This is a genomic window from Nonomuraea sp. 3-1Str, assembly GCF_031570565.1.
In the GTDB taxonomy this organism is placed as follows: domain Bacteria; phylum Actinomycetota; class Actinomycetes; order Streptosporangiales; family Streptosporangiaceae; genus Nonomuraea.
In genome coordinates this window covers 166823-223258 of sequence record NZ_JALHBK010000008.1, presented here as the reverse complement: position 1 = coordinate 223258, position 56436 = coordinate 166823, and the positions used below count along the sequence as shown (strand labels likewise).

Sequence of the window (56436 nt, the reverse complement as noted above, 5' to 3'; positions counted from 1 at the left end):
GAGCGGTCCCGTACGGCGCGCGGCCTGAAGACCGTCGTGGCCTACCGTCACGGCCTGGAGTTCGACCCGTCCCCGCCCTCGGCGGCCGAGGTCACCGAGGCGGCCGGCCGCTGGCTGGCGGAGGCGGAGGCGAGCGGCGCGGGCGAGGCGAGGTGGAGGGTCACGGATCCCGTGCTGCTGCGGCACCTCATCTGGACGGGCCTGGAACGCGGCCTGCCGCTCCAGTTCCACACCGGCTTCGGCGATCCCGACGTGGACCTGCGCCGGGCGGACCCGCTGCTGCTGCGCGGGCTCATCGAGCGGGCCGAGCCGACCGGGGTCCCGCTGATGCTCCTCCACTGCTACCCGTACCACCGCAACGCCGGCCACCTCGCCCACGCCTACCCGAACGTCCACCTCGACGTGGGGCTGGGCGTCACCTACACCGGCGCCCGCGCCGCCGCGCTGGTGGCGGAGAGCCTGGAGGTGGCGCCGTTCGCCAAGCTGCTGTTCTCCTCCGACGCCTGGGGGCCGGCCGAGCTGCACCACCTGGGCGCGACGCTGTGGCGGCGCGCGACGGCGCGGGTGCTGGGCGGGTTCGTGGCGGAGGGGGAGTGGTCGGCCGGCCAGGCGGCGCGGGTGGCGTCCCTGGTGGGCGCCGAGAACGCCGCCCGCGTGTACGGCCTCTCCGGCGCCGCCGCCGCGTCGCGAGCGCGCTCCGCCCGGCGTGAGGGCGGCAGGTTCATGGGTTGAGCAGGCGTATCGGCTCACCGGCGAGGAAGGCGTGGATGTCCTCGACCGCCTCCCGGTAGTACGTCCGGTAGTTGCCTGTGGTGACGTAGCCGAGGTGCGGCGTGGCGAGCACGCCGGGCAGGGTGCGCAGCGGGTGGTCGCCCGGCAGCGGCTCGGTGTCGAAGACGTCCAGCCCGGCGCCGGCGATGGAGCCGGCGCGGAGGGCCTCGACGAGGGCTTCCTGGTCGACGATGGCCGCGCGCGAGGTGTTGACCAGGTAGGCCGTCGGGCGCATCAGGCCCAGCTCGTGGCGGCCCACCAGGCCGCGGGTGCGTTCGCCGAGCACCAGGTGGACCGAGACGATGTCGGAGCCGGCCATCAGCGCGTCCTTGGAGGCCGCGAGCCGCACACCGAGAGGGTCGGTCCGTTCCGCGGTGAGGTTCTGGCTCCACGCGACCACGTTCATGCCGAACGCCTGCCCCACCCGGGCGACCTGGCGGCCGATCTTGCCCAGGCCGAGCAGCCCGAGGGTGCTCCCGTGCAGGTCCAGCCCGACACTCCGCTGCCAGGGGCCGTTCTCGCGCAGCGACGTCGCCTCCGGGACCAGCCGGCGCGCCAGGCCGAGGATCAGGGCCCAGGTGAGCTCGGCGGGCGGGGTGGGGCTGCTGGCCGTGCCGCACACCGTGACGCCGTGGGCGGCGGCGGCCTCCAGGTCGACGGCCGCGTTGCGCATGCCCGAGGTGATCAGCAGACGCAGCGCGGGCAGCCGGGCGAACAGCGAGGCGGGAAAGGGCGTCCGCTCCCGCATGATCATCACGATCTCGCAGTCCTCGGCGGCCCGGACCAGGTCGTCGTGGTCGGCGATGTGCTCGCGCAGGCTCCGCGCCTCCACGGCCGACCAGTCGGCCATGGTGAGGGCGACACCCTGGTAGTCATCGAGAATCAGGCAACGCATCATGTCCGTGGACGTTACCGGGACGCTCGGGGGCGGCCCTGACGGGGCCGGTGCGCGGTGGGGGCGTGAGCAGCGCGGCGGGCGAAGGGGTCAGAGTGCTTCGGCGATCAGCTCGGCGAGGTGGGTGGCCCGACGGCCGGTGCCCTGGGCGATCTGGGTGCGGCAGCTGAAGCCGTCCGCCAGCACCACCGTGTCCGGCGCGGCGGCCCGTACGGCCGGCAGCAGCACCTGCTCGCCCGCCGCCACCGACACCTCGTAGTGGCCCCGCTCGAAGCCGAAGTTGCCGGCCAGCCCGCAGCACCCGGACCTCAGCACGGTGTTGTCCACGCCCATGCGCCGCAGCAGCTCCGCGTCGGCGTCGAAGCCGCTGGTCGCGTGCTGGTGGCAGTGGGTCTGGCTGATCGAACGGCCGCCGGCCCCGGGCGGCTCCCACCCGGCGCGGACCAGCAGCTCGGCCAGGCCCACGGTGGCCCCGGCGAGCAGGCGGGCCCGCCCGTCCCCGTGGAGCAGCTCCGGCACGTCCGTCCTCAGCGTCGCGGTGCAGCTGGGCTCCAGCCCGACCACCGGCACACCCTCCTCCAGCGCCGGCCCGAGCGCGTCCAGGGCCCGGCGGCCGAGGCGGCGGGCCGTGCCGAGCTGGCCGGTCGTGAACCAGGTCAGCCCGCAGCACTGCGTGCCCGGCGGCACGCGGACCTCGTACCCGGCGGCCTCCAGCACCCGCACGCCGGCGCGCAGCACCGACGGGCTGAAGTGGTTGTCGAAGGAGTCCACCCAGAGCATGACCGGCCCACGCGTCGCCTCGCCGGCGGGGGACGGCCGCCGCCGGAACCATGTCAGGAACGTCTCGCCGGCGAAGCGGGGCAGCTCCCGCTCGCGCGCGACCCCGCCGAGCCGCTTGATCAGCGGGGACAGAGGCGAGGACAGCACGGCGTTGACCAGGCGCGGCATCCGTGAGGCGGGCCGGGCCAGCAGTGGCAGCCAGCCCATCGAGTAGTGCGAGGCGGGCCGCAGGCGGTGGCGGTAGTGGTGGTGCAGGAACTCGGACTTGTAGGTGGCCACGTCCACGCCGACGGGGCAGTCCACGCTGCACCCCTTGCACGACAGGCACAGGTCGAGCGCGTCGAGCACCTCCGGCGAGCGCCACCCCGTGGTGATCACCTGGCCCTGCGTCATCTCGTACAGCAGGCGGGCACGGCCGCGCGTGGAGTCCTTCTCGTCCCGGGTGACGCGGTAGCTGGGGCACATCACCTCGCCCCGGTGATCGGCGGTGCGGCACTTGCCTACGCCGACGCAGCGGCGGGCCGCCCTGGCCAGGTCGCCGCCGTCGGAGCCGAGCGGCAGCACGGTGGCCAGCGGGATCGAGGGCCGGCGCGGGTCCACCCGCAGGTCGCCGTCCACCGGCCGGGCCCGGACGATCATGCCGGGGTTGAGGCCGCCGCCCGGGTCCCACAGGTCCTTGAACCGCTCGAACAGCGCCATGACCTCCGGCCCGTACATGAGCGGCAGCAGCTCGGAGCGGGCCTGGCCGTCACCGTGCTCGCCCGACAGCGAGCCGCCGTGCTCGGCCACCAGGCGCGCCGCGTCCGTGAGGAAGGACCGGAACCGGGCCACGCCGGCCTCGGTGCCGAAGTCGAAGTCGATGCGCACGTGCAGGCAGCCCTCGCCGAAGTGGCCGTACACCGCGCCGCGCAGCCCGTACCGGTCCATGAGGGCGGTGAAGCCGCGCAGGTACGAGCCGAGCCGCGCGGGCGGCACCGCGGCGTCCTCCCAGCCGGGCCACGCCTCCGACCCGTCGGGCAGCCGGGTCGCCAGGCCGGCCCCGTCCTCCCGGATCCGCCACAGCCGCCGCGCCCGCCCGGGGTCGGTGACGGTCAGCGCGCCAGTGGACCCGGCCGACCGCCCGGCCGCCTCGCACAGCGCCCGCGCCCGCTCCGGCAGCCCGGCCGGGTCGCCGCCCAGCTCCGCGAACAGCCACGCCTGGCCCGCGGGCAGCGCCTCGATCTCCGCCCGGGTCGCCGGCCGGGTCACGATGCCGGTCAGCGCCCGGTCCAGCCCCTCCAGCGCCAGCGGCCGGTGCTCCAGCAGCGCGGGGACCGCGTCCGCCGCCTCACCCGCGCCGGCGAACCCGAGGACGACCAGAACCCGCGCCGGCGGCGGCGCGACCAGGCGCACGGTCGCCGACAGGATCACCGCGCACGTGCCCTCGCTGCCGGCCAGCGCCCTGGCCAGGTGGAACCCGTGCTCGGGCAGCAGGTGCTCCAGCGCGTAGCCCGACACCTGCCGGGGGAAGCGGCCGAGCCCGGTCCGCAGCGTGGCCAGGTTGCGGCGGGCCAGCTCCGCCAGCGCGCCGACCAGCCGGCCGCGCTCGCCGCCCTCCGCCACGGCCGCCCGGACCTCCTGCTCCGTCATCGCGCCGACCGTCATCACGGTCCCGGAGTAGGTCAGAACCTCCAGCGCCACCAGGTTGTCGGCGGTCCGCCCCCAGGCCAGCGAGTGCGAGCCGCAGGCGTTGTTGCCGATCATGCCGCCGAGCGTGCAGCGGCTGTGCGTGGACGGGTCCGCGCCGAACACCAGTCCATGCGCGGCGGCGGCCTTCTGGAGGTCGTCCAGGACGGTTCCCGGCTCGACGGTCGCCGTGCGCGCCCCGGGGTCCACCGCGAGGACGCGGTTGAGGTACCGGGAGAAGTCGAGGACCACGCCCGAGCCGACGGCCTGCCCGGAGGTGCTGGTGCCGGCGCCGCGCGACGTGATCGGCACGCCCAGGCGGCGGCACACCGCCACCGCCTCGACGACGTGCCGCCGCTCGCGGGGGAACACCACGGCCATCGGGACCCGCCGGTAGTTGGAGGCGTCGGCGGCGTACTGGGCGCGCCGCCCCGCGTCGGCCGCCACTTCGCCGCACCCCGCCGCGCGCAGCGCCGCCACGAGCCGCGCGAGCTCACCGGCGGCCGCGGTGTCGCCCTCCGCGGTCGTACGGGTGCCGGCGGGCGTGCCGACCGTGTGCTCCCTGTTCGTCCGCATTCCTCCGTCTCACCTTGCGGGGCTGCCGGGCCGAAACCAAGCCCCGCGCACCGGCAGATCCCCGCTCAAGCCCAAGCAACGCTTGCGCTGCGTTCCCCGCAGGCCGTCAATCCGGAGGGGCGCCACATCCGTGACGCCGAACTCATCGCTGACGAAACAGGCTGGAACCTCTAGGCTCAGGCGGCGATGGATCTCGCACACTTCACTCCTGGCTCGGGCCGCCTGGCGCCCCGGGCGGCTCTGCGTTCCGACGCCCCCTCCCTCGACCTCAACGGCACGTGGCGCTTCCGCCTGTCGCCGACGGCCGCCGTGCCGGAGGACTTCGCCGACCCCGGCCACGACGACTCCGCGTGGGACGAGCTGCCCGTGCCGTCGCACTGGCCGCTGCACGGCCACGGCGCCCCTGCCTACACCAACGTCTCCTACCCGTTCCCGATCGACCCGCCCCACGTTCCGACCGAGAACCCCACCGGTGACTACCGGCGCGCCTTCGACCTGCCCGAGGGGTGGAGCGGCGGGCGGCTCCGGTTCGAGGGCGTCGAGTCGTACGCCCGGGTCTGGCTCAACGGCCACGAGCTGGGCTTCACCACCGGCAGCCGGCTGGCCGCCGAGTTCGACGCCGGCCCGTACCTGCGGCCGGGCCGCAACGTGCTGGCCGTCCGCGTCCACCAGTGGTCGGCCGCCAGCTACCTGGAGGACCAGGACATGTGGTGGCTTCCCGGCATCTTCCGGGACGTCACGCTCACCCGGTCCACCGCCGACGTGTTCGTCCGAGCCTCGTACGAGGACGGCCGGGGAACGCTGAGCTTCGACGGCCCCGGCCTGCTCAGCGTGCCCGAGCTGGGCGTCGACGGACTGGAGCCCGGCACCCCGGTCACCCTGGACGTGGAGCCGTGGACCGCCGAGACGCCGCGCCTCTACGACGCCGCCGTGGCCTGCCCCGGGGAGACCGTGCGGCTGCGCGTGGGATTCCGGACGATCTCCATCGAGGACGGCGTCCTGCTCGCCAACGGCCGGCCGCTGCTGCTCAAGGGCGTGAACCGGCACGAGTTCCACCCCGAGCACGGGCGCGCCGTGCCGTACGAGACCATGCGGCAGGACGTCCTGCTGATGAAGCGGCACAATGTCAACGCCGTGCGCACCAGCCACTACCCGCCGCACCCCGACTTCCTCGACCTGTGCGACGAGCTGGGCCTGTGGGTCGTGGACGAGTGCGACCTGGAGACCCACGGCTTCGGCCAGGTCGGCTGGCGCGCCAACCCCACCGACGACCCGCGCTGGGCCGAGGCGTACCTCGACCGCATGCGCCGCACGGTCGAGCGCGACAAGAACCACCCGAGCGTCATCATGTGGTCGCTCGGCAACGAGGCGGGCGTCGGCCGCAACCTCGCCGTCATGGCCGACTGGACGCGCGAGCGCGACCCGTCCCGGCCGATCCACTACGAGGGCGACTGGTCGTGCGCGAACGCCGACGTGTACTCCCGGATGTACGCGGGCCACGCCGAGGTCGAGGCCATCGGGCGCGGCACCGAGGACCCGCTGCCCGACCCCGAGCTCGACGCGCGGCGGCGGCGCATGCCGTTCATGCAGTGCGAGTACGCCCACGCCATGGGGCTCGGGCCCGGCGGCCTGGCCGAGTACCAGGAGCTGTTCGAGCGGTACCCGCGGCTGGCCGGCGGGTTCGTCTGGGAGTGGATCGACCACGGGCTCGCCCACCCGGAGCTGGAGTACGCCTACGGCGGCGACTACGGCGAGCCGGTCCACGACGGCAACTTCGTCATCGACGGGCTGGTCTTCCCCGACCGCACGCCGTCGCCCGGCCTGCTGGACCTCAAGAAGGTCTTCGAGCCGGTCCGCTTCGCGTTCGGCGACGGGATCGTGCGGGTGAGCGGTGGGTACGGCTTCCGCGACCTGTCGCACCTGGACTTCCACGCCACGGTGGAGGCGGACGGTGAGCCGCTGACGCGGTTCACGCTCGACGTCCCCGCCGGGGGCGGCGAGGTCAAGCTGCCCGACCTGCCGGAGGGGGAGGGGGAGCGGTGGCTGACCGTGCGCGCCGTGCTGGCCGCCGACGAGCCGTGGGCCGAGGCCGGGCACGAGGTCGCGTGGGGGCAGACCCGCCTGGCCCCTGCCGGGAACGCCGCCGAGGACCCGGCACCTCGGGGGGGCGCGAGCGTCTCCCCGGTGGCCGCCGGGGAGATCGCCGTCGGAGGAGGGCGGTTCGACGCCGGCAGCGGGCGGCTCGTCCGGCTGTTCGGGCTGGACGTCGACGGGCCCCGCCTGGAGCTGTGGCGGGCGCCCACCGACAACGACCGGTACGGCGGCCTCGCCGCCGCGTGGCGGGAGGCCGGCCTGCACCGGCTCACCCACCGCGTGGACGAGGTGGCTGTGCCGGAGCCGGACGGGCTCGTCGTACGCACCCGGGTGGCGCCCGCCGCCACCGACGCCGGCATGCGCGTCACCTACCGGTGGGCCGCCGCCGGCGACGGCCTCACGCTCACCGTCGAGGTCGAACCCGAAGGCGAGTGGACCGGCCCGATCCCGAGGCTCGGCGTCGTCATGGCGCTCCCCGGCGACCTCGGGGACGTCACCTGGTTCGGACGTGGTCCGGGCGAGGCGTACCCCGACACCGGGATGGCGGCCAGGGTCGGCCGCTGGTCCGCCACCGTCGAGGAGCTGCAGACCCCCTACGTCCGCCCCCAGGAGAACGGTCACCGGGCGGAGGTCCGCTGGGCCACGCTGACCGGCTCCGGCGGTCGCGGCGTGCGAGTGGCGGGAGATCCCGTGTTCGGGCTCACGGCCCGGCGGTGGAGCACGGCCGACCTCGAACGCGCCCGCCACCGGCCCGACCTCGTGCCGGGCGACCGGGTCCACGTCAACCTGGACCTCGCCCAGCACGGCATCGGCACGGCGAGCTGCGGCCCCGGCACGCTGCCCGCCTACGAGCTGCGCCCGGAGCCGGCCGCCTTCCGGCTGCGCTTCGACCCGGCCTGAGCCGCGCACGACGCCGGCCCCGGCGGGCTCCCGCCCGCCCGGGGTCCGGGCGGCCCGGAGCGCCGGATCAGGGGCGCTTGGTGCGGAACTTGTCGAGGAACCGCCGCGCCTTGTCCTGGTTGCGCGGATCGTTCGCCATCCGCTTGGCCTTCTCCATCGTCTGCTGTCCCTGAGGGCTGCGCAGGTACGCGCGCAGCTTGTCCATGAGCGTCGCCATGCGCCTCCCCTACCCACGACGAACGCCCGGAAGCGGCCGCGTCTCCGCTTCCGGGCGTTCCCGTGCCGGGCCGGTGCCTCGCGGCGGAGCCCGCGCAGCAGGATGGCGGTGTGGTCCCCGGCCTCGCCCCGCTCCATCGAGTTCGAGGCAGGGGGGCCGTCGCCTTCAGGCGACGGGTGGATGCCGAGTGGGAGGGTCCGCCAGGGCTTGAGCGTGCCATGACCCACATGGTCAGGCTGAGAGGAAGAACTTCCTGATGTTATGAGGGCGTGAGTCCTATGCTGATCGTGTGACTCGGCAGGTGTGCACAACCCCCGGTATGGCGTATGACGTGGGCTTTCACGTGGTGTGGTGTCCCAACTGTCACCGGCGGGTCCTGGGTGGCCGGGCCAAGGACCGGCTGGAAGAGTCGACCCGCGCCAGGCCGGCCGGACATGGCTGGAAGATCACCGGGCTGGGGGTGACGCCCGATTGCGTGCGGCTGCTGGTCAAGGCGCATCCGAAGGTCTCCACGCCTTATGGTGCCAACCAGTTCGAGGGCCACACCTCGCACGTGCTGCACGAGGAGTTCCCACACCTGCGCTCCCGACTGCTGACCTTGCGGTCGCGGTCGTGCTTCGTGGCCAGTGTCGGCGCGGTTTCAGCGGCGACCGTGCGGCGCTACATCGAAACCCAGGGTGAACGCGTCCCCAAAAAAGAGGGCGGCGATGCGTAGGTCGTTTAGGTTTCTGCTGCGTCCGACCGCCCGCCAGCGGATCATGCTGACCGCCATGCTGGATGATCATCGCGCGTTGTACAACGCGGCGTTGGAGGAGCGTCGTGAGGCGTGGCGCCGTTGCAAGGTCGGCATTCGTTACGGTGATCAGTCTGCGCAATTGAAGGAGATTCGTGCTGCCGATCCGGATGGCCAGGGCCGCTGGTCGTTCACCAGCCAGCAGCAGACGTTGCGCCGGTTGAACAAGGCGTTCGAGGCGTTCTTCCGGCGGGTGCGCAACGGCCAAACGCCGGGTTACCCGCGTTTCAAGGGGAGGGGCTGGTTCGACACCGTCGCTTTGGTGGAAGGGGACGGCGCGCGCTGGGACTCCCAGCCGCATCACCCGAGCGCGACGTTCGTGCGGCTGCAAGGCGTGGGGCATGTGCGGACCCATCGGCACCGCCCGATCTGCGGACGGGTCAAGCAGATCGACATCAAGCGTGAAGGCGTCCGCTGGTATGTGATCGTTTCCTGTGATGATGTACCCCCGGTTCCGCTGCCCGCGACGGGCCGCGAGGTCGGCGTGGACTTGGGGGTGACACACTTCGCCACGACAAGCACACCGCTGACGGGGGTGAGCGACCAGGCAGGGCACATCCCCCATCCGCGCTACCGGCGCAGCGCAGAGGAGCGCCTGGCTGCCGCGCAGCGGGCTTACGCGCGGACCAAACAGGGGTCTGGGCGACGGCGTGCAGCTGCGAAGAAGATCGGCGCTGTGCACCGCAAGATCGCCCGGCAGCGGACCGATCACGCGCACAAGATCGCGCTGGGGTTGGTTCGCGCCGCGGATGTGATCGTGGTCGAAGATCTGAAGATCGCGAACATGGTTCGCAGCCCGGCGCCCCGCCCGAACGGGGACGGGACGTTCGCGGCGAACGGGGCAGTGGCGAAGGCCGCTCTGAACTCCGGCATTCTGGACGCGGGCTGGGGCGTGTTCCTGAGCATCCTGGCGGACAAGGCTGAAAGCGCCGGTCGCGTAGTGATCTCAGTGGACCCCCGCAACACCTCCCGCACTTGCCCCGCACCCGGATGCGGGTACGTGTCCGTCGAGAACCGCAGAACCCAAGCCGACTTCGTCTGCGTCAGGTGCGGCCATACCGCCAACGCGGACATCGTCGCGGCGAGCAACATCATGAGGGCCGGGCTGGTCCTCCGCAACGCCTACACGGCATAGCGAGAAGCCCCTTCATTCACGAGGGGGAGGAGTCACGATGCCTTCCTTGGAGTGCCTGAGTCCCGGTGGTGACCCGTGGGGCCGTCGACCTCCCCCCGCCGGGTCACTCGGACGCACGGGAAGAGGTCAGCGCTCCAGGCCGTCGCGGACACGCCGCGAAGCGCCCGCGGTGGCGGGCGTCGCGAAGGTGGCGTGCCGGAACATGATGACCATGGTGCCGATCCTCAGCGCCGCCCGGCAACGGATTATTCCGGGGCCTCCGGGCGGCCGCCTACAGCGGGATCCACTCCGTGGACGTGGTGACCTCGTCGAGGATCGACGGGATCGGGTCCACGCCGAGCCCGGGGCCGGTGGGCACGTCGAGGTGGCCGTCGCTCAGCTCGAACGGCTCGGTGACGTCCGTCGCGTAGTACCGGCGCGAGGCCGACGTGTCGCCCGGCAGCGTGAAACCGGGCAACGCCGCCAGCGCCACGTTCGCGGCCCGGCCGATGCCGGTCTCCAGCATGCCGCCGCACCACACGGCGACGCCGTGCGCCCGGCACAGGTCGTGGACGCGCCGGGCCTCCAGGTAGCCGCCCAGCCGGCCCGGCTTGATGTTCACGATCGAGCAGGCGCCCAGCTCGATCGCGGCGGCGGCGTGCTCGGCCGACTCGATCGACTCGTCCAGGCAGATCGGCGTGCGCAGCCGCCGTGCCAGGCGGGCGTGCTGCACGAGGTCGTCGTTGGCCAGCGGCTGCTCGATCAGCAGCAGGTCGAACGCGTCGAGCTGGGCCAGGCGGGGGGCGTCCACCAGCGTGTACGCGGCGTTCGCGTCGACCTGGAGCAGCAGGTCGTCGCCGAAGCGCTCGCGCACCGCCCGGACCGGCTCCACGTCCCAGCCGGGCTCGATCTTCAGCTTGATCCGCACGTACCCCTCGCCGAGGTAGCCCTCGACGGCGTCCAGCAGGCGCGGGACGGAGTCCATGATGCCGACCGACACGCCGCAGGGCACCCGGTCGCGGGCCGCGCCGAGGAAGCGACCGAACGACTCGCCGGAGGCGCGCAGCTGCGCGTCCAGCACGGCCGTCTCCAGGGCGGCCTTGGCCATGCGGTGCCCCTTGACCGGCTCCAGGGCGCGGCCCACGGCGTGGACGTCCAGCGACGGCGGCAGGGCGGGCAGCAGGAAGCGGCGGATCACCTCGGCCGCGCCGTCCACGTACTCGGAGGAGTAGAGCGGCTCCGACATCGCCACGCACTCGCCCCATCCCTCGGCGTCCGGCGTGACGACCCTGACCAGCAGCACGTCACGGGCCGTCTCGGTGCCGAACGACGTGCGGAACGGCGCCACCAGCGGCATCGCGATCCGCCGCAGCTCAACTCCTGTGATCTTCACACTGACTCCCTGCGCGATGGGTCGGAGCGCCCGCCGGGCGGGGCGCTCTGTCCTACGGTAGGCGCTGCGCTTCGGGAGGCGTGGGCAGGCTAGCGGGCATGGGCGGGTTCGCCCGCGCAGGGGGCGATGCGGACCCGGCACGGCGCCTCCTGGCTGAGCCGGACCGACTCCAGCAGGACCGTCACCACGGGCGTCGGATAGCGGCCCGAGTGGAAGCGGGCGGCCAGGCAGGCCAGCACCGCGTCCGCCTTCACCTCGCCGTCCAGTGCCGCGCCGCCGTCGCGGCGGATCTCCATCACGCACGGCGCCCGCTGCGCGGCCAGGGCGAGGCCCGCGACCGTGGCGCCGGCCAGCGCCCCCACGTCCTCGGCCGTCCAGCCGTAGTGCCACATGCCGGCCGCCACCACGACCGCGGCCGGGTCGCCGGGCTCGGTGACCACCACGTCCACGCCCTCGCACAGCGCCCGCGCGATGGCCTCCGGCCCGCGGGCCACCCGGCTGCCGGTCCGCAGCCCCGGCAGGCGCGGGACGACGCCGCCCGCCTCGAAAATCAGCTTGACGCCGGTGCGAAGCCGGCCCGGCCGGCCGTCGCGCCACCCGCAGATGACCATGTCCGCCGAGCCGTGCACGCCCGAGACGCCGATCCGCAGCATGACCTGATCATTACCCTGTGCGACAGGCGATTACACTCCGTGAGACGGTCGTGGATCTCCCTTGACCTGCGGATTTGATGTCCGATATGGCGTTGGGCACCCGCTTCGTTGCGGAGAGTGTGTGAAATGTCCTGTCTGGGGTAGCGCGATTGCGTTGGATCCTCGAAGGAGGAAACCCGTGGACATCAACATCGGCCAAGGCCTGACGGACGTCTTCCGGCAGATCGCCACGTTCGTACCGAGGCTGGTCGCCTTCATCGTCATACTCGTCATCGGCTGGCTGATCGCCAAGCTGCTGGCGAAGGTCGCCGACAAGATCCTGGAGCGGGTGGGCTTCGACCGCGCGGTGGAGCGCAGCGGCATGGGGCGAGTGATGGAGCGCAGCCGCTACGACGCCAGCACCCTGGTCGGGAAGATCATCTACTACGCGATCATCCTGGTCACCCTGCAGATCGCCTTCAGCGTGTTCGGGCCCAATCCGATCTCCGCGCTGCTGACCGGTGTGGTGGCCTGGCTGCCCAAGGCCATCGTGGCGATCATCATCGTGGTGGTCGCCGGCGCCATCGCCGCCGCCGTCCGAGATCTCCTGAACGGCATGCTGGGCGGACTCTCGTACGGGCGGTGGATAGCGACGGCCGCCTCCGTGTTCATCTGGGCGCTGGGCATCATCGCCGCCCTGAACCAGATCGGCGTTGCCACCACGGTCACCACGCCGGTGCTGATCACCGTGCTCGCGACCGTGGGCGCCATCATCGCGATCGGGATCGGCGGCGGCATGGTGCGGCCGATGCAGCAGCGGTGGGATCGCTGGCTCGACCGCATGGAGAGCCAGGCGCCGCAGGCCCGGGCGCAGGCCGAGGCGTACCAGCGGGGGCGTCAGGACGCCCAGCAGATGGCTCCCGGGCGGGAGCCCGCCAGGACGCCGGAGACCGCCGGCGCGCCGGCGCGCTCGGAGCAGGCGGGCGAGATGGGCTCGCGTCCTTCCGCCCAGCCCATGCCGCCCGGTCAGCCCATGGAGCCGGGCCGGCCGGCGGAGCCGGGCCAGACCGGCCAGACCGGCCAGACCGGGATGGGGCCGGGGCAGACCGGGCGGAGCGGCATGGAGCCCGGCGCCGCGGACCGTCCCGGCACGATGGGCCGGTCCGCCGAGCCGGGGCGGCCGAGTGAGGACCGTCCGTGGACGGAGGGGGGTCCGAGGGGCGGCATGGGGCCCGACCCCGGCCGCGACGCCTGATCGCCGGCTCTGGAGGCCCGGACGCGTGCACCCGTGACGCGCCCGGGCCCCCGCCTGCCGGCCCCGGGTCGCGGCGGGAGTGCCGCAGGGGGGAGAGGCGGGCCGGACCGCGCCGGGGGAGGCGCGAACGCGCCGGGTAAGGCGGGCGAAGGTCGCCGGGAAGGTCAGGCGGGGGACTCGTCGGCCAGCAGGTCCAGCTCGCGGGCGAGCCAGCAGATGGCGGTCAGCCGCAGGGCGACCGCGTCCAGTTCCTCGCGGACGGTCCAGCCGCGGTGCCGCAGCTCGTCGGCGAAGCCCAGGAGGTAGTCGCCGAGCGTCTCCCGGTCGAGCGCGATCGTGTCCCGGATCGCCGCCGCGTGCTGGTCCACCGCGGCCACGAGGCCGGGCTCGCCCGTCATCCGTTGCAGCTGGGCGTGCCCCAGGGTGTCCATCAGCCACCGCAGAGGGGAAGTCGCCCATCCCTTCTCAAACAACACGCAAACAACCTTAAGGAGGATTTATCCGGCATGGTTGCATAAAAAGGTACAGGGTGGGTTAGCGGGCCGCCTCAGCGGTCCAGCACCCACAGGGTCACCGGGACCATGCCCGGATGCAGCGGCGACGCCCCGCCAGGCCCGCACACCACCACGTCCGCCACCCGTGCCCCGAACAGCTCCGGCACGTAGATCGCCGGCTCCACGCACAGCGTCATCCCGGCCTCCAGCGGCGTGTCGTCGCCCGCCCGCAGCCACGGCCCCTCCCGGTGGCCCCGGCCGACCCCCCTCCCGGCCTGCGGGGCGGCGAACCGGCCGTAGCCGCTGCCGTCGATCACCTCGCGCACCGCGGCCGCCACTTCCGAGGCCGGGACGCCGGGCCGTACCGACCGCTGGGCGGCGGCGTGCGCGGCGAGCACCACCGAGTGCATCGCCTCGAAGTCCTCCGGCGGCTCGGCGACGGCGAAGACCCGCGCCACCTCGGCGCAGTGCCCCTCCCACCGCCCGCACAGCGACACCAGCAGCGCGTCGCCCGGATTGATCACCCGCTCGCCGGGCCGGTGCGCCGGCCGGGCGGTGTGCTCGCCCGCCGCGACGCGCACCGAGAGGATCTCCTCGCACCCGGACTCCAGCAGCAGCGCCGCCAGCCGACGCGCCATCGCCCGCTCCGTCGCGCCGAACCAGGCCAGCTCCCGCACCCCCGCCAGCACCGCATCGGCCGCCAGGGCCGCCCGCGCCACCGCGCCGACCTCGTCCGGCTCCTTGCGCAGCCGCAGCGGCGCCAGCACGGCCGTCGCCGGCACCAGCTCCGCCTCCAGCGACAGCCCGAACAGCTCACGGACCCGCATCTCCGGGTCCACCCCCACCCGCCGCGCCCCGTCGGGGACGATCAGGCCCGGGTCGTCCGTCTCCTCGCACGCCGCGGGCGTGACCACGAGGAAGCCCTGGCCCGTACCCCCCAGGAACCGGAAGTCCGGCGACGGGCGCAGCACCAGCGCGTCCACGCCCGCCTCCGCCATGGCGGCGCGCACGGCCCCCAGCCGCCCGCCGCCGACCCCGCTCCCGTCCCCGGTGCCGCCCCCGCTCCCGTCCCCGGTGCCGTCCCCGGCCGGGCCCCCGGTCCGGCCGCCGGTCACGCGGGCTCGTGCAGCCAGCAGGCCACCGGCCCCGGCTCGGGCTCCTTCTCCCGGCACACGTCCATCGCGAACGGGCAGCGCGGGTGGAACCGGCAGCCCGACGGCGGCGCCGCCGGGTCCGGCACGTCGCCGGGCAGCTCCTCCGGCAGCACCCCCATCCCGTCCGGCTTGGGGATCGCCCGCAGCAGGGCCTGCGTGTACGGGTGGCGGGGGTTGTCCCACACCTCGGCCGTGTCGCCGACCTCGACGATCCGGCCCAGGTACATGACGGCGATCCGGTCGGCGATCAGCCGCACCACCGACAGGTCGTGGCTGATGAACAGCAGCCCCGCGCCCGAGTCCACCGCCAGGTCCCGCATCAGGGTGGCGACCTGCGCCTGCGCGGAGGCGTCCAGCGCGGAGATCGGCTCGTCGCCGATCAGCATCCGCGGCCGGGCCGCCAGCGCCCGCGCGATCGCGATGCGCTGCCGCTGGCCGCCCGAGAACTCGTGCGGATGCCGCCCGGCGAACTCCCGCGGCAGCCCCACCCGTTCCAGCAGGTCGGCCGGGTCGGTGCCGTCGTCGCGCGCCGTGCGCAGGCCGTCGGCGATCTGGTCGCCGACGCGCCGCCGCGGGTTCAGCGACGCGTACGGGTCCTGGAACACCATCTGGACGCCCGTCAGCGTACGGCGGCGCAGCCCGAGCGGCGTGACCGGCTGCCCCTCGAACGTGATGGACCCCTCGGTGACCGGGTTCAGCCCGCAGACCGCGCGGGCCAGCGTCGACTTGCCGCAGCCCGACTCGCCGACCAGCCCGACGACCTCGCCGGGCCGCACGGTCAGGCTCGCCCCCGCCACGGCCCGGACCACCGGCCGGCCGGGGGAGCGGTGCTCGACCACCAGGTCCGTGATCTCCAGCGTCATGCGATCTCCAGCGTCATGCGGTCTCCCCGGGGAGCGAGTCCAGCAGCGATCGGGTGTACGCGTGCGACGGCTCCCGCAGGACCTGGCCGCGCGGCCCGGTCTCGACGACGAGCCCGTCCTTCATCACGCTGACCTCGTCGGCGATCGCCGACATGACCCCCAAATCGTGGGTGACCAGCAGCACCGCCAGCCCCAGCTCGTCGCACAGGCCGCGCAGCAGCCGCAGCACGCCGGCCTGCACGGTCACGTCGAGCGCGGTCGTCGGCTCGTCGGCGATGAGCACCCGGGGCGAGCAGGCCAGCGCGATGGCGATCGCGATGCGCTGCCGCATGCCGCCCGAGAACTGGTGCGGGAAGCGCCCGTACGCCTCCTCGGCGCCCGGGATGCGGACCTTGCCGAGCAGCTCCACCGCCCTGGCCCGCGCCTCCTTCCTGCCGAGCTGGAGGTGGTGGCGCATGTGCTCGGTGAGCTGCCTGCCCACCGACAGCATCGGGTGCAGGCTCGTGGCCGGGTCCTGGAAGACCATCGCCACCTCGCCGCCGCGCACCTTGTTGAGCTCGCGGGGCGGCAGCGTGAGCAGGTCACGGTCGCCGAGCGCGATGCGCCCGGTGGCCCGCGCGCCGTGCGGCAGCAGCCCCAGCACAGCCAGGCCGGTCATGGTCTTGCCGGACCCGCTCTCCCCGGCCAGGCCGTGCACCCGGCCCTCCTGGAGCGACAGGTCCACGCCGCGCAGGATCTCCCTGCCGCCGATGGTGACCTTCAGGTCCGTGATGTCCAGCGCCGTCCCGCCGGCTTTCTCGGGGGTCACAGGGCACGCTCCTTGATGGCACGGGCCGTACGCGGGTCGAGGGCGTCGCGCAGGGTGTCGCCGAGGAAGTTGAACGCGAGCACCACCGTCAGGATCGCCAGGCCCGGGAACGTCGCGACCCACCAGCTGTCGAACACCTCGACCCCGCCCGCCACCATGGCGCCCCACTCGGGCGACGGCGGCTTGGCGCCCAGGCCGAGGAACGACAGGCCCGACAGCAGCAGCAGCGCGGTGCCGATGTCCAGCGTCGCCAGCACCAGGACCGGGCCGGTGACGTTCGGCAGCACGTCCACGCGCAGCGAGCGCCAGGCGGAGAAGCCCAGCAGCCGACCGCTCAGCACGAACTCCCGCTCCCGCACCCCGAGCACCAGGCCGCGGGTGACGCGGGCGTAGGCGGGCCAGGCGACGACCAGCACGGCCAGCACCGCGTTGACCAGGCTCGCGCCCAGCGCCGCGGCCACCACCATGGCCAGGATGACCGTCGGGAAGGCGAACACCAGGTCCGCCACCCGCATGATCGTCTCGTCGGCCCACCGGCCGAAGTAGCCGGCGCAGGCGCCGAGCAGGCCGCCGATCAGCACCGACAGCGTCACCAGGAGGAGCGTCAGCGGGATCGACACCCGCGCGCCGTACATGACGCGGCTGAGGATGTCGCGGCCGAGCTGGTCGGTGCCGAACCAGTGCCCGGGGCCGGGCGCGGCCAGGCGCGGCAGCTCCTGGGCGAGCGGGTCGTGCGGCGCCAGGACCGGCGCCGCGAGCGCGACCACCAGCCAGACCACCGCGACCAGGGCGCCCACGACGGCCAGCGGCTGCCGCCACGCCTCGGGCAGCCGCCCGAGCAGGCCCCTGCGGGCCAGGGGATCGCGTTTCACTGGAGCCTCACACGCGGGTCGATGACGCCGTACAGCACGTCCACGATCAGGTTGATGACGAGGTAGACCACGCCCACGACCAGGCCGACACCCATGACGGCGGGCAGGTCGAGGGTGGTGGCGCTCTTGTAGGCGTACTGTCCGACGCCCGGCCAGGCGAAGATCGCCTCGACCAGCACGGTGCCGGACAGCAGGCTGCCGAACGCCAGGCCCGCCACCGTGATGATCGGCACCAGCGCCGAGCGCAGCACGTAGCGGAACAGGATCACCCGGCCGGGCAGCCCCTTGGCGCGGGCCGCCCGCACGTAGTCCTGCCCGAGCACCTCCAGCACCGCCGACCGGGTGAACCGGGTCAGCAGGCCGATCGTGTACAGCGCCAGCACGAGCGCCGGGGTGATCAGGTGGCCGACGGCCGAGGTGAACACGTCCCACCGGCCGGCGATCAGCGCGTCCACCGTCTGCAGCCCGGTGACCCCGGGGGCCTCGCCGATCGCCGGGTCCACCCGGCCGCTGCCCGGCGTGATCTGCAGCCGGTAGAAGAACACGTAGAACGCCACCAGCGCCAGCCAGAACGTCGGCACCGAGATGCCGATCAGGCTCAGCACCCGCAGGACGTGGTCCGGCAGCCGGTCGCGGCGCAGCGCGGCGACCACGCCGAACGCCACGCCGAGCACCAGCGAGACGGCGATCGCCGCCCCCGCCAGCTCCAGCGTCGCCGGGACGAACTGCGCCAGGTCCTCGGCGACCGGCCGGTGGCTCTGCTGGCTGACGCCGAAGTCGCCCTGGACCAGACCACCGAGGTGCATCGCGTACTGCTCCCACAGCGGCTTGTCCAGGCCGTGCTCGGCGCGCCACTGCGCCACGATGGCCGGGTCGCCGAGCGCCCGCTGGCCGAGGTTGGCGGCCACCGGGTCGCCCGGCACCAGGTTCGTCAGCACGAACGTCACCAGCGTGATGCCCAGGGCCAGCAGCACGGCGGTCAGGATCCGCCGGACCAGGAAGCGGGCGAGCGGATGCCCGCCGCGCCCCCGCCGCACCCGGGGCGCGGCGTCCGCGGTCTCCTTGGCGGACGTCATGGCTGACACGTCACGAGCCTCACTTACCGGTCAGGTCGGCGACGTCGACGGTCCACACCGGGTGGTACTCCAGGCCGGCGACGGACGCGGCCGTCACGATGTTCTGGCTCGGCTGGATCAGCGGGACGAACGGGCCCGTGGCGTTGAGCTGCGTCTGCATCTCGGCGTACGCCTGCTTGCGCGCGTCCTCGCCGACCGCCGCCGCGGCCTTGTCACCGGCCGTCGAGACCGTCCTGTCGGCCCCGGCCTTCCACCCGGCCCGCAGGCCGACCGTCTTGCCGGGCAGGAACGCCAGGTAGTCGCTCGGGTCGGGGTAGTCCGGGCCCCAGTACCACAGGCCCATCTCCTCCTTGCCGTTGCGGTAGTTGTCCAGGGCCGTGGTGACCGGCGCCGGCTGGAGGTCCACGGTGATGCCGACCTCCTTGAGGTTGGCCTGGATCCGCTCGGCCAGCGGCTGGAACGACAGGCCGTTCACGGTCAGCTCGCTCGGGTACTCCAGCTTGACCGTCGGGTTGCCCACCCCGCTGGCCGCCAGCGCCGCCTTGGCGCCCTCGACGTCCCGCTTGGCCGCCTGGTCGGCGCCGAGCGCGCCGAGCAGCTGCGACGGGATGACGCCCGGCGCCTGCGTGGCGCCCTCGCCGGCCAGCTCCAGCAGGCCCGCGTAGTCGACGCCCTTGCGCACCGCCTCGACGAACTTGGGGTTCGGCGTGGTCCGGCTCACCCCGGAGTCCTGGTTGACGAGCAGGAAGATGACGTTGGCCGAGGCGGTCTTCTTCACCTGGAGGTTCGCCGGCATGCCGGTCACCTGGTCGCCCGACAGGTTGAGCGCCACCTGGCTGTCGCCGCGCTGCACGTTGAGCTTCTGCGTGGCGGCCTCGACGTTGCGGATGACGACCTTGTCGTAGAACGGCTTGGGGCCGTAGTACTTGCCGTTCGCCTTGAGCACCACCTGGCTGCTCACGTTGAACGACTCGATCTCGTACGGGCCCGACCCCGCGGAGGAGCCGTTCAGGTACTGCTCCGCCTTGTCCTGAGCGTCGGCGGTGGCGCCGTGCGCCTTGGCGAGCTTGCTGTTGAGGATGCCGAGCGCCGGGTTCGGCAGGATGTACGGCAGCGCCGGGTTGGCCTGCTTCGAGGTCAGCGTGACGGTGGAGTCGTCCGTCTTGGCCACCTCGACGCCGTCGAGCAGGAACGAGGGGGTGCCCTTCAAGTCGCGCACCCGGGTCAGCGAGAAGACCACGTCGTCGGCCGTGACGGGCGAGCCGTCGGCGAACGTGGCGCCCTTCTTCAGCGTGAGCGTGAGGACCTTGCCGTCCGCGGACAGCTTGTAGGAGTCGGCCAGCGCCGGGACCGGCTTGGTCACGTCGGAGCCGTCGAAGGTGAGCAGCGTCTCGTACGCGGCCTTGCCGACGATCAGGCCGGTCGGCTCGTAGGTGCGCCCGGGGTCGGCGGTCTTGAGGTCGAACGACGTGTCGATGACCAGGGTCCTGCCGCCGCCGGCCTGCGCGGTGGGGCCGCCGCCGCTCTTACCGGAGCCGCCGCTGCCGCAGGCGGCGAGAGCGAGTGCACCGGCGAGCAGTACGGCCGCCGTCTGCGAGCGGGTCGCCATAGGGTCCTCCAGGTGGACGATCAGTTGGACGATCAGTCGAAAGGTGTCCAGGATTGTCTGGCAGAACGTCCAGGAGCCGTGTGGTCGCCAAGACGTATATAAATAGGCAAGGGGTAGCAATGAGTGATATTTCCAGGAATGGCGGCAGCGCTGGCGGCCCGTCTGGACGGATCGGCATCGGTCTCGAACTGGACTCCGTCCACATGAAGATCCTCGAGGTCCTGCGCGAGAACGGCAGGATCTCGGTGTCGGCGCTGGCCGAGCGGGTCGGCATCTCCCGCGCCAACGCCTACACGCGCTTCGAGGCGCTGCGCGCGGACGGCGCCATCAAGCGCTTCACCGCCGAGATCGACCACGTCCGCACCGGCCTGGGCATCACCGCCCTCATCTTCGTCACCGTGCGGCAGCAGATGTGGAAGCAGTTCCGGGCCGAGCTGGCCCGCATGCCCGAGGTCGAGTACTGCGCGATCACCACCGGGCAGCACGACGCGATGATCCAGGTGCGGGTGGCCGACGTGGCCGAGGTCCACACCATGGTGACGGACCGGCTGGCCAACATCCCGGCCGTCAAGGCGACCGAGACGGTGTTCATCCTGGACGAGGTGCTCAGGCGGCCGTACGTGCTGCCGAGCGACCGCGACGCGCGCACCGCGCGGCCCGCCCGCCGGGCCCCTCAGGAGGCTCCGGGGGACGTGCCGCTCGGCAAGATGCGCTTCGTCGGCGCGGCGGAGGGCCGGGCGGCCCTCCGCAAGGACACCTGACCGGCCCTCCCCGGACGTCGCGGGAGGGACCTGTCGGGAGGCGGACCGCTCAGGAGGCGGACGGCACCTCGGTGCACACGCTCACATGCCGCGTGTCGTCCCCCTCGAACTGGAACTCCTCGACCAGGCGCAGGCGCCCGTCCTCCTCGCGCTCCACGCGGCTGACACTCTGCCCGGAGGCCCTGCCGCCGGCCTTGAGGGCGTGCACGTACGTGATGGTCACGACGTCGCCCTCGCGGCTGCCGACGAAGCGACCCAGCGTGACGGTGTCGCCGTCGTAGTCGCCCCACACCACCCCGTCGGACTCCCGGTAGCGGAACGCGGTGGGCTGCTCGGGGTCCACCGCGCTGGCGGTCGAGCTCACCATGACGAACGAGCGGTCGTTAAGAAGGTTCTCCACCCGCCGCATGATCCTGGTCTTCTCCTGACAAGGAGAACGCGGCTGGACGAATGGCACAGTCAGAACGGCGTCGCGGCCGATCCGTCCAGCCGCCCGCCCCGGACGGGTGCGGCGGGCGTCGATCCGGCCGCCGGACGGCCCGCCGCCTCCCGTGTCCTGCTTTCCGGTTATCACGACTTCACCTTTGAATGCGGACTGTGATAGTCAAGTGACATTCCGTATCCGGCAGGGCGACAGGAGATCGTTATGGTGGCGTACGCGCTCGCGATCGCGGCGGCGGTGGGCGTGGTGGCGCTCACCGCGCTCGCGTACAGGATGACCGGCCGCGGCGAGGACGACCGGCAGCCCGACGGGCCGTCGGCCGGCCACGCGGGCTCGATGCTGTCGGCGCTGTTCCTGCTGGTGTTCGCGATCGCCATCATCGTGCCCTGGACCACGGCCGACGCCGCCCGGCAGAACACCCAGGCCGAGAGCCAGGCCGCCGTCGACGCCTACTGGGCCGCCTCCGGCCTGCCCGGCACCGCGCCCGGCCTCGTCCGCGGCGCGCTGCGCGACTACGTCACGTTCGTGGTCGGCGACGAGTGGCCCGCCATGGAGCAGGGGCGCATGCACCCGGTCGGCACCGAGCGGCTCGACGCGCTGCGCGCCCGGGTCGCCGCCATCGTGACGGACGACGACGACGCCAAGGACGCCAGGGCCACCGTGCTCGACCACGTGGCCGACCTGGCCGCCGCCCGCTCCCAACGCGCCGCCGACGCCGCCTCCACGCCGCCGCCCGGGCTGCTCTTCCTGACGATCCTCACGGGGATCGTGGTCATCGTCTTCCCGTTCCTGGCGGGTGCCCGGCCGCGCGGCGTCGCCCTCGCCCCGCTCGTGGCCATGGCGGCGCTGCTGGGCTTCGGGACGTACCTGACGTGGGACATCGCGCACGTGTTCGCGGGGCCGCTGGCGGTGGGGCCGGACGCGTTCAAGGCGGCGCTGCAGGAGTTCGCGCGCATCGGCGGAGGCGTGTGACCGTGGGCGCCCGGCGCACGCCGCTCCCCCTGGCCGGCGTCCTGCTGGCCTTGTACGGGGGCGCCCCGGCCACGGCGGCCCCCTTCCCCGCACCCGCCTCCGAGACGGCCGGCGCGCCTCTCGCCGCGGCCCCCGGACCGGGCACCGGCGTGCCGTCCACCGACCGGCCACCCGCCGGCACGGCGGCCGCCACCTCGGGATCGCCGACCGGTGGCGACCACCTGACCGGCATGCCGGGGCACGCCCTGGCGCCGCTCTCCGCCCGCGCCCGCGAGGCGACCGGCGGCAACAGGGAGACCGGCGGCAACGAGGGGGCCGGTGGCAACGAGCGGGTCGGCGGCACCGAGGGGAGGGGCCTGAGCGCGGCGCGGTCATCGGGGCGCACCCGGGGACCTGCCGACCACGTGGCCGGAGCCCGCCGATCCGGGAGCGGAGTCGGGCCGGCCGCCGTGCGGGCGGACCTGCGCCTGGCGGCCGACCCTCTGGAGGACGAGCTGGACGACCCGGGCAGCGACCACGGAGGCGGCGTGCTGGACCTCCTGGGCGGCGACCACGGAGGCGGCGGGCTCGCCGTGTGCGCCGACCTGCCGGTGGCCGTCGTGCACATCGGCTCCTGCGGCCCGCCCCCGGGCCCGGTCTGCGTGGACGTGCCGCCGGTGGTCAGCGTCGAGATCGGCTCCTGCCGCCGGCCCCGGGCGGCGCCCGCTCCCACGGTCAGACCGACCCCCACCCTCACGCCGCCACCGGCCCCGACCCGCACCCCCACGCCCCGGGCCACGCCGACCCGCCGTCCTGCTCCCACCCGGACCCCGGTCCCGGTCCGTAGCTCACCGATACGCAGCTCGGCCCCGGTCCGCGCCCCGGCACGCCACACGGTGCGAACCGAGGCACCGGTGCCCTCGCCCACCACGTCCCCGAAGCCGGAGCCGACGCCCACCCGCGCGGCGTTCCACCCACCCCGCAAGCAGGCCGCCCCGGCACGCGAACGCCGCAGCCCGCTGGGCTCGGTGCTGATCATGGTGGTGGTGACCACCTTGATCGCCTCCACCACGGCAGTCGCCTTCGCCACGCGCTAGACGAGTAAGCGCCGGCAACGCCCTCGCGGTCTACCCACACCTGGCCCGCGGCCTGTTCGGCACCGACACAGTTTCCCCCGAACTGGTCGAGCACTACGCCGAACAACTCGCCCAGGTGATCCGCTCCCTGTCGGCAGCAGCTCCACCCAGCGTGCCGGGCTCTCACAAATAAGTCCCGACCCCCAGTTCCTGGACGTTGGGCTCGCAACCCCGCCTCCGATCAAGGGGAGAGGCGCGAAAGGGGAGCGGGATGTTCCCGGCGACCCGCCACCCGATCACCACGGCAACGGCAGGTCGCGGGGGCGGACCCGCAACGGAACCGTTTCGTACGGTAAGCGCATTCCCACAGGCGGGAGTGGGTATCGTACGGGGCCCGCTCGGGAGCGTTGGCGTACTTTCCGGCCCCGGCGCAGCCCGCTTTAACGCCCCACCTGCGCAGCGGCCAGGTGGCGATGATGCCTATCCCCGCCCGGCAGGGAAGGTTGACGTGCATGGACTCACCTCAGGCCCGCCTATTCCGGCTAGTGCCTGCGACCTTGGCGAGGATGGCCGCGTGGTGCGCATGCCTGATCGTCATCGGCATCGTGGCCCACTATGTGTTCGGTTTCGTGGCGACGATGCGCATCGTGGCCCTGCCGGTAGCGGTCGCCCTGTTGCTGACCGCGCTGCTGTTCCCGCTCACCCGGCAACTGCGCGCCTCGGGCCTGCGGGCGATCTACGCCACCTGGGTCACCATGCTCGTCGCCCTCGCCGTGCTGAGCGGGACCGGGTGGATCATCGGCGTCCGAGCCAACGAGGAGTTCCCCGGCCTGATGACACAGGTCAGGCAGACGGCCAAAACCCTGGAGGACTGGCTCTACACCGGCCCCCTGCATGTGAAGCCCATCCAGCTCAGCGGCTGGGTGGACGAGATCACCAAGCTGGTCACCGAGCGCCAGCAGCAGATCACCTCGACAGTTCTCGCGGGCACCGTGGTGGTGGTCGAACTGCTCGCTTCGATCGTGCTCCTGCTGTTCGTGACGTTCTTCCTGCTCAAGGACGGTGACCGGATCTGGTCCTGGCTCATCAAGGGATTCGGCCGGATGGCGCCGCGGGTCGACCGGGCCGGACGGACCGCCTGGACCACGCTGTCCCACTACGTGCACGGCACGGTGGCCGTGGCCGCGGTGCACGGCGTGCTCATGGGTCTGGTCCTGGCCATCATGGGGGTGCCGCTCTGGGCGGCACTCGCCGTACTCATCTTCCTGGCCAGCTTCATCCCGATCGTCGGCATCCTCTTCGCCGGCGCAGTGGCGACACTGGTCACCCTCGGCGCGAAAGGCCCCGTCTACGCGCTGATCTTCATCGGCATCCTGATCGTCGAACAGCAACTGGAAAACCACGTGCTCCAACCCCTGATCGTCGGCCGGATGCTGCACTTCCACCCGCTGGCGATCATCATCGTGCTGGCTATGGGCGGCATCCTGGCCGGCATCGCGGGCGCGGTCGTGGCCGTACCGATCACCGCCATCCTCTACCGGGCCGTGCCCGAACTGTTCAAGGACGACCCGATCCCCCTCCCGGCAGCACCGGCCCCACCACCACCACCGCAGGCCACACCCCGTGGACAGGAACCTACGCAGAAAGACTGACGGCCTCGGCGGCACGCTCGCGGCAGGCGCAGGCTCCCAGGCTGTGGCGGACTCATGCGGAACGCGCGCACCCAACTCACTTCTGCAGCGGAGGTAGCCGCGGGTTCCGTTCATTCACCGCGCGACATCAATCTGCGACTCGGTGAACTCATCCCTCCCTCGCCCCTCGGAACCCCGAGCCAACGGTGTGACCACCGTGTGTGGGCAGGTGGACCGAGTCCAAGGAGGCAAAAGGACACTGCCGTGCGATGGGAGGAATGCCGGCATGGTTTCGACGGGTGCAGGCGTCGCCGATCGGGAACGGCGCGGTGCGGCACGATCATCGACGGGCGTAAACCGGTCGCGGCGGTGGTCGCGTTTTGGGTGTTCGTGCTGGTGCCGTTCGCGGCGCTGGCGGCCGCCGCACCGGCGGCCTGGGGTGGGGGCTGAGCTGGACCGACGTGGCGATCGCCGGCACAGCTTACGTCCTGACCGGGGATGTTGTGCCAGGTGTCCACATGCAGGCCCACGCGCAGGACCCGCCGCCCCAGGTGCTGGTCGATGGCGGCGATCAGGGCGGGCAGTTCCGCGCCGGCGTCGTAGGTGGCGGGCCACCATGCCCCGTCCACCGCGCCTCGGCGAGCATCGCAGGCCGATCGCGTTCGCCGAGGCGTGCAAGGCGCCGACCGACGGATCCGACGTCGGTCGGCGCCGTTACGAAGGGCGACATCGCGTGGCGGCCCAGCTGGATCAGGGGGTTCGGGAGACCGTCGTGCACTCCGTCCTCGCCCGTGATCGGTCCTCTGCCGACCGTCGGTCCGGCCACACACATGCCATGGTCTCGATCGACATCAATGTGAGGGGGGACCTGAGCTGCGCGACGGCGGGCGGTCAGAGGCCGTCAGAGGCCGGGCTCGGCAGGTAAGGCGCCCTGTCGCGGGCCGTCCTGGTGAGCGCTTGGTCGGCTGTGGTGCTGAGCAACCGCGCGGCGGCGGCCACCTCAATGAGCTGACCAGGGGGCATCGCCTCCAGACACGCGGCGAGCTGCGGCCGGTCGCCGCAGCAGGCCATGATCATCGCGTTTCGAAGGGTGAGGGTGCGCGAGGCTGTGCCGATCACCTTCAAGACGTCGCCCAGGGCCTGGTCCACGCCACTGTCGGGATCTGGCCACTGCGGGGTCGGGCGTTCCCGGTCATGCACATTGCCATCCTTAGCTCCGGGTAGGGACGTTCAGCCAGGAATCATCCTGTTACGGCCGGGCCCGGGAGTCGGGTCGGCGGCTGTCGGTGAGGCGTGCGCCACTGCGGTGGTCGCCCGGGGCGGGGACGCCGCCGGGGGGCTGCGTGGTGGTGCGCAGCGTGTGCTTGCCGGCCAGCGCACGACGGTGGTGGAGACCGTCATTGGGGTGCCAGTGCACGTTGCCGGCCCAGTGCAGGCGTTCGAACAGGCGGATGAGGGCTGCTGAGGGGTCGATCTGGCGGGGGCCGCGGCCGTGCCGGGCGCAGCCGGGCTGGCTGTGGTGGCCGTTGTGCCAGCTTTCGCCGAAGGACAGCAGGGCCAGCGGCCACAGGTCGGTGGAGCGGTCGTGGCGGCGGGTGGTGTGCGGCCGCTCACCGATCATGTGGCACAGGGAGTTGACGCTCCAGGTGACGTGCTGCAGCAGGGCGATGCGGACCAGGCCGGCCCAGATGAACGCGGTCAGCCCGCCATACAGGCTGCCGCTAATCGCCAGCCCATTGCGAACGGCAGGAGCCAGGAGCAGGGAGGCGGCGCACCAGGCGGGGAATGCGCGGGAGACGCGCAGCATGGCCGGATCGTTGCGCAGCAGGTCGGGCGCATACCGTTCGGCCGAGGTGGGCTCGCTGGAAAACAGCCAGCCCAGGTGGGCGTGGGCCAGGCCGCGCAGTTGCCCGCCGAAACCGGTGCCGTAGCGGTAGGGGGAGTGCGGGTCACCGGGCCGGTCGGTGAAGGCGTGATGGCGGCGGTGGACGGCAACCCAGTCGATCAGGTTGCCCTGAAAACTCATCGATCCGGCCACGGCCAGCACGACGCGCAGCCACGGGCGGGCGGTGAAGGAGCGGTGGGTCAGCAGCCGGTGGAAGCCGACCGTCACCCCCAGCCCGGTCACGACGTAGAAGACGGCGGCCAGCAGCAGGTCGGTGAGGGTGACACCGGTTCCCCACGCCAGCCAGATGCCCGCGCCCAGCGCGATGAACGGCGCGATGACGATCGCCGCGGTCAGCGTCACCGGGACGATGCCGGCCCGTGCGGGCGCAGAGGGGCGGGGGAATGGCGCCTTGCCGTCATAGCCCGCCTCGGCGGGGGTGCGGGTGGTGGTCGGCATGCCGCTCACGCGACGATCGGGATGCGTCGGTTCAGGCCGGTGATGCGCAGCAGCCGGGCCATGCGCGGCGGAACACCGGTCAGCGCCAGCGTGATGCCCCGTGCCCGGGCACGGCCTTGCACGCCGATCAGCACCCCCAGCCCGCCGGCTCCGCAGAAGGTGACCTGGGACAGGTCCAGCACGAGCAGGTCGGTGCTGTAGTCGAGAGTGTTGAGCAGCCGCTGACGCAGCTGAGCGGTGCTGAAGACGTCGATGTCCCCCGACAGGTGTACCAGGGTCGGCGCCAAAGCTGTCGGTGCCGTGGCGGTCGCCCCGCCGAGCGGGGCGGTGTCGACAACGGTCATGGAAGGTCTCCTGTTCGGAGAAGGCGAAGATGGGTAAGAGGCCTGCCGGCCGGAGATCGGCCCGCCGCCGAAGCGGGCAGGGTCTGGACCGCTCGATCCAGCCGGCAGGAGTACGGGCGTGACCTCACGCCGGTGCCGGCGGTTGGTCGCCTGCGCCGGTCGCTTCCTACGCGATGACCGATCCACCCTCGTTCTCCCAGCGGGCCGGGCTGCCGGCGATCCCCGCGCTGAACGCGGGATCGGGTGGCAGGCTCGCCAGGGTGAGGATGTCGTCGACCGCCATGCCGGCGGTTTCCTGGGCGGTGAGCTTGAGCACCGCCTTGGCGGCGCCGGCGGCGGTGCCCGGCGGGATGATCAGTAGGACGACCGGCTCGCCGGCGGCGAAGCTGAGAGTGATCACGCGCGGGTCGGCGTGGCGGAACCAGCCGATGCGGACCTGGCGCCCGCGTGCCGGGATGCGGCGTGGGATGTTCTGCCACGTATCGCGATGAACCCCGATGCGGAGCGTGGCGCGATCAAGCAGCCGGTCGACGGCGGCGATGAGATCAGGCAGCTCGGCGGCCGCGTCGCGGGAGCAGGGCCACCAGGCCCCGTCCACCACCGAGCGCCGATTCGGCACCGGGCGGAGACTGAGGCGTAGCGCGGAATCGACCCGAGGGATCGCGCAGGAGGCGGCACTGAGCGGCCTGGGTGGAGAGAAGAGTGTCGGCGTCATGATCTGCCTGACCCGTCCGGGCCCTGCGAAGAGGGCCGGTGATGGTTCGCCGGGGGCGACGCAGACCTGAATGCCAACGCTCGGAAAGTCCTCGGTACCCTCATCATACCTCACTACTTCCGGAATTGCTCCATTCCGGAAGTAGAATGAGTGAGTGACTTCCGGAAACATGCCCTCGGGGATCGCGGAACCGGCCGGAGTAGCTTCCGGAAACACACGCCGGTCGCGGGCCGTCCCGCTCTCCGCTCCCCACGCCGCCGTCCTGGCCGACTACACCGCCGCGCTCGAGCGCGCCCCGCTGGCCGACTCCACCAAGACCAAGTACGCCTCCCGGCTGCGCGGCTACCTGGCCTGGCTGGCCGACCAGGCAGTCGCCGGCGCCCTGGACGGCGACCCGCTCAGCGACCCGGTCGCGGCCACCGGCGCGGTCCTCGACTTCCGCCGCCATTTGAAGAACGGACGCCGCGCTCCCAACACCATCGACACCTACCTGTCGGCCCTGGACGACTTCTACGCCCGCCGCGGTCTCGGCAAGCCCCAGGCCCGCCGCGAACGCGACGCCCGCCGCACCGCCCCCCGCGCCCTGGACGCCCGGCGCGCCCGCCGCTACATCCGCCACGTCCAGCTCACCGCATCCCCCCGCGACAAGGCCATCGCCCTGCTGCCCTACCTCGCGGGCCTGCGCATCTCCGAAGTCGTCGGCCTGGATCTGGCCGACGTACGCCTGTCGGCCCGCAAGGGCGAACTACGCATCCGCGGAAAAGGCCGCGACGGCGGCAAGATCCGCATGCTGCCCGTCCACCCCGACCTGCGCCAGGCCCTGGCCGACTGGCTGGAGGCCCGCTCGGCCTGGAAAGGCGCCGCTACCCACACCGCGGTGTTCCTCAACCACCGCGGCGGCCGCCTGAGCGACCGCGCCGCCCGCGACATCATCACCGGCCTCGGCGACGCCGTCGGCCTGGGCGACGACCCCACCGAGCCCTTCAGCTCACACGTCCTGCGTCACACCTTCGCCACCCAGCTCATCCGCGACGGCAAGGACCCCATCCTGGTCGCCGAACTCCTCGGCCACGGCTCGTTGGACACCACCCGCCGCTACGCCCTGCCCAGCGAAGCTGACAAGGAAGCCGCTCTGGACGCCCTCATCACCGACCACTGACCAGAGCAACAAACCGGTTCGGAGCGGGTGGCGCGATTGTCACTCCAGATCTTCAGCTCGACTGGAGTGCGCCGCGTCCGCGCCGCGGCAGGCGAATGTGGAGGGCAACTGCCTACAGCGTTCGACGCCGGGCAGGGCCTCTTGGGACCCCCCTTGGAATTCTGGCGAAAGGAGCCGGCCGTGCCTGAGAATGTCGCACTGATCATTCGCTTCCACCTGATAGGCGGCGAAGACGTCTCCCTGATGAGCGGGGACTTCGACGGAGAGGCGGAGGCGGTGGCGGCGATCGCTCGTGCTATGGACGAGCGGCGCAGCCTGGTGTTGATGCGGGCGAGATATGATCGCGAGACCGACGTGAACGGCGTGGTCATCAACCTCGCCAACGTGGTGTCGGCGCGTGTGTCGAAGACGGACAGCGCCGAGGCGGGCCAGTACCTGTAGCGGCAGGCTGCCCCGACACACCCTGACGATTGGCCAGCCGGACAGGTTCTTGCGATGACGGCTGTCCTCCAGTATCAACCCCCGTCTCGGCGCCACCACCTACCCACTGACCAGTCCCTTCTCCCAGGCGGGGCGGGCACTGCCCCTTTCGGTACCAGATCATCCATGGTCCTGCCGTGCAGTCCAGCCCCAGGTCCTGACCAGTCAGCCGCCCCGCAGGCGAGCGAGCGCTGGCACGAGCGCCCCAGTCACTCAACACGGCAAGTCGCTGTTTCATAGGCCCTCACCTATGAAACAGCCGCCGACCTGGACGCCTTCTTCGCCGAACGAGGCGTGCGGTTACCGCGCCCGTCCCACCGCAACCGCACACTCCGCCCCGGCGAGCACCTGCTCAAGCCGATCCGCCGGCTCATCGAATCGGTCAACGACACCCTCAAAGGCCGGCTCGACCTCGAACTGCAGGGCGCACGCACCATAACCGGCATCGGCGCCCGCATCGCCCAGCGAATCCCGGCCCTGACCGCCGCCATCTGGCACAACCGCGCCACTGGCCAGCCCATCCCCCGATCACTGACCAGACTTGGGACTTACTCGTTTGGCTGTCGCGGGACAGGAGCTTCCTGGCGACGTACGGTCCGCCCGGCCACGCGAACCTCGTACTGCATCTGATCGCTTGACTCGGGGAGCGCGACCCGGCTCACGGGCCGCCAGGTGCTCCCGCGTCAGCGCCGGGAGGTGCGGAGGTGGATGCGTTCGCCCTGCTTGCCGAAGAGGCTGAGCACTTCGACGCTGCCGCGTCCGGCGGCGCCGAACCAGTGCGGGATCTGGCAGTCGAACTCGGCCGCTTCGCCGGCTCCCATGACGAAGTCGTGATCGCCCAGTCTCACGCGGAGCCGGCCGCGCAGCACGTAGAGCCATTCGTAGCCCGCGTGGGTCCGCAGGTGGGGCTGTTCGTCGTGCGCTGGAATGGTCATCTTGTACGCCCGTGGCTCTCCCTGCTGGCGCGACAACGGGATCAGCACCCGGCCGTCCTTTCTGGTGGGCTGCTGTGGCACGCGCGGGTCGAGTATCCGGGGTGCGGCGACGATCTCGTCGAGAGGGATGCCCAGCACTGCGGTGATCGGCAGCAGCAGCTCGAGGCTCGGCCTGCGCTGAGCTGACTCCAGCCGGGACAGCGTGCTGGTCGAGATGCCGGTGGCTCGCGCGAGGTCGGCCAGGCTGATGCCCTTCTTCTCGCGGGCGCGGCGCAGTCGAGGAGCGATCTGCTCTATCACGGCACTGACGCTCGGGTGGTCGTCCATGGGGGCAGTCAACCCATGTGTCCCGGAATCAGCAAAGAATTTTGCTGTTTCCGAGCAACTCTCCCGATCCTTTCGGCGGAGGTGATCCGCATGCAAACAACAACGGAGTCAACGAGCGGATCGATGTCAGAGGTGCTGGGGGGCGCGGGCTCGGCCGCCGCTGCCGACATGACCGGCCGGCTGCTCGAACGGGAGCTGTCCGCCGCCGTCTCGCCTCATGGGCTCGGCGTCGCGGGGGTGAGGTGATGGCCGGCACCACCGTGGAGACGTCCCGGAAGGCTGCCCCCGGTAGGTTGCCCGCAGGGGTGTACCTGCTCGGATTCAGCCTTTTCGCGATGGGGAGTGCGGAGTTCCTGTTGGCCGGCGTACTGCCGGCGGTGGCCGCCGATCTTGACGTCACGCTCGCATCGGCCGGGTTCCTGATCACCGCGTTCGCGCTGGGTGTCGTGGTCGGCGGGCCGCCCTTCGCCGTGCTGAGCCTGCGGTGGCCTCGCCGTACCGCGCTGGTGGCGACCCAGGGCCTCTTCGCGGCCGGCATCGTCGCCGGGCTGCTGGGGGACTACCAGGTCCTGCTGCTGACGAGGGCGGTTTCGGGCATCGCCTACGCGGGCTTCTTCGCTGTCGCCGCGGTGACCGCGATCAGCCTGGTGCCGCCGGACCGGAACGCCCGCGCCTCCGGAGTCGTGGTCAGCGGGCTCAGCGTGGCCATGGTCGTCGGCGGTCCCGCGGGCACGCTGCTCAGCCACTTCGTCCAATGGCGCGGCGGCTTCTGGGCTGTCGTGGCCCTGACGGTCGCCGGGATCGTGGGGTGCCACCTCGGGCTCCCCGCCGCCGGCTCAGGCGCTGACCGGCCCACCCGGCCGAGTGTCGCGCGGGAGCTCGCCACGATGCGGAAACCGGCGCTCTGGGGCATCTACGCGATCACGATCCTGACCACCGCGGCGTACATGATCACGTTCAACTACCTGGCGGCCATGCTCGCCGACATCACCGCCGTCCCCGGCGTCTGGATCCCGGCGATCCTCGCGCTCTTCGGGGTCGGCGCCTTCGTCGGTCTGTCCGTCGGCGGCCGCGTGTCCGATCAGCGTCCTCACCTCGCGCTTCTCGCCGGAGCATCGGCGATCGTGATCCTGTCGGCGGTGATGGTGGTCGCGATCCAGCAGGTCTGGGCGGTGGTGCCCACGGTGTTCCTGATGGGCGTCGCCGCGTTCGTGCTGAACCCCGCCGTCTACGGACGCGTCTTCGCCATCGCGGCCGACGCGCCGACCCTGGCGGGTGCCACCACCGTGTCGGCATTCCAACTGGGCATCAGCATCACCCCCGTCCTGGCAGCCGCCGCACTCACGCGAGGGGCGGCTCTCACCTCGGTCTGCCTGATCGGGGCCGCCCTCGCCGCGGCCGCTGTGCCGCTCGTTCTCCTGGACCGAGCACGACTGGTGCGCTCGACCCGACGAGTGGAGAAACCGGCAGGGTGAACGGCTGGGTCTGCTGAACCGCATGCGCATTAGCCTGGTGAGACATCCTATGTCTCACCAGGCACCAGTTCCGCGGTGAGGCAGCATAGGCAACGAACACACCGTACCTGTGAAGGTTCTGGCTCACGCTCGCCCGATCCCAGCAAAGACAGATCCCACCTTTGCATCCTGAAAATGCCACATCAGGGACGTTCTCGTGTCCAGCCCCCCTTACATCGGATGTCTACCCGTCAATTAACGACCTCGGATTAGGAAAGTTTACTAAAAAATGGAGCGTTCCAAGATCTGACATCTGTTGACGGTCGTGACTATTTGTGGGAACACCATGAAAAGCTCCCATCTTTTCTCCCACGATCACACCCTCAGCAGGAGCGCCCCATGATCTTACGAAGGCCCCGGAGACACGCCGCCGTCGCCCTGCTCGCCCTCCTCGCCGCCCTCCTCGCCGCGCCGCCGCCCACGGCCGAGGCGGCCGAGGCAGCCAAGGCGACCGAGGCGACCGAGGCGACCGCGGCCGCCTCCCGGTACGAGGCCGAGAGCGCCACCGTCTCCCAGGGGGCCGTCGAGTCCAACCACACCGGCTACTCCGGCACCGGCTTCGTCAACGGCGACAACGTCGCTGGCTCCTTCACCGAGTGGACCGTCAACGCCCCCGTCGCCGGCACGGCCACCCTGTCCTTCCGCTACGCCAACGGCACCGCCGCCGACCGGCCCAGCGACATCGCCGTCAACGGCACCGCCGTGGCCGCCGGCCGGGTGTTCGCCGCGACCGCGAACTGGGACACCTGGGCCACCGCCACGCTCACCGTCCCGCTGGTCGCCGGGGCCAACAAGGTCCGGGCCACCGCCTCCACCGCCGGCGGCGGGCCCAACCTCGACCGGCTGCGCGTGAGCGGCTCCGCCGACACCGTGAAGCCGACGCCGCCCGGCCGACCGGTGTGCGGCGACATCACGGACGACAGCCTCCGGCTCGACTGGCCGGCCTCGACCGACGACATCGGCGTGGTCGCCTACGACATCTTCCACCAGGGCACGCAGATCGCCACCGCGACCGCCCCGCCGTACACGCTGACCGGCCTGAACCCCGACTTCGCCTACCAGCTCTCCGTCTTCGCCCGCGACGCGTCGGGGAACGTGTCGGCGAGCAGCCCCGAGGCGAACTGCCGGACGCTGCCCGCCCCCGCCGACGACCCGCCGTCACAGCCCGGCCGCCCCACCGTCACCGGGGTCCGGCCCACCTCCGCCACCGTCGCCTGGGCCGCCTCCACCGACGACGGCGGCGTGCGCGCCTACCTCGTACGCGACCAGGGGGGCACCGTCCTGCAGACCGTCACCGGCACCCCGCCGGCCACCACCGCGACGGTCCCGCTGGAGTGCGGCCACACGTACCAGCTCGACGTCGTCGCCCGCGACACCGCCGGACAGCTCTCCACCCCGAGCGCCGCGTCCGCGAGCTTCACCACCGGCGCGTGCGGCAGCGTCCCGCAGTCGCCCACCACGGTGGCGAGCGGCTGGGACGTGCCGTGGGACGTCTCGTGGGCGCCGGACGGCTCGTTCGCCCTCGTCACCGAACGCGACACCTTCCGCGTGTACAAGGTGACCGCCGCCGGCGCCAAGGCGCAGGTCGGCACCGTCCCCAACGTCCAGACCACGGACGGCGAGGGCGGTCTCATGGGCGTGGCCATGTCGAAGACCTGGAACGGCACCTCCGACCAGGACGTGTTCTTCATGCACACCGCCGCCGAGGGCAACCGGGTGGCGAGGATGACCTTCAACGGCACCGCGCTCAGCGGCTACACCTCGATCCTGCAGGGCATCGACAAGAACAGGTACCACAACGGCGGCCGGATCAGGTTCGGCCCCGACGGTTACCTGTACGTCACGACCGGCGACGCCCAGCAGTCCGGCAACGCCCCGGACCTCGCCTCGCTCAACGGCAAGATCCTGCGCATCACCAGGACCGGCGCCGCCGCGCCCGGCAACCCGTTCGGCACGCGCGTCTACAGCTACGGCCACCGCAACCCGCAGGGCCTGGCCTGGGACTCCGCCGGCCGGCTGTGGTCCTCCGAGCTGGGCAACTCCTCGCGCGACGAGCTGAACCTGATCCAGCCGGGCAAGAACTACGGCTGGCCCACCTGCGAGGGGACGTGCGGCACGTCCGGCATGACCAACCCCAAGTACACCTGGAGCGTCTCCGAGGCCTCGCCCAGCGGCATCGCCATCGTGAACGACACGGTGTTCATGGCGGCCCTGCGCGGCCAGCGGCTGTGGCGCATCGTGCTGAACGGCGAGAACGTCTCGACGGTCAACTCGTACTTCAACGGCACGTACGGCCGGCTGCGCGCGGTGGAGAAGGTGCCGAACGCGAGCGCCATCTGGTTCGGCTCCACCAACTCCGACAACAACGGCAGCGGCGCGGCGGACGTGATCCGCAGGACGGACATCCGCTGACCGCCGCCGGACCACCCCCTGAAAGAACCCCTGAGAATCTCCGAGACATCAACCCGAGGCAGGACACATGGACATCTCACGACGCCGGTTCGGCGCGTTCCTCGGCGCCGCCGCCCTCACCCCCGCCCTCTCCGCCGTCCCGGCCCGCGCGGCCGGGGCCGCCCGCGCCGCCAGCCTGCTCCCGTCCGGGATGCGCTGGCAGCTCCTGTGGTCACCGTCGGCGTCCTCGGACGGCATGAACGCGTGGGAGACCGTCGAGGACGACCGCGCCGACTCGCACCCGGCGGGTCAGCCGCACATCCGCCCCGACGGGAACGACTACCGCTTCACCATGCACCTGGCCGACCGCGACACCAGCACCGACAGGCAGCGCCAGGAGGTCACCGGCAACCGCACGAGCGGCGGCTACCTGAAGTGGAAGTCCGGTGAGCTGTGGCGGGTCACCTATTCGATGTACATCCCGAGCACCCTGAAGGCGACCACCACCTTCACCCACATCTTCCAGACCAAGATGCCGGGCACGGGCACCGGCCCGATCACCGTCACCTCGCTGCGCCGGGTGAACGGCGCGCAGACCATCGAGCACAAGGTGTTCGAGCCGGACATCCTGGTCGGCAGAACCGACCTGACACCGCTCCAGAACACGTGGATCGACATCGACTACGAGCTCAGGATCGGCGACGGCGGCGCCGGCGGGGTGCGCTGGGTGGTCCGCAAGGGCGGCGCCACGGTGGTGGACGCGGTCAAGACCGGCGTCGACACGTTCCTCGGCGACCGGGTCCGCCCGAAGTGGGGCATCTACCGCTCGCTGGGCGACAGCTCCGGCTCGCTCCAGGACTGCCACCTGCTGCTGACGAACCTGCGCGCGTACAAGGCCGTCACATGAACCTCCCCGGGCGCGACGGGCCGAGGGCCCGGCGCGTCACGGGACCGGCCGTCGACCCGGCTCCCGGCCCATCGTCCACCCCCGCCCTCCTGAGGAGCCGCCCATGAGCCGATCCCGCCGCATGGCGTTACCCGCCGTGCTCGCCCTCCTGCTCACCTTCCTGGTCGCGGGAACCGCCCGCGCCGAGCTGACCCATCCCCGCCAGGCGTTCCTGCGCTCCGCCGTCGGCGGCCTGTTCCTGCACTGGGGCATGCGCACCTCACCGCAGCACACGAGCTGCTCCGCCTGGGAGTCGGCCGTCACCGGCGGAGGCTGGAAACCCGACTACTGGGTCAACGAGGCCAGGAAGCTGCACACCCAGTACATCGTGCTGGCCACCTTCCACTCCCGGCTCGGCTACGCCCGGCCGTACCCCTCCGGCATCCCCGGCTCCTGCCGGACGAGCAGGGACTTCCTCGGGGAGCTGATCGACGCCGCCGACGCGCGCGGGCTGAAGGTCATCCATTACATGACCGACGACCCGCAGTGGTGGAACGAGGGCCTGTCCGCCGGCCAGTCGTGGCTGGACTCGGCCGCCTACTCCGCCTACAAGGGGCACACCGTTGACCTGCACACCCGCGACGGGTTCGGCGAGTACAGCTACGACCTGTTCGTCGAGCAGATGGCCCGCTACCCCAAGCTGGCCGGCTTCTGGATCGACAACGACAACGCCTACTGGGAGCGCAACGGCCTGTACGAGCGGATCCGCCGTGACCGTCCCGACATGACGCTGTCCAACAACAACGAGGACACGCCGATCATGGACATGATCAGCAACGAGCAGAAGACGGGCATGACGCCGGACTACGACTACCCGCAGGCGGTCTACACGGCGCTGCCCCGGCTCACCGAGGCCGATTTCAAGCTGCCCACCGCGGGCCCCTGGTGGTACGGCGGGTCGGACCAGGCCGTCGACCAGCGGTTGACGCTCGGCCGGCTGATCACGAACGTGGGCTCGTCCGTCAAGGCCCTCATGGCGGAGACGCCGATGAAGGCCGGCCGCATGCCGCCCGCGCAGGAGGCGTTCAACACCTTCGCCGACGGCTACCTCGGCGCCATCTGGGAGTCGATCGGCGGCACCGAGGGCGGCGGCTACCTCAACGGCGGCCTCGATCCCGGCTTCTGGAACTCGGGCGCGCACGGCGTCACCACCGTCAGCCGCGCCGACCCGAGCCTGCACTACGTCCACGTGCTCACCCGCCCGTCCGGGAGCACGCTGTCGCTGCGCGACAACGGCTACCGCATCGCCTCCGTCACGAACCTGCGCACCGGCGCCGCCGTCTCCTTCACCCAGTCCAACGGCTCGCTGAAGCTCAGCGGCGTCTCCTCGTGGGACCAGTACGACACGGTGTTCAAGGTGGTCTCACGCGGACGGGAGGGGATCCTCTCGGGCGTCACCCTGTCCGCGTCCGCCTCCGCGAGCGGCCACCCGGCCTCCCACGCCGGTGACCGCGACTACCTCACCTACTGGGACGCCGGCTCCGCCGAGCCGGTGTCGCTCCGCTTCGACCTCGGCAGCGCCAAGCCGATCCGCTACATCGGCCTCAACCAGCGCGAGGACTCCACCACCTACCCGGCCTCCAACTCTGCCCGGATCAACTCCTATCGGGTGTACGTCAGCTCCGACGGCTCCACCTGGGGCAGCGCGATCAAGACCGGCACGCTGCCGAACCAGCGCGGCGTGCAGGTCATCGACGTGCCCGCCACCACGGCCCGGTACGTGCGGCTGGAGAAGGTCAGCACCCACGGCGCCGCCCGCCTGCGCGTGGACGAGGCGTGGATCGGCGGCTCCTACGCCCGGCCCGCTCTCGCGTAGGCTCCCGGCCATGCGGGCACTGGCTGGGGTGGACGTCGGGACGACGCCCGTCAAGGTCGCTTTCCCCGACGACCCCGGCCGGTGCCTGGCCGAGGACCGCCGGCCCACCCCGCGCGACCTCCCCGGCCTGGTGGCGGCCGTGGCCGGGGGCCTGCGCCGGTGCGCCGACCGCACCGGACGCCCGCCCGAGGCCATCGGCGTCACCGGCATGGCCGAGACCGGCGTGCCGCTCGACGCCGGTGGCCGCCCCCTCACCCCGCTCATCTGGTGGACCGACCCCCGGGGCGCCGAGGAGGCCGCCGAGCTGGCCCGTGACGAGGTGGCGCTGTTCGCCGTCACCGGGCACCGCGCCACCGCCAAGACGCCGCTGGCCAAGTGGCTGTGGTTGCGCCGCCACGAGCCGGCCGTACTGGACGGCATGCGCTGGTGGGCCGGCGCGCCCGACGCCGTCGCCCACGCGCTCACCGGCGCGCTGCGCACCCACGAGACGCTCGCCGCCCGCACCCTCGCCTACGACCCGGCGAAGGGCGCGTACGACGCCGGCCTGCTCGCGCTCGCCGGCCTCGACCCCGACCGGCTGCCGCCGCCGGCGCACGCCGTGGAGCCGGTCGGCGGCGCGGTGGCCGGTCTCGACGGGGTGACGGCCGGGACGCCGGTGGTGATCGCTGGCCACGACCACGCGGTGGGCTGCTGGGCCGCCGGCGTCCGCCGTCCGGGCGACGCGGGCGACTCGCTGGGCACGGCCGAGGCCGTCATGGTCCCGGCCGCCGCCCCGCCGGGCCCCCGGGCGGCCCTGGACCTCGGGATCACGGCGGACCCGTCCCTCGACGGCCGGCACGTCATGCTGGTCGGCGGCCTGCCCAGCAGCGGCGCGCTGCTCGACTGGCTCCTCGCCCTCCTCCTGCCCTCCGCCTCCGCCGCCGACCGGTACGCCGCGCTGCCCGGCCTGCTGGAGGACGTGGCTCTGCCCACGGGCGTCCTCGCCGAGCCGTACCTGCGGGGGCGCGCCGCGCCGGCCCCCGCCCCCGGCCGGCGCGTGACGCTGTCGGGGCTCGACGCCGGCCACGGGCCCGGCGACCTGCTGGCCGCCGCGATCGAGGGCACCTGCCTGCACACCCGGTGGACGCTGGCCGAGCTCACCGCGCTGGCGGGGACGGAGGTCCGGCGGCTGGCCGTGTTCGGCGGGCAGGGCAGGGGCCCGCGGGGGGTGCGGGGCAAGGCGGCGGTGCCCGCCCCGCCGGTGGGGGGGGTGCCGGCGGGCGACGCGGGGGGCGCGGGCGCCGCCCTCATCGCCGGGCACGCCGGCGGCTCCCTCGATGCCGTCCCGGTCCTGCCCCGCGAGCCCCTGCCCCGCGACCCGGCCCTCGCCACCGCCTACGACGCCGCCTACGAACGTTTCCTCGCCTCGGCGACCGCCCCACGTCCCCCGTACGGACGGGAAGCACGGTGACGGCGCCCCGTCCCGCCACGCCCCGACCCGGTGAGAGGGGAGCCGCCGCGAGGATCGCGATGCCGCACACCAAGCCCACCACGCCACGCTCGTGCCCGCGCCCGCGCCCGCGCTCGCCGCGCCGCGTCCCTGAGCACGGGGGAAGAGCCGGCGGGAGCGCGTGGTTGCAAGGGGCGTGGAGGAGATCGACGTCGTGGTCATCGGCGCCGGGCAGGCGGGACTGTCCAGCGCGTACTTCCTGCGCCGCTTCGGCCTGGACCCCCTGGTCCTGGACGCCGCCGAAGGGCCCGGCGGGGCGTGGCGGCACCGGTCGCCGACGCTGACCATGGACAAGGTCCACGGCGTCTTCGACCTGCCCGGCAGCAGGCGCGACCGGACGGCCGGCGGCGACCGCCCGGCCGCCGCCGTGGTGCCCGCCTACTACGACTCCTACGAGCGCGGTCTCGGCCTGCGCGTGCTCCGCCCGGTCGAGGTGAGCGCCGTCACACGCGGTCCGGGCGAGCGGCTGACCGTCGCCTCCGGCGCGGGGGAGTGGGCCGCGCGTGCCGTCGTCAACGCCACCGGCACCTGGACCCGTCCCCACTGGCCGTACTATCCGGGCGCCCGCGACTTCCGGGGCAGGCAGCTCCACTACGCCGGCTACCGGGGGCCTGAGGAGTTCCGGGGCCTGCGGGTGGTCGTGGTGGGCGGCGGCAGCTCCGCCGCGCACGTCCTGTCCGAGCTGGCCGGCGTCGCGGCGGGCACGCTGTGGGTGACCCGCCGCCCGCCGCTGTTCCGGGACGACGACTTCGGCGAGGACGCCCGCCGCGAGGCGGTCGCCCAGGTCGAGCAGCGGGTACGCGCGGGGCTGCCGCCGCAGAGCGTCGTCAGCGTGACCGGCCTCGGCTCCTCCACGGTCGTCCGCGAGGCGATGGAGAAGGGCGCGCTGGAACGGCTGCCGATGTTCGCCCGGCTCACCCCGCACGGCGTCGCGTGGGCCGACGGCACCGAGGAGGACGCCGACGCCGTCGTCTGGGCCACCGGGTTCCGCTCGGCCCTGAACCACCTGGCGCCGCTCCGGCTGCGCGAGCCGGGAGGCGGGATCGCGGTGGACGGCACCCAGGTGGTGGCCGAGCCCAGGCTCCAGCTCGTCGGCTACGGCCCGTCGGCCAGCACGATCGGCGCGAACCGCGCGGGCCGCACGGCCGCCTCCAACGTGCGCCGCCTCCTCACAGCCGCCACCCGGGCCGCGTGAGGCAGCACTCGGCGGTTCGCGCAAGGGGAAATGCCCATCATGTCGAGGTTGCGGGTGCGGCAGGCCCGTGCCTCGACACGGGGCGTCACTGAGAGGTAACGTCCCGACATCAGGATCTTTATCGCGTAAAAGGCTTGGATATCGGGTCGGGAGGTGCGCCGTCATCGTGACGGAACGCGACGTGACGGGGCCGAACCACGTCAAGGGTCCACGCAAGACGAAAGGCCGATGCGGCTTGACCGGCGCACGCGACCTGACGGGGCCAGTCTTGACGGGGCAGGACGGAGAGGCGTCCCCCCGCCCGCCCGGCCACCACGACGCCCCCGCGCCACCGGCCCCCATGCCCCGGCGGCAGCGCGACCCGTTCCAGGCCGCGCTGAGTCCCACGGCCAGGCGGGCGGTCGCGGGCGGGCTCCTGCTCGCCACCGTGGCCGCCCTCGCGGCGGCCCTCGCCATCTGGAACGGCCGCCCCGCCGACGGAGCCCTCTACGCCCCCGAGCAAGCCGCCGCCGAGGGAGCCGCCGTCTCACCCGTCGCGCAGGCCGCCGCTGGGCGAGCCGCCGTCTCACCCGTCGCGTACCCCGCCGTGTCAGCCGTCACGAACGCCGCGATTCCCGGCGGAGTGGTGTGATCCCCTAATATCTACCCTCGGTAAGAGGGCGTTCGCCGGACCGTCACGGATTTCGGCCGGCTCCGCCCTGCGGCACGGCCGAAGGAGAAGCGTGGCGGTTGCGTCCCCCGCCGATCGGCGGCGCAGCCCGCTCGGAACCCTCCACCTCCCCTTGGCGCTGGTCCTGACCCTGGCGGGGACCATGACGGGCCAGCCGGCGCAGGCCGAGCCGGCCTCACGGTCCCCACGCGCGCAGCCCCTCGTCCGCCCGGCGCAGGCCGCGCCGAAACCCACGGTCAAGCAGCTCAAGAAGGAGCTCGCCGCGCTGCAGAAGGACTCCGACCGGCTCATCACCGACTACTACAACGGCCGCATCGCGCACGAGAAGGCCGAGAAGGCGGAGAAGGCCGCCAAGGCGCGGCTCGCCGCGGCCCAGGAGGTGTTCGACCGGGAGTCGTCGGAGCTGCGCGCGATGGCCGTCGCCCAGTACACCGGCGCCGTGCCCAGCGAGCAGGAGCTGATCTCCAGCGTGGACCCGGGCGCGCTGCTGGGCCGGCTCGCGCTCACCCGCCACCTCGCCGACCGGCAGCACGCCAGGTTGACCGGTTTCGCCCGGGTCAGGGACGAGCACGCCGCCGCCGAGGCCGAGGCCGCCGCCCGCACCGCCGAGCTGGCCGACCAGATCGAGGATCTGGCCGGGAGCAAGGAGAAGGCGCAGAAGCAGATCGACAGGATCAAGGACAAGATCGACCAGCTCTACCAGGCGCCGGGGGTGCGCCGCTCGGACGGCACCTGGGTGCCGCAGCTCCCCGAGGGGCCCGACCACATCACGCCCCGGATGCGCCTGGTCAAGGCCCTCGTCCAGGAGCGCTTCGACGTGCCGTTCGGGATCGGCTGCTACCGGACCATCCAGGACGGCGGCGAGCACCCGCTCGGGCGGGCGTGCGACTTCATGCTGAGCCGCGGCGGCGCCATGCCGACGGCCGCCGAGGTGGCGCGCGGCAACGAGATCGCCGCCTGGGCGATCAAGAACTCCCAGCGGCTGGGGATCATGTACATCATCTACCGGCAGCGCATCTGGCACGCCCGGAGGGGAACCTGGCGGATGATGTCCGACCGTGGCGGCGCCACCGCCAACCACTACGACCACCCGCACATCTCGGTCTACTAGCCCGGCGAGGCCATGGACGTGATCTTCGCTCACGTCCGGAGGTGAGCTCAGCGGCTGCGGCCCCGGGGCCGCAGCCGCGTGCCGGGCAGGACGGGCGCGGGCAGCGGATCGCCGTCGAACCCCTCCACCGTCCCGAACCCCTCGCCCTCCATCCACTCCTTGCGGAACGCGACGATCTCGTCGTGGTCGCGCCCCACGAAGTTCCACCACATCACGATCTCCTCGGCGAACGGCTCGCCGCCGATCACCAGGACCCGCCCGTCCCCGCGCAGGGCCAGGCTCGTACGGCCCGGCGGCACGTACAGCAGCGGCCCCCGTTCCAGCGGCTCGACCTCGCCGTCGAGCAGCAGCAGCCCGTGCTCGAACCCCGGGTCGAGCGGCAGCTCGGCCGTCCCCGACACGGTGACCTCCGCCCCGGTCAGCGGCGTGAGGGACGTCGCCGGCGACCTCTCCCCGGCGAACGACCCCATGACGACCGTCGCGCCGAAGCCCGGCCCGGACACCCGCGGCAGCTCCGCGTGGTGCTCGAACCCCGGCTCCATGCCCCGGGCCTCGCCGGGCAGCGCCACCCACAGCTGCACCCCGTGCAGCAGCTCCTCGCCCGACTCCTCCGAGTGGGAGATGCCGCGCCCGGCGGTCATCAGGTTGAGCTGTCCCGGGCGTACCACCTGGAGGCTGCCCACGCTGTCACGGTGCAGCACCTCGCCCGACAGCAGCCAGCTCACGGTCTGCAGGCCGGTGTGCGGGTGCGGCGGCACGCGCATCGTGGCCACCTCGGGCCCGTAGGCGTCGACGAAGCACCACGCGCCGATCATCCGGCGGTGCACGCCGGGCAGGGTCCTGCTCACGCGCATCGCGCGTGGCCCGCCCAGCGGCACCTCCCTCCCGGTGAGCAGCTCGGTCGCGCCGCCGTCCGCCGCGCCGCACCGGACCATCTCGCCGGGGTCCCGCTCCAGGTTGCTCATGCAGTGACTGTACGGCGGGATCTCCGGTCATCAGGCCCCGGCCTCCGAGGTCGGGCCGTCAGGAGAGGGTCTCCCACCAGCCGTCCACGGCCGGGGCGGCGTCGGGGTCCACGGCCTCGCCGGGTCGCGGCACCGCGATCGACACGTCGCGCGCCTTGGCCTCCCGCCACAGCCGCTCCACCGGCTCCGCCCACGGGTGCAGCGCCAGCGTGAACGTCGCCCAGTGGACCGGCAGCAGCAGCCGGCCGCCGAGGTCGAGGTGGGCGTTGACCGCCTCCTCGGGGTTCATGTGGATGTCCGGCCAGGCGGGGCTGTAGGCGCCGATCGGCATGAGGGTCAGGTCGAACGGCCCGTGCGCCGACCCGATGCCGCGGTAACCCTCGAAGTAGCCGGAGTCGCCCGCGTAGAAGACCCGGCGGGTCGGCCCGGCCACCACCCACGAGCCCCAGAGCGTGTCGTTGCGGGCGAGCGTGCGCCCGGAGAAGTGGCGGGCGGCCGTCGCGACGAAGCGCAGCCCCGCCACCTCGGCCTCCTCCTCCCAGTCGAGCTCGATGATCCGGTACGCGGGCACGCCCCAGCGCTCCAGGTGCGCGCCGATGCCCAGCGGCACCAGGAACGGCGCCTTCTGCGTGGCCGTCAGCGTGCGGACCGTCGCCATGTCGAGGTGGTCGTAGTGGTCGTGCGAGATCGCGATGGCGTCCACCAGCGGCAGGCCCGCGAGCGGCACCGGCACAGGGTGGTGCCGCTTGGGCCCGACGAGCTGCGAGGGGGAGGGGCGCCGGCTCCACACGGGGTCGAACAGCACCCGCCGCCCCTCGATCTCCACCAGCGTGGAGGCGTGGCCGTACCAGATCGCGCGCACGCCGTCCGGCGGCGCCTCGCCCGCGGGCGGGACGCGCAGCGGCACGGGCCCGGCCGGCCGGCGCTGGTCGCGGTCCTTGGCCAGCTCGCCCAGCATGTTCGCCGGCGGGGTGTTCAGCACCTCCGTCGTCTCGGGCATGGTGTTGACGAACGCGCCGTCCCTGAACTGCGGCGAGCGCCTGATCCGCTCGGCCCGTCCGGGCCCCGAGTTCAGGGGCCGCACGCCCAGTTCCGCGGGTACGTCGCGCAGGGCCCACCCCGCCGCGGCCAGGGCCGCCCCGCCCATGAGGATCCGTCGTGCCGTCCGCAGTGCCGCCATCCGTTCACTCTCCCCTGGAAGTATGTTCCGTCCTGCTCAACCGAGCGGGGCGCCCGTGGTGTTCCCGATTACGACGATATATCGCGATAGATTCATGCTGCCTTGATCGTTCCGCCGTCGATGACGTAGCCGGCGCCGTTGACGCTCGCGGCGCGCGGCGAGCCCGGACACGTCACCAGGGCGGCGACCGCCACCGTTGGACGAACCTACCGGTCGCCGTCCCGCTGCCCGGCGGCACCCCCGCGAGCGGTTGCTCGTGCCTCAGGCGCGGCGAGGCCGCGAGAGCCGCGCCGCACCCCTGTGGATCTTCGCATATCAACGTGGGCGATAGGGCGACAGGTCCAGCGGCGGGCGCTCGCCCAGCGCGAGGTCCGCGGCGAGGCGTCCCGCGAACGGCCCCGCCGTCAGCCCGTACGCGCTCAACCCCGTGGCCACCACCACCCGCTCGCCGGCGCGGCACACGAGCGGCGGCCCGCCCGCGTGCACCGGACGCAGCCCCACCCGCACGTCCGCCATGGTCGCCCCGGCCAGCCCGGGCGCGAGCCGGAGCCCGGCGCGCAGCACCTCGTCCAGCCCGCCCATCGTGACGCGCGGCGCGAAACCCACGTCCTCGACCGTCGCCCCCACGACCACCCGCGAACCCGGAAACCCCAGCAGGTAGGGGCCGTTGTGGGGGAGCACGATCGGCCACCCGGCCGTGTCGGCGCCGTCGAGGGTCGCGTGCACGATCTGCCCCCGCCTCGGGAACACCGGCACCTCCACCCCGAGCGGCCCGCACACCACCCCGGTCCACGCCCCCGCCGCCACGACCACCACATCGGCCGCAACCCTCTCCCCATCGGCGGCCTTCCCACCGGCGGCCTCCCCACCGGCGGCCTCCCGACCACGGGTCTCAGAGCCAACCGCCGGACGATCGCCGGAGCCGGACGCGGTGCCATCACCGGAGACGGGCGCGGGGCGATCGGCGGAGAGGGGCGCGGCCTGCCGCCACGACCCACCGCCGTCCGTCTCCACCCGCCCCGGCATGCCCGTCCCCGAGCCCGCGAACGCGCCACCCTCCCCGGGCCGCCCTTCCCGCAGACACTCGGTGGGGAGGCCCGCGAAGTCATGGGACGACGCCGCAGCCCCCGAGGCCACCAGCACCTCGCCCTCCGCCGTCAGCGTGGCCGTGCCGGTGCGGACCTCGGCCCCCTGCCGGACCGCCGCGCGCAGCAACGCGTCCCGTACGGCACGGCCGTCGACGCGGGCCGCGCCCGGCACGTGCAGCGCGCTCAACCCGGCCGCCAGCGGCGGGAACAGCCGCGACGGGTCCGGCACCACGGTCACCTCGCCCATCTCGGGCGCACCGGCCCGGCGGCGTTCCAGCAGCGCCCGTACCGGCTCCAGCTCCGCCGTATGCTCGGCGACCAGCAGCGCCCCCACCCGCTCGTACCCGATGTCCTCGCCCAGCGCCTCCACCAGCTCGGGGTAGTGCCGCGCGCCCTCGCGGGCCAGGGCGTACCAGGCGTCGTCGCCGGGATGGTCCACCCACGGGCACACGATCCCCGCGCCGGCCGCCGTGGCCTGCCCCGCCAGCGCCGCGTCCACCACGATGACGTCCGCTCCGCGACGGCTCAGGTGGTAGGCCGCGCTCGCCCCGACGATCCCGCTTCCGATCACTACGACCCGCATGCCGCCATGATTCCAGCCCGCCCCGGACCACCACCCGGCGACCGCCCCGGACAAGGACGCGAACGGCCCGCCCAGGCGACCGGAACCCTCCGCCGCAGGTCCGCCGGGATGTACGAGCCGACGCAGGGCGACAACCCCGCTGACGACAGGGTCTTCGCCCCCAAGGGCCGGCGATCATAGGACGACGGCGTAGAGAGGGTGATGTGGTGTTCGAGGGCGTGGAGGACGTGCCGTGGAAGCGGCTCGGGTTCGGTGGGACGGGTTCGGTGCCCGGCCTGTTGCGTGAGATCGCGGCGGCGCCGTCGGGCAGTCGCGCGGAGTCGCCGGTACGGCGGCTCTGGCACGGGCTTCTCCCCACCTTCGAGCCCCGCGAGGTCGTCGGCGCGGCCCCCTGCCTCGTGCCGTACCTGGTGGAGGCGGCCGGGGTCGCGAGGCAGCCGCACCGGGGCCTGGTCCTGGACCTCATGACGGGCATCGCGCTCAGCGCCCCCCACCGTGACCCGTTCCGGGACCCCCGTGCCGGGCCCGAGCCCGATCACGCGGCACTGGCGCGTGCGGCCATGGTCGAGTGCGCCGGCGCGCTGGTGCTGTCGCTGGACGACGTCGCGCCGAAGGTCGTGGTGGCGGCGGCGCGGCTGCTGGCCTGCCTGCCTGAGGCCGCGCCGAGCAGCGTCCCGGCCTTACGGGCGCGAGCCGAGAAGGGCGCGCGGCGGGCGGGCGACACCGGAGCGGTGGCCTGCGTGCTCGCCGTGGCATGGCTGGCGGCGGCCGAGCACGCGGACTGGTTCGCGGGGCTGCTCGCCGCCGGCGTCGCGCAGCGTGACGTACGCGCGGCCGCGGCCGCGGGGCGGGCCCTGGCCGCACCCGAAGCGGCACCGCCGAGCGAAGCGGTGATCACGCTGCTGGCCGACGCGGAGGCCGACCCGAGGAGGGTCTTCCACCGCATCCCCTGGCACGGCGATGGCATGACGCCCCTCGGGTCGGCTCTCCTGCGTGCCGAGCGCTGGCATCGCGCCCTGGCCCGGGAGCTGCTGGGCCGCCCGGAGCAGAGGGAGACAAGCCCTGCCCTCCTCACCGCCCGCCAGGCGATCGGCGCCTGGCGGGCGTCCCCGGCTGAGCTGCTGCCGATGCTCGCCGACACCGTGCGGGACCTCATCGCGGACGCGCCCGCGCGACCACGCAGGCGCGAACGCGGCCGGCGGGACTCGCTCGCGTACGCGGTCCGGGTGATCTCCGAGTCCGGGCAGGCCGCCGCGGCGCAGGCCGACCTGCTGGCCGGGATGCTGACCGGCGACCCCGCCGAGCCGTGGCCGGAGGTGGCCGCTCCCGCTGTGGAGGGCCTCGCCAGGCTCGGTGACGGCCGCTGCGTGCCCTGGCTCGTCGCGGCCCTCCTCGACGAGTACGGCCACGTCGAGCATCTCGACGTCTCCGACATGATCCCCGCCATGGTGGCGCACGCGCCCGCGCTGACACCGGCCCTGCGAACCCTGCTCGGCCCTTCGTCACCCTCAGGTGGCGGCGGCATGCAGGGTGTGGACTGCATGGACGCGCTGGTCTCGTGGGGCGAGGCCGCGGCGCCGGTGGTGCCGGCGATCGCCGCCCGGGCTCCCGGCATGTACCTTTCCGTCGCGTTGCCGCTGTTCGGGGCGGTCGGCCCGGCGGCCGCCGAGGTCCTGCCGCGGGTGCTGGCCCTGCTCGACGACGAGCAGTCCCGGCACGTGGCGGCCTGGGCGGCATGGCGGATCACCGGCGAGCCGGGACAGGCGGGACAGGCGGCGACCCTGCTCACCGAGCGCCTCGCCCGCCTCGGACCTCATGCGGCGGACGACATCGCGCCGCTGCTCGAACAGCTCGGCCCCGCCGCCGGGATCGCGGTCCCCGTCCTGCGCGAGCAGCTCCACGACGCCGAGTGCGGCGGACAGGCCGACCAGGTGGCGCCGGCGCGGGCGCTGTGGGCGATCACCGGCGAGAGCGAGGGGCTGGTCGCGCCGCTGCTGAACGCCATCACCGTCAGGCCCCTGCCCACCGCGGGCCACCGAGGGCAGGCCTCCGGGCTGCGCGCGGTCGAGGCCCTGGGCCTGATGGGCCCCGCCGCCGAGCACGCCGCACCGCACCTGGAGCTCATCGCGAACGGCCGGGCCCGCGTGACGTCCTGGGACGTCTGGGCCGACGAGCGGTACCAGCACGCCGCCCGTCGTGCGCTGGCCCTCATCCAGGGGTGACACCGCTCGTGAGCGGATCGCACCCGCCGCCTCCGCCGACGTCGACGCGGACGTCCTCGGGCGCGGGCAGGCGCGGTCTCGGCTAGGGCTCCGGCTGGGGTTTCTCCAGATGCTCCACGCAGCGCGAGAGCAGGGCGACCAGCAGCTCCCGCTCCTCATCGCTGAAGGCGGCGGCGAGTCCCCGTTCGACGCGTACGGCGCCGGAGTCCGCGGCGGCCATCACCCGCTCGCCCTTCGGGGTGAGGCGGGTCTCCAGGATGTTCTTGTGCCACTCGTGCGGCGTCCGCTCGATGAGTCCCTGCTCCTGAAGGTTCTTGAGCACGGTGTTCATCGTCGGAGGCGTCACGCCGCACGCCCGGGCCAGCGCCGCAGCCGAGATGCCGGGGTTCTCCTCAAGGTGGAGCAGCGCGGCGTACTGGGGCACGGTCAGGCCGGCGGGCCTGAGTACGGCGTTCTTGGCCGCGTTGAGCGCTTGCTCCGCGCGCTTGAGATGGAATCCCAGACGCTCGGGCGCGGGCATTGACGTCATCTCCGCATGTTAACGACCCTGTCGGATAGGCGTTGACGAACATTAGAGCTCTAACTATCGTATGTAAGCGTTCAAATAGACGCACACCTTATGGGGTCTCATGTCCTTCCTCCGTTCCGCCGGCGTCGCCGGCACCGCCCTGGCCGTCCTGCTCACCGGTGGCGTCACCGCCGCCCAGGCCCACGCCACCGCGCCGGCCGCTCCCGCCGCGCTGACCGCCGCCGCCCCTGTCGAGATCTCCACCGCCTTCGAGCTGCCCGGCAACCGGGTCTACCCCGAGGGCGTCACCGCCGACCCGCGCACCGGTGACCTGTACGCCGCATCGTTCACCGACGGGACCGTGTTCAGGATGACGCGCGGAGACCGAGTCGCCGAGACGTTCCTGCCGGCCGGCGCGGACGGCCGGCACACCGCCAACGGGCTGGAGGCCGACCGGGCCGGCCGGCTGTGGGTCACCGACTCCACCAGCGGCGTCGCCGTCTACGACATGCGCACCCGCGCGCTGCTCGCCCGGTTCGAGGTCGCGGGGGAGGAGCCGAGATTCGTCAACGACGTCGCCGTCGGGCCGGACGGCAGCGCCTACCTCACCGACAGCGTGCGGGCCGTCGTCTACCGGGTGACCCCGCGCCAGCTCGCCCGGGCGCGCGGCGGTCGGGCGCGGCTCAGGCCGTACGCGGATCTGAGCGTCCTGCTCGGGCCCGTCGCACCCGGGACGTACACGTTGAACGGGATCGTCGCCGACCCCGCCGGCCGCTACCTGCTGACCGCCGACATGACCGGCGGCGGCCTCTACCGCATCGACCTGGCCGGCAGAGCCACGGGAGCCACCCGCGCCGTCCGGAAGGTCGCGCTGGAGGGAGGCGACATGGTCCACGCCGACGGGCTCGAACTGCGGAGCGGAACCCTGTGGGTGGTGCACAACACCGTCAACGCCATCAGCCGGTGGCGCGTCGCGCGCGACGGCTCGGCCGCCCGGGTCGAGAAGCGGGTGACCGACGAGGCTCTCCAGCTCCCCACGACGCTGGCCTGGCACCCGGACGGTCTCTACGTCGTCCGTTCGCAGTTCGACAAGGGCGGCCCGATGGGGGACGGCACGCCGACCCTGCCCTTCACCGTCGCCCTGGTACGAGGGCTCTAGGAGAGCAGAACGGAGACCACCTGGCGCGGACGCGCCCCCGGGAAACGGGTGGACACGTCCGGCGGGGCGTCACTAGGGTGTGGCCTCATGTCCAGCCCCGAGGCGTCAAGACGCTAGCCGCCGGTCGTCCGGTGGCCTCTTCCGACGTTGCCCGGCACCCCTCCCGCCCGATGCGGCCCGAGGGTTCCGCCGCCGTGGCCGCCGTGGTCGCCGTCGCCACCGGATCGCCGTAGCGCGGGCCGCGTCCGCCTCGAACCACGACATCACCCGACCGCCGTCTCGGCACGCCCGGGCACCCCTGTGCCTGGGCGTGCCGGCCTGACGGCTCTCGTCGAACGCGGCCGGCCCGCCTCCGCTCACCTGACGAATCGATCACGAGACATCGTTGCGGAGTTTCGCCGTGCCTTTCACCCTTTACCTGCTCGGACTGGCGGTGTTCGCCATGGGCACGTCCGAGTTCATGCTGTCCGGGCTCGTCCCGGACATCGCGTCCGACATGAACGTGTCCGTCCCGGCCGCCGGAGCGCTCACCTCGGCGTTCGCCGCCGGGATGATCGTCGGCGCGCCCCTGATGGCCGTCCTCAGCCTGCGCTGGCCGCGCCGCCGCGCGCTGCTGGTGTTCCTGGTCTCGTTCCTGCTCCTCCACGTGCTCGGCGCGGTCACCACCGGCTTCGAGGTGCTGCTGGTGACCCGGTTCGCGGCGGCCGTGGCCAACGCCGGGTTCCTCGCGGTGGCCGTGGCGACCGCCGCCGCCCTGGCGCCACCGGCCGCCAAGGGCCGCGCCACGTCCATCCTCCTCGGCGGGGTCACCCTGGCCTGCGTCGCCGGGGTTCCCGCCGGGGCGCTGCTGGGGCAGCTGTGGGGGTGGCGGTCGGCGTTCTGGGCCGTCGCCCTGCTGTCGGCGCCCGCCGTCGTCGCCGTCCTGCGCTCCGTCCCGGCCGCTGCGGCCCGTACGGAGACGGTCGTGGCCAGGGCGGGCGGCAGCCCGGCCGGCGGCGGCCGGCCCGCCGCGGCGCGCCGTGAGGCGCGGGCGCTGCGCGACCCGCGGCTCCTGGTGCTCCTCCTGCTGGCCGCGCTGGTCAACGGCGCCACGTTCTGCACGTTCACGTACCTCGCCCCGCTGGCCACCACCGTCAGCGGGATCGCGCCCGCGTGGATGCCCGTTCTGCTGGTGCTGTTCGGCCTCGGCTCGTTCGCCGGTGTCACCGTCAGCGGGCGGCTGGCCGACAGCCGTCCCCGGCTCCTCATGACGGCCGGCGGGGCGGCGCTGGTCGTGGGGTGGGCGGTGTTCGCGACGGCCGCCGGCCGGCCGGCGGCCGTGCCGGTGCTGGTCTTCACGCAGGCAGCCCTGTCGTTCGCCGTCGGCTCCACCCTGGTGTCCCAGGTCCTGTACGCGGCCCCGGGAGCGCCGACGCTGGCCGGGAGCTTCGCCACGGCGGCCTTCAACGTGGGCGCCGCCGCCGGCCCCTGGCTCGGCGGGGTCACGATCGGCGCCGGGCTGGGCTACCGCTCGCCGCTCTGGGTGAGCGCGGCGCTGGTGGCCCTCGCGCTCGCCGTCGCCGCGACGGCTCACACGCTGGAACGCGTCAGGGCCGGGCGCGTCCCGGCGCCCAGGACGGGGGTGGTGGAAGAGAGGTGATCCCCGCCGCCAGCGTCACGGCTCCAGCAGGTGCCCGCGCAGCGCCTCCACCAGGTCGCCTCCGACCCCCAGGCGCTCCGCGGCGTACCCCTCGACGGAGCCGTGCGCGGCGGCCAGGTCCGCCAGGAAGAACCTCATGATGTCACCCGGCGCCCGCCCGTACCCGGGCCAGACCAAGGTCCGGTCCGGGTGCGCGGCGCGCCAGTCCGCGATCAGCCGTGCCGAGGCCAGCTCCGTGAGGGCGAAGTCGGCGACGATGGTCTCCTCCTCCACCCCGGCCAGCGCCAGCACGAGGGCGGCGAGCAGCCCGGTGCGGTCCTTGCCGGACGCGCAGTGGAACACCAGGGGCGCGTTGTCGTCCGCGGCGATGATCTCCAGCGCCCGCCGCAGCTCCGCCGCGCCGTCGTGGGCCACCTCGGCGTACCGGTCGGCCAGGAAGCGGGCCGGGTCGACGTCCGGGCCGAGCGCCGCCTGGTCGTACGGGCGGTGCTCGACGCTGAGGTTGTGGTAGGCGAGCCCGTCGAGGTGCCGGACCCGGCCCTTGGCCGCGATCTCCCACGGGTAGCGCAGGTCGATCACCGTGCGGACGCCCAGCTCCACGAACCGGTCCCAGTCGGCGCCCCGGAGCTTGGCCAGGGAGTCCGCCCGGTACAGCCGGCCCCAGCGCAGCACGCGACCGTCCCGGGTGCGGTAGCCGCCCAGGTCCCGGAAGTTGTGCACCCGCTCGAACGCGACGTGCCGCGTCATCGTCCCGCGGACCAGCCGTACAGCTTCATCAGGCGGGCCGCCACCCGGGTGAAGCGGTCGACGTCGAGCACCGCGCCCTCACGCCTGATGTCGTCCTCGTCCAGCACGAACACCCGGTCCAGCCGCGCGTGCGACACCCTGCCGTCACGGCCCCAGGCGCCGACCTCCACCCAGTCGGGCCCGTCGTCGCCCTTGCTGGACAGCATGACGCCGAGCAGCCTCCGCCCGGTACGGCCGACGACCAGCAGCGGACGGTCCTTGCCCCGCGCCGGGTCCTCCTCGTACGGCACCCACGCCCAGACGATCTCGCCGGGGTCGGCCAGGCCGTCCAGGTCAGGGGAGTAGGCCAGCGTGGCGGCCTGGGCCGTCGAGTGGATCTCACGCACCGCGCCGCGGAGGGGTCGCGGGTCTTCACCTTGATCGTGCACGTGGGCATCCTAGGCTCTCCACGGATCGCCCGCGCGCGGCGGCGTCAGGAGACGGCGCAGGGCGGCGGGGGTGTGGCCGGCGTGGTGGCGTACCGTGCGGGTCAGGTGGGCCTGGTCGGCGAAGCCCAGGTCGGCCGCCAGCCGCGCCAGGCTCTCCTCCCCGGCCTCCAGCCGGTCGAGCGCCCGTCCGACGCGCACCCGGTTGCGGTAGCAGGTGAGGGAGACGCCCAGCTCGCGGGTGAACGCCCGGCTGAGCCGGTACGGCGAGACGGCCAGGAACTCGGCCAGCGACAGCAGCCCGGCCGCCGCCTCATGGCCGGAGGCGATGGCCTCGCGCGCCGCCTCCACGACCGCGCCCGCCGGCGGTCCGGGCCGGGACCCGGCGCCCCGGGGTGCGGGCGGGGGAGGGGCCGTGCGGGCGACGGCGGTGGCCACCAGCGGCAGCAGGGCCTCGGTCAGCTCGTACGCGGGGTCGCCGCTCCGCGTGGCCGCCAGGAGGCGTCGGTGGGCCAGATCGAGGCGGGTGTCCACGTACACGGTCGGCCGGGCCGGCCGCCCACGCTCACCCGTGAGGACCCGCCACAGGCGAGGGGAGAGACGCAGCGAGGTGCACACGTCGCCGCCCGCCGGGTGCGCGAAGCGCTCCTCCTCGCCGGGCAGCGCCAGGTAGGCCATCGTCGGGTCCACCAGCGCGCCCCGGCCGTCGGCCATCCGCCGGAACCGGCCCCGCCGCACCAGCACCAGCAGGTACGCGGACCCCACCTCGGCCGGCGACCACCCGCGATGGTCGTCGACGCAGGTCACCGCGTCGACCGTGAACCCCGGCCCGCCCCCGAGCCGCACACCTGTACGCACCCCCGGCACGCTACGCCCCGGGTACGACAATCCCGGCGGCGTGGCCGGGGTGCAAGGATGTTCAAGACCGTGGCGTCCGCGACCGGCAGGCTGGGCCGCATGACGACTCTTTCCACGATCATTTTCGACTGCGCCGACCCGGCCGCGCTCGCCGCCTTCTACGCCAAGGCCACCGGCTGGCGGCTCGGCCAGGGCGACGCCGACTACGCCACCGTCGAGGGCGGACCCGTGACGCTGGCCTTCCAGCGGGTGGACGGCTACGGCGGCGGCCCCGGCTGGCCGGGCGGCGACAAGCACCTCCACCTGGACTTCCAGGTGCCGGACGTCGGCGCCGCCCGTGGGGAGCTGGTCGCCCTGGGCGCGTCCGTGCCGGACTTCCAGCCGGGCGAGGACGAGTGGACGGTGTTCACCGACCCCGAGGGCCACCCCTTCTGCGTCTCGGCGGCCTGATCGCTCCGAGGACGAAGACCCGGCGGGGGCGCCGGGACGGCACAGCGACGGGCCGGGTCCCGCCAGACCCGGCCCGCCCGGCCCTGAGCCCGCCGGACGCGGCGCGTCCGGCACCCGAGGTCGAGCCGTACGGTTACGCCGGGTGCTCGGCGCGGTCGCCCGACCAGTCCGTGTGGAAGGCGCCCTCCTGGTCCACCCGCAGGTACGTGTGCGCGCCGAAGAAGTCGCGCAGCCCCTGCACCAGCGCCGCCGGCAGCCGGTCGCGGCGCAGCCCGTCGTAGTAGGCGAGCGCCGAGGAGAAGCCCGGCGTGGGCACGCCGATCTGGACGGCCGTGGTGACCACCCGCCGCCAGGCGTCCTGCGCCACGTTGAGCGCCGCCGCGAACGTCGGGTCCGCGAGCAGCGTCGGCAGCGCCGGGTCGGCGTCGTAGGCCGAGCGGATCCGGTCGAGGAACTTGGCCCGGATGATGCACCCGCCCCGCCAGATGGTGGCCATCGCGCCCAGGTCGAGGTCCCAGCCGTACTCCTTGGAGGCGGCGGCCATCTGGTCGAAGCCCTGCGCGTACGCGACGATCTTGGACGCGTACAGGGCCTGCCGCACGTCCTCGATCAGCTCGCGCCCGCCGACGCCCGACAGCTTCGGCCCCTCCAGGCCCGCGGCGGCGGCGCGCTGCTCGGGGTGGCCCGACAGGGCGCGGGCGAAGACCGCCTCGGCGATGCCGGTGACCGGCACGCCCAGGTCGAGGGCGCTCTGCACGGTCCAGCGGCCTGTGCCCTTCTGCTCGGCCTGGTCGACCACCACGTCCACGAACGGCTTGCCGGTGGCCGCGTCGACCTGCTCCAGCACCTCGGCGGTGATCCCGATGAGGTACGAGTCCAGCTCGCCCCGGTTCCACTCACGGAACACCTCGGCCAGCTCGGCCGGGGTCGCGCCGAGCGCCTGCCGCAGCAGGTCGTACGACTCGGCGATGAGCTGCATGTCGGAGTACTCGATGCCGTTGTGCACCATCTTGACGAAGTGCCCGGCGCCGTCGGGGCCCACGTGCACCGCGCACGGCACGCCGTCGACCTTGGCCGAGATGTCCTGCAGGATCGGCCCGAGCGCCTCCCACGACTCCGTGGAGCCGCCCGGCATGATGCTCGGCCCGTTGAGCGCGCCCTCCTCGCCGCCGGAGATGCCGGTGCCGACGAAGTGGATGCCCTTCTCACGCAGCGCGGCCTCGCGCCGCCGGGTGTCGGCGAAGTGCGCGTTGCCGCCGTCGACGATCATGTCGCCGGGCTCCATCAGCTCCGCGAGCTGGTCGATCACCGCGTCGGTCCCCGCACCGGCCTTCACCATGATGATCGCCCGCCGGGGCCGCTTCAGGGAGGCCACGAAGCCGGAGAGCTCCTCGGCGGGGACGAACGTGCCCTCGCCGCCGAACTCCTTGACCAGTTGCTGCGTGCGGCTGGTGGAACGGTTGTGCACGGCCACCGCGTAGCCGTGCCTGGCCAGGTTGCGGGCCAGGTTGCGTCCCATGGTCGCCAGACCGGTGACGCCGATGTCTGCCAAGTCCATTTCAGCTCCTCTATCGGGGATACGCACGGTCAAGCCTCGTCAGTTCGACCGGATATTCCCGCCACGCCGATCGCTCCGGGCCGCACCCGCTCAGTCGGTGCCGCGCACGCCGAGCTCGTCCAGCCTGTCGAGCATGTCCGCCGGATCGGCGTACACCCGGAAGGCTCCCGTGCGCTCAAGCTCGTCCCTGCCGTACCCGCCGGACAGGAGCCCGATCCCGAGCGCGCCCGCCCTTCGGGCGGCGAGCAGGTCCCAGACGCTGTCTCCCACCACCATCGCATGCGCCGGATCGACGTCGAGCAGCGCCGCACCGGCCAGGAACAGGTCAGGGTCCGGCTTGGCGCGGCGTACCAGGTCGCGGGTGACCATCGGCGTGTCCTCCGGCAGGCCCAGCATGCCGAGCGCCGACCGCGCCGTACGGGCGTAGCCGCTGGTGGCGATCGCCCACGGCACGCCGCGCGAGGACAGCTCCGCCAGCAGCTCGGCGGCGCCGGGCAGCGGGCGGACCGAGCGGAGCTGCTCGGTGTAGGCGTCGGCGTGGGTGTTCTGCAGCTCGTCGATCTGCTCCTGGCTGAGCTTCAGCCCCGTCTCCCGCAGCAGCGCGCTGACGAACAGCCCGCCGCTCATCCCGATCCGCCGGTGGATCCGCCACACCGACAGGTCGATGCCCATCCCGGACAGCGCCTGCCGCCAGGCGATCACGTGCTGGTACACGCTGTCGATCAGGGTGCCGTCGAGGTCGAACAGGAACGCCGGGGTGGGGGCCTGCGGGAAGTCACTCATGCTTCCATGACAC

52 protein-coding genes and 1 pseudogene (1 of these 53 running past the window's edge) are annotated in these 56436 nt (G+C 73.1%); 25 read left to right on the top strand and 28 right to left on the bottom strand.

The window, feature by feature from the left end; genetic code table 11:
• Window positions 1–732, top strand: partial view of an amidohydrolase family protein gene (locus MTP10_RS16035; protein ID WP_310710102.1) — the 3' portion only. Its footprint begins 477 nt before the window's first position; the window shows 732 of its 1209 coding nt (coding positions 478–1209); the start codon falls outside the window, past its left edge; the stop codon is at window positions 730–732.
• Here the strand turns inward: MTP10_RS16035 and MTP10_RS16030 are convergent.
• Both MTP10_RS16030 and MTP10_RS16025 read right to left on the bottom strand, forming a co-directional pair.
• Window positions 722–1669: a D-2-hydroxyacid dehydrogenase family protein gene (locus MTP10_RS16030; protein WP_310710100.1), complete on the bottom strand. Its 948-nt coding sequence runs from the start codon at window positions 1667–1669 to the stop codon at window positions 722–724. The genes MTP10_RS16035 and MTP10_RS16030 overlap by 11 nt on opposite strands.
• A gap of 87 nt (window positions 1670–1756) precedes the next feature.
• A complete protein-coding gene (locus MTP10_RS16025) occupies window positions 1757–4687 on the bottom strand; it encodes an FAD-linked oxidase C-terminal domain-containing protein (RefSeq protein ID WP_310710099.1) in 2931 nt (976 codons plus the stop codon).
• Window positions 4688–4873: 186 nt separating this feature from the next.
• On the opposite strand from MTP10_RS16025, the gene MTP10_RS16020 reads away from it, so the two are divergent.
• Entirely contained in the window at window positions 4874–7681 is a 2808-nt protein-coding gene (locus MTP10_RS16020) for a glycoside hydrolase family 2 TIM barrel-domain containing protein (RefSeq protein ID WP_310710097.1), read from the top strand.
• Between the two features lie 67 nt (window positions 7682–7748).
• On the opposite strand, the gene MTP10_RS16015 is transcribed toward MTP10_RS16020, so the two are convergent.
• Complete coding sequence (locus MTP10_RS16015) at window positions 7749–7898, bottom strand: hypothetical protein (RefSeq protein WP_310710095.1); 150 nt, start codon at window positions 7896–7898, stop codon at window positions 7749–7751.
• Window positions 7899–8217: 319 nt separating this feature from the next.
• Here MTP10_RS16015 and tnpA point away from each other — a divergent pair, with 319 nt between their 5' ends.
• Window positions 8218–8613, top strand: coding sequence for an IS200/IS605 family transposase (tnpA, locus tag MTP10_RS16010; protein ID WP_310710093.1), 396 nt, complete (start codon window positions 8218–8220; stop codon window positions 8611–8613).
• A complete protein-coding gene (locus MTP10_RS16005) occupies window positions 8606–9826 on the top strand; it encodes a transposase (RefSeq protein ID WP_310710091.1) in 1221 nt (406 codons plus the stop codon). Before tnpA ends, MTP10_RS16005 begins: the two co-directional genes overlap by 8 nt.
• A gap of 271 nt (window positions 9827–10097) precedes the next feature.
• Here the strand turns inward: MTP10_RS16005 and menC are convergent, their stop codons facing one another.
• Complete coding sequence (menC, locus tag MTP10_RS16000; RefSeq protein ID WP_310710089.1) at window positions 10098–11198, bottom strand: o-succinylbenzoate synthase; 1101 nt, start codon at window positions 11196–11198, stop codon at window positions 10098–10100.
• Between the two features lie 89 nt (window positions 11199–11287).
• Entirely contained in the window at window positions 11288–11851 is a 564-nt protein-coding gene (locus MTP10_RS15995; RefSeq protein WP_310710087.1) for an acyclic terpene utilization AtuA family protein, read from the bottom strand.
• 178 nt (window positions 11852–12029) lie between these two features.
• Between MTP10_RS15995 and MTP10_RS15990 the strand changes: the two genes are divergently transcribed.
• Window positions 12030–13085 (top strand): mechanosensitive ion channel family protein, encoded by a 1056-nt coding sequence (locus tag MTP10_RS15990; protein ID WP_310710085.1) that lies wholly within the window; start codon window positions 12030–12032, stop codon window positions 13083–13085.
• A 164-nt stretch (window positions 13086–13249) separates the two neighbouring features.
• Here MTP10_RS15990 and MTP10_RS15985 read toward each other — a convergent pair whose 3' ends face one another.
• From MTP10_RS15985 to MTP10_RS15955, 7 genes are all read right to left on the bottom strand, one after another.
• Entirely contained in the window at window positions 13250–13561 is a 312-nt protein-coding gene (locus MTP10_RS15985) for a DUF6401 family natural product biosynthesis protein (protein ID WP_310710083.1), read from the bottom strand.
• Between the two features lie 71 nt (window positions 13562–13632).
• The gene (locus MTP10_RS15980; RefSeq protein ID WP_310710082.1) at window positions 13633–14694 is read right to left on the bottom strand and encodes a M24 family metallopeptidase; all 1062 of its coding nucleotides are present in this window, start codon (window positions 14692–14694) and stop codon (window positions 13633–13635) included.
• Window positions 14691–15596 carry an ABC transporter ATP-binding protein gene (locus MTP10_RS15975; RefSeq protein ID WP_310710080.1) on the bottom strand — a complete coding sequence of 302 codons (906 nt, stop codon included), beginning with the start codon at window positions 15594–15596 and terminating at the stop codon, window positions 14691–14693. Before MTP10_RS15975 ends, MTP10_RS15980 begins: the two co-directional genes overlap by 4 nt.
• 13 nt (window positions 15597–15609) lie before the next feature.
• Complete coding sequence (locus MTP10_RS15970) at window positions 15610–16404, bottom strand: ABC transporter ATP-binding protein (protein ID WP_310710078.1); 795 nt, start codon at window positions 16402–16404, stop codon at window positions 15610–15612.
• Complete coding sequence (locus MTP10_RS15965; RefSeq protein ID WP_310710076.1) at window positions 16401–17276, bottom strand: ABC transporter permease; 876 nt, start codon at window positions 17274–17276, stop codon at window positions 16401–16403. The genes MTP10_RS15970 and MTP10_RS15965 overlap by 4 nt, the downstream gene beginning before the upstream one ends.
• Entirely contained in the window at window positions 17273–18352 is a 1080-nt protein-coding gene (locus MTP10_RS15960; protein ID WP_310710208.1) for an ABC transporter permease, read from the bottom strand. Before MTP10_RS15960 ends, MTP10_RS15965 begins: the two co-directional genes overlap by 4 nt.
• A 19-nt stretch (window positions 18353–18371) precedes the next feature.
• On the bottom strand, window positions 18372–19961 hold the full coding sequence (locus tag MTP10_RS15955) for an ABC transporter substrate-binding protein (protein ID WP_310710075.1): 1590 nt from the start codon (window positions 19959–19961) through the stop codon (window positions 18372–18374).
• A gap of 119 nt (window positions 19962–20080) precedes the next feature.
• Between MTP10_RS15955 and MTP10_RS15950 the strand changes: the two genes are divergently transcribed.
• A complete protein-coding gene (locus MTP10_RS15950; RefSeq protein ID WP_310710073.1) occupies window positions 20081–20722 on the top strand; it encodes an Lrp/AsnC family transcriptional regulator in 642 nt (213 codons plus the stop codon).
• Between the two features lie 49 nt (window positions 20723–20771).
• Here the strand turns inward: MTP10_RS15950 and MTP10_RS15945 are convergent, their stop codons facing one another.
• Window positions 20772–21122, bottom strand: a complete 351-nt coding sequence (locus MTP10_RS15945; RefSeq protein ID WP_310710071.1) for a hypothetical protein — start codon at window positions 21120–21122, stop codon at window positions 20772–20774.
• Between the two features lie 246 nt (window positions 21123–21368).
• Between MTP10_RS15945 and MTP10_RS15940 the strand changes: the two genes are divergently transcribed.
• The 4 genes from MTP10_RS15940 to MTP10_RS15925 all read left to right on the top strand — a co-directional run bounded on the left by MTP10_RS15940 (window position 21369) and on the right by MTP10_RS15925 (window position 25272).
• A complete protein-coding gene (locus MTP10_RS15940; RefSeq protein ID WP_310710069.1) occupies window positions 21369–22136 on the top strand; it encodes a DUF4239 domain-containing protein in 768 nt (255 codons plus the stop codon).
• A complete protein-coding gene (locus tag MTP10_RS15935) occupies window positions 22133–23212 on the top strand; it encodes a hypothetical protein (protein ID WP_310710067.1) in 1080 nt (359 codons plus the stop codon). Before MTP10_RS15940 ends, MTP10_RS15935 begins: the two co-directional genes overlap by 4 nt.
• A 545-nt stretch (window positions 23213–23757) precedes the next feature.
• Window positions 23758–24843, top strand: a complete 1086-nt coding sequence (locus MTP10_RS15930; protein WP_310710065.1) for an AI-2E family transporter — start codon at window positions 23758–23760, stop codon at window positions 24841–24843.
• 243 nt (window positions 24844–25086) lie between these two features.
• Window positions 25087–25272 (top strand): hypothetical protein, encoded by a 186-nt coding sequence (locus tag MTP10_RS15925; RefSeq protein WP_310710063.1) that lies wholly within the window; start codon window positions 25087–25089, stop codon window positions 25270–25272.
• 32 nt (window positions 25273–25304) lie between these two features.
• Here the strand turns inward: MTP10_RS15925 and MTP10_RS41965 are convergent.
• From MTP10_RS41965 to MTP10_RS15905, 5 genes and pseudogenes are all read right to left on the bottom strand, one after another.
• Window positions 25305–25652 (bottom strand): annotated as a pseudogene (locus tag MTP10_RS41965) (DUF5994 family protein); the annotation flags it as partial.
• 61 nt (window positions 25653–25713) lie between these two features.
• Window positions 25714–26022, bottom strand: a complete 309-nt coding sequence (locus MTP10_RS15920; protein WP_310710061.1) for a hypothetical protein — start codon at window positions 26020–26022, stop codon at window positions 25714–25716.
• Between the two features lie 49 nt (window positions 26023–26071).
• A complete protein-coding gene (locus MTP10_RS15915) occupies window positions 26072–27166 on the bottom strand; it encodes an acyl-CoA desaturase (protein ID WP_310710059.1) in 1095 nt (364 codons plus the stop codon).
• Window positions 27167–27171: 5 nt separating this feature from the next.
• On the bottom strand, window positions 27172–27510 hold the full coding sequence (locus MTP10_RS15910) for an STAS domain-containing protein (protein WP_310710057.1): 339 nt from the start codon (window positions 27508–27510) through the stop codon (window positions 27172–27174).
• Window positions 27511–27676: 166 nt separating this feature from the next.
• The gene (locus MTP10_RS15905; RefSeq protein ID WP_310710206.1) at window positions 27677–28225 is read right to left on the bottom strand and encodes a DUF5994 family protein; all 549 of its coding nucleotides are present in this window, start codon (window positions 28223–28225) and stop codon (window positions 27677–27679) included.
• A 154-nt stretch (window positions 28226–28379) separates the two neighbouring features.
• On the opposite strand from MTP10_RS15905, the gene MTP10_RS15900 reads away from it, so the two are divergent.
• Together MTP10_RS15900 and MTP10_RS15895 are read left to right on the top strand one after the other, a co-directional pair.
• Window positions 28380–29384 (top strand): tyrosine-type recombinase/integrase, encoded by a 1005-nt coding sequence (locus tag MTP10_RS15900; protein ID WP_310710055.1) that lies wholly within the window; start codon window positions 28380–28382, stop codon window positions 29382–29384.
• A gap of 180 nt (window positions 29385–29564) precedes the next feature.
• Window positions 29565–29825: a hypothetical protein gene (locus MTP10_RS15895; RefSeq protein ID WP_310710054.1), complete on the top strand. Its 261-nt coding sequence runs from the start codon at window positions 29565–29567 to the stop codon at window positions 29823–29825.
• A gap of 722 nt (window positions 29826–30547) precedes the next feature.
• On the opposite strand, the gene MTP10_RS15890 is transcribed toward MTP10_RS15895, so the two are convergent.
• Window positions 30548–31126, bottom strand: a complete 579-nt coding sequence (locus MTP10_RS15890) for an XRE family transcriptional regulator (protein ID WP_310710052.1) — start codon at window positions 31124–31126, stop codon at window positions 30548–30550.
• Window positions 31127–31249: 123 nt separating this feature from the next.
• Between MTP10_RS15890 and MTP10_RS15885 the strand changes: the two genes are divergently transcribed.
• The 9 genes from MTP10_RS15885 to MTP10_RS15845 all read left to right on the top strand — a co-directional run bounded on the left by MTP10_RS15885 (window position 31250) and on the right by MTP10_RS15845 (window position 42258).
• Window positions 31250–31372, top strand: a complete 123-nt coding sequence (locus MTP10_RS15885; RefSeq protein ID WP_310710050.1) for a hypothetical protein — start codon at window positions 31250–31252, stop codon at window positions 31370–31372.
• The gene (locus tag MTP10_RS15880; protein ID WP_310710048.1) at window positions 31372–32601 is read left to right on the top strand and encodes an MFS transporter; all 1230 of its coding nucleotides are present in this window, start codon (window positions 31372–31374) and stop codon (window positions 32599–32601) included. The genes MTP10_RS15885 and MTP10_RS15880 overlap by 1 nt, the downstream gene beginning before the upstream one ends.
• Window positions 32602–32979: 378 nt before the next feature.
• The gene (locus tag MTP10_RS15875) at window positions 32980–35052 is read left to right on the top strand and encodes a PQQ-dependent sugar dehydrogenase (RefSeq protein ID WP_310710046.1); all 2073 of its coding nucleotides are present in this window, start codon (window positions 32980–32982) and stop codon (window positions 35050–35052) included.
• Between the two features lie 67 nt (window positions 35053–35119).
• Window positions 35120–35938: a hypothetical protein gene (locus tag MTP10_RS15870; RefSeq protein WP_310710044.1), complete on the top strand. Its 819-nt coding sequence runs from the start codon at window positions 35120–35122 to the stop codon at window positions 35936–35938.
• 103 nt (window positions 35939–36041) lie between these two features.
• On the top strand, window positions 36042–37793 hold the full coding sequence (locus MTP10_RS15865) for a discoidin domain-containing protein (RefSeq protein ID WP_310710042.1): 1752 nt from the start codon (window positions 36042–36044) through the stop codon (window positions 37791–37793).
• A 10-nt stretch (window positions 37794–37803) separates the two neighbouring features.
• Window positions 37804–39243 carry an FGGY family carbohydrate kinase gene (locus MTP10_RS15860; RefSeq protein ID WP_310710040.1) on the top strand — a complete coding sequence of 480 codons (1440 nt, stop codon included), beginning with the start codon at window positions 37804–37806 and terminating at the stop codon, window positions 39241–39243.
• A gap of 160 nt (window positions 39244–39403) precedes the next feature.
• Entirely contained in the window at window positions 39404–40477 is a 1074-nt protein-coding gene (locus MTP10_RS15855; protein ID WP_310710038.1) for an FAD-dependent oxidoreductase, read from the top strand.
• A gap of 268 nt (window positions 40478–40745) precedes the next feature.
• Window positions 40746–41108, top strand: coding sequence for a hypothetical protein (locus MTP10_RS15850; RefSeq protein ID WP_310710037.1), 363 nt, complete (start codon window positions 40746–40748; stop codon window positions 41106–41108).
• Window positions 41109–41199: 91 nt separating this feature from the next.
• The gene (locus MTP10_RS15845; RefSeq protein ID WP_310710036.1) at window positions 41200–42258 is read left to right on the top strand and encodes a hypothetical protein; all 1059 of its coding nucleotides are present in this window, start codon (window positions 41200–41202) and stop codon (window positions 42256–42258) included.
• Between the two features lie 47 nt (window positions 42259–42305).
• On the opposite strand, the gene MTP10_RS15840 is transcribed toward MTP10_RS15845, so the two are convergent.
• From MTP10_RS15840 to MTP10_RS15830, 3 genes are all read right to left on the bottom strand, one after another.
• Window positions 42306–43223 (bottom strand): pirin family protein, encoded by a 918-nt coding sequence (locus tag MTP10_RS15840; protein WP_310710034.1) that lies wholly within the window; start codon window positions 43221–43223, stop codon window positions 42306–42308.
• A 58-nt stretch (window positions 43224–43281) separates the two neighbouring features.
• Window positions 43282–44403: an MBL fold metallo-hydrolase gene (locus tag MTP10_RS15835; protein ID WP_310710033.1), complete on the bottom strand. Its 1122-nt coding sequence runs from the start codon at window positions 44401–44403 to the stop codon at window positions 43282–43284.
• 315 nt (window positions 44404–44718) lie between these two features.
• Window positions 44719–46074, bottom strand: coding sequence for an FAD-dependent oxidoreductase (locus MTP10_RS15830; RefSeq protein WP_310710031.1), 1356 nt, complete (start codon window positions 46072–46074; stop codon window positions 44719–44721).
• A 206-nt stretch (window positions 46075–46280) separates the two neighbouring features.
• Here MTP10_RS15830 and MTP10_RS15825 point away from each other — a divergent pair, with 206 nt between their 5' ends.
• On the top strand, window positions 46281–48296 hold the full coding sequence (locus MTP10_RS15825; protein WP_310710029.1) for a hypothetical protein: 2016 nt from the start codon (window positions 46281–46283) through the stop codon (window positions 48294–48296).
• 82 nt (window positions 48297–48378) lie between these two features.
• Here MTP10_RS15825 and MTP10_RS15820 read toward each other — a convergent pair whose 3' ends face one another.
• Window positions 48379–48825, bottom strand: coding sequence for a MarR family transcriptional regulator (locus tag MTP10_RS15820; protein WP_310710027.1), 447 nt, complete (start codon window positions 48823–48825; stop codon window positions 48379–48381).
• 100 nt (window positions 48826–48925) lie between these two features.
• On the opposite strand from MTP10_RS15820, the gene MTP10_RS15815 reads away from it, so the two are divergent.
• Window positions 48926–49963, top strand: a complete 1038-nt coding sequence (locus MTP10_RS15815; RefSeq protein WP_310710025.1) for an SMP-30/gluconolactonase/LRE family protein — start codon at window positions 48926–48928, stop codon at window positions 49961–49963.
• 400 nt (window positions 49964–50363) lie between these two features.
• The gene (locus MTP10_RS15810; protein WP_310710023.1) at window positions 50364–51602 is read left to right on the top strand and encodes a Cmx/CmrA family chloramphenicol efflux MFS transporter; all 1239 of its coding nucleotides are present in this window, start codon (window positions 50364–50366) and stop codon (window positions 51600–51602) included.
• A gap of 15 nt (window positions 51603–51617) precedes the next feature.
• On the opposite strand, the gene MTP10_RS15805 is transcribed toward MTP10_RS15810, so the two are convergent.
• The 3 genes from MTP10_RS15805 to MTP10_RS15795 are packed head-to-tail and all read right to left on the bottom strand — an operon-like array spanning window position 51618 to window position 53632.
• On the bottom strand, window positions 51618–52349 hold the full coding sequence (locus MTP10_RS15805; RefSeq protein WP_310710021.1) for a tyrosine-protein phosphatase: 732 nt from the start codon (window positions 52347–52349) through the stop codon (window positions 51618–51620).
• Window positions 52346–52777 carry a type II toxin-antitoxin system PemK/MazF family toxin gene (locus MTP10_RS15800; RefSeq protein ID WP_310710019.1) on the bottom strand — a complete coding sequence of 144 codons (432 nt, stop codon included), beginning with the start codon at window positions 52775–52777 and terminating at the stop codon, window positions 52346–52348. Before MTP10_RS15800 ends, MTP10_RS15805 begins: the two co-directional genes overlap by 4 nt.
• Before the next feature lie 9 nt (window positions 52778–52786).
• On the bottom strand, window positions 52787–53632 hold the full coding sequence (locus MTP10_RS15795; protein ID WP_310710017.1) for an AraC family transcriptional regulator: 846 nt from the start codon (window positions 53630–53632) through the stop codon (window positions 52787–52789).
• 57 nt (window positions 53633–53689) lie between these two features.
• Between MTP10_RS15795 and MTP10_RS15790 the strand changes: the two genes are divergently transcribed.
• Window positions 53690–54082 carry a VOC family protein gene (locus tag MTP10_RS15790; protein WP_310710015.1) on the top strand — a complete coding sequence of 131 codons (393 nt, stop codon included), beginning with the start codon at window positions 53690–53692 and terminating at the stop codon, window positions 54080–54082.
• A gap of 133 nt (window positions 54083–54215) precedes the next feature.
• Here MTP10_RS15790 and gndA read toward each other — a convergent pair whose 3' ends face one another.
• Together gndA and MTP10_RS15780 are read right to left on the bottom strand one after the other, a co-directional pair.
• Window positions 54216–55640, bottom strand: coding sequence for an NADP-dependent phosphogluconate dehydrogenase (gene gndA / locus MTP10_RS15785; RefSeq protein ID WP_310710013.1), 1425 nt, complete (start codon window positions 55638–55640; stop codon window positions 54216–54218).
• A 90-nt stretch (window positions 55641–55730) separates the two neighbouring features.
• On the bottom strand, window positions 55731–56423 hold the full coding sequence (locus MTP10_RS15780) for an HAD family hydrolase (protein ID WP_310710011.1): 693 nt from the start codon (window positions 56421–56423) through the stop codon (window positions 55731–55733).
• Window positions 56424–56436: the final 13 nt, after the last annotated feature.

Excerpts from the sequence above, each read along its gene's own strand:
- MTP10_RS16030 (WP_310710100.1), bottom strand. The coding sequence starts at position 1,669 with ATGATGCGTTGCCTGATTCTCGATGACTACCAGGGTGTCGCCCTCACC.
- MTP10_RS16025 (WP_310710099.1), bottom strand. The coding sequence starts at position 4,687 with ATGCGGACGAACAGGGAGCACACGGTCGGCACGCCCGCCGGCACCCGT.
- MTP10_RS16020 (WP_310710097.1), top strand. The coding sequence starts at position 4,874 with ATGGATCTCGCACACTTCACTCCTGGCTCGGGCCGCCTGGCGCCCCGG.
- MTP10_RS16015 (WP_310710095.1), bottom strand. The coding sequence starts at position 7,898 with ATGGCGACGCTCATGGACAAGCTGCGCGCGTACCTGCGCAGCCCTCAG.
- tnpA (WP_310710093.1), top strand. The coding sequence starts at position 8,218 with ATGGCGTATGACGTGGGCTTTCACGTGGTGTGGTGTCCCAACTGTCAC.
- MTP10_RS16005 (WP_310710091.1), top strand. The coding sequence starts at position 8,606 with ATGCGTAGGTCGTTTAGGTTTCTGCTGCGTCCGACCGCCCGCCAGCGG.
- MTP10_RS15995 (WP_310710087.1), bottom strand. The coding sequence starts at position 11,851 with ATGCTGCGGATCGGCGTCTCGGGCGTGCACGGCTCGGCGGACATGGTC.
- MTP10_RS15975 (WP_310710080.1), bottom strand. The coding sequence starts at position 15,596 with ATGACGCTGGAGATCACGGACCTGGTGGTCGAGCACCGCTCCCCCGGC.
- MTP10_RS15960 (WP_310710208.1), bottom strand. The coding sequence starts at position 18,352 with ATGACGTCCGCCAAGGAGACCGCGGACGCCGCGCCCCGGGTGCGGCGG.
- MTP10_RS15955 (WP_310710075.1), bottom strand. The coding sequence starts at position 19,961 with ATGGCGACCCGCTCGCAGACGGCGGCCGTACTGCTCGCCGGTGCACTC.
- MTP10_RS15950 (WP_310710073.1), top strand. The coding sequence starts at position 20,081 with ATGAGTGATATTTCCAGGAATGGCGGCAGCGCTGGCGGCCCGTCTGGA.
- MTP10_RS15940 (WP_310710069.1), top strand. The coding sequence starts at position 21,369 with ATGGTGGCGTACGCGCTCGCGATCGCGGCGGCGGTGGGCGTGGTGGCG.
- MTP10_RS15930 (WP_310710065.1), top strand. The coding sequence starts at position 23,758 with ATGGCCGCGTGGTGCGCATGCCTGATCGTCATCGGCATCGTGGCCCAC.
- MTP10_RS15915 (WP_310710059.1), bottom strand. The coding sequence starts at position 27,166 with ATGCCGACCACCACCCGCACCCCCGCCGAGGCGGGCTATGACGGCAAG.
- MTP10_RS15910 (WP_310710057.1), bottom strand. The coding sequence starts at position 27,510 with ATGACCGTTGTCGACACCGCCCCGCTCGGCGGGGCGACCGCCACGGCA.
- MTP10_RS15905 (WP_310710206.1), bottom strand. The coding sequence starts at position 28,225 with ATGACGCCGACACTCTTCTCTCCACCCAGGCCGCTCAGTGCCGCCTCC.
- MTP10_RS15890 (WP_310710052.1), bottom strand. The coding sequence starts at position 31,126 with ATGGACGACCACCCGAGCGTCAGTGCCGTGATAGAGCAGATCGCTCCT.
- MTP10_RS15885 (WP_310710050.1), top strand. The coding sequence starts at position 31,250 with ATGTCAGAGGTGCTGGGGGGCGCGGGCTCGGCCGCCGCTGCCGACATG.
- MTP10_RS15880 (WP_310710048.1), top strand. The coding sequence starts at position 31,372 with ATGGCCGGCACCACCGTGGAGACGTCCCGGAAGGCTGCCCCCGGTAGG.
- MTP10_RS15875 (WP_310710046.1), top strand. The coding sequence starts at position 32,980 with ATGATCTTACGAAGGCCCCGGAGACACGCCGCCGTCGCCCTGCTCGCC.
- MTP10_RS15870 (WP_310710044.1), top strand. The coding sequence starts at position 35,120 with ATGGACATCTCACGACGCCGGTTCGGCGCGTTCCTCGGCGCCGCCGCC.
- MTP10_RS15865 (WP_310710042.1), top strand. The coding sequence starts at position 36,042 with ATGAGCCGATCCCGCCGCATGGCGTTACCCGCCGTGCTCGCCCTCCTG.
- MTP10_RS15860 (WP_310710040.1), top strand. The coding sequence starts at position 37,804 with ATGCGGGCACTGGCTGGGGTGGACGTCGGGACGACGCCCGTCAAGGTC.
- MTP10_RS15840 (WP_310710034.1), bottom strand. The coding sequence starts at position 43,223 with ATGAGCAACCTGGAGCGGGACCCCGGCGAGATGGTCCGGTGCGGCGCG.
- MTP10_RS15835 (WP_310710033.1), bottom strand. The coding sequence starts at position 44,403 with ATGGCGGCACTGCGGACGGCACGACGGATCCTCATGGGCGGGGCGGCC.
- MTP10_RS15830 (WP_310710031.1), bottom strand. The coding sequence starts at position 46,074 with ATGCGGGTCGTAGTGATCGGAAGCGGGATCGTCGGGGCGAGCGCGGCC.
- MTP10_RS15820 (WP_310710027.1), bottom strand. The coding sequence starts at position 48,825 with ATGACGTCAATGCCCGCGCCCGAGCGTCTGGGATTCCATCTCAAGCGC.
- MTP10_RS15815 (WP_310710025.1), top strand. The coding sequence starts at position 48,926 with ATGTCCTTCCTCCGTTCCGCCGGCGTCGCCGGCACCGCCCTGGCCGTC.
- MTP10_RS15805 (WP_310710021.1), bottom strand. The coding sequence starts at position 52,349 with ATGACGCGGCACGTCGCGTTCGAGCGGGTGCACAACTTCCGGGACCTG.
- MTP10_RS15790 (WP_310710015.1), top strand. The coding sequence starts at position 53,690 with ATGTTCAAGACCGTGGCGTCCGCGACCGGCAGGCTGGGCCGCATGACG.
- gndA (WP_310710013.1), bottom strand. The coding sequence starts at position 55,640 with ATGGACTTGGCAGACATCGGCGTCACCGGTCTGGCGACCATGGGACGC.
- MTP10_RS15780 (WP_310710011.1), bottom strand. The coding sequence starts at position 56,423 with ATGAGTGACTTCCCGCAGGCCCCCACCCCGGCGTTCCTGTTCGACCTC.